Annotated in this window: 57 protein-coding genes, 1 other RNA gene and 3 pseudogenes (1 of these 61 running past the window's edge); 24 read left to right on the forward strand and 37 right to left on the reverse strand. The window is 39.1% G+C overall.

Features of this window, described 5'->3' with window-relative positions; translation table 11 throughout:
- Nucleotides 1-304, forward strand: a pseudogene (locus tag JMN12_RS14170) (hypothetical protein); the annotation flags it as partial.
- A gap of 83 nt (nt 305-387) precedes the next feature.
- Nucleotides 388-741: a DUF4280 domain-containing protein gene (locus JMN12_RS14175; protein WP_203139909.1), complete on the forward strand. Its 354-nt coding sequence runs from the start codon at nt 388-390 to the stop codon at nt 739-741.
- 575 nt (nt 742-1,316) lie between these two features.
- Here JMN12_RS14175 and JMN12_RS14180 read toward each other — a convergent pair.
- Nucleotides 1,317-2,126: a lipocalin family protein gene (locus JMN12_RS14180; RefSeq protein ID WP_203139911.1), complete on the reverse strand. Its 810-nt coding sequence runs from the start codon at nt 2,124-2,126 to the stop codon at nt 1,317-1,319.
- A 163-nt stretch (nt 2,127-2,289) separates the two neighbouring features.
- Between JMN12_RS14180 and JMN12_RS14185 the strand changes: the two genes are divergently transcribed.
- On the forward strand, nt 2,290-3,240 hold the full coding sequence (locus JMN12_RS14185) for a hypothetical protein (RefSeq protein ID WP_203080980.1): 951 nt from the start codon (nt 2,290-2,292) through the stop codon (nt 3,238-3,240).
- Between the two features lie 51 nt (nt 3,241-3,291).
- Here the strand turns inward: JMN12_RS14185 and JMN12_RS14190 are convergent, their stop codons facing one another.
- The 9 genes from JMN12_RS14190 to JMN12_RS14230 all read right to left on the reverse strand — a co-directional run bounded on the left by JMN12_RS14190 (nt 3,292) and on the right by JMN12_RS14230 (nt 9,072).
- Nucleotides 3,292-4,041, reverse strand: coding sequence for a uroporphyrinogen-III synthase (locus tag JMN12_RS14190; protein WP_009750715.1), 750 nt, complete (start codon nt 4,039-4,041; stop codon nt 3,292-3,294).
- Nucleotides 4,042-4,063: 22 nt separating this feature from the next.
- Nucleotides 4,064-4,735 carry a DUF4271 domain-containing protein gene (locus JMN12_RS14195; RefSeq protein WP_203080979.1) on the reverse strand — a complete coding sequence of 224 codons (672 nt, stop codon included), beginning with the start codon at nt 4,733-4,735 and terminating at the stop codon, nt 4,064-4,066.
- Between the two features lie 14 nt (nt 4,736-4,749).
- Nucleotides 4,750-5,148 (reverse strand): DUF4296 domain-containing protein, encoded by a 399-nt coding sequence (locus JMN12_RS14200; RefSeq protein WP_198466865.1) that lies wholly within the window; start codon nt 5,146-5,148, stop codon nt 4,750-4,752.
- Nucleotides 5,149-5,159: 11 nt separating this feature from the next.
- Nucleotides 5,160-6,497 carry a dihydroorotase gene (locus tag JMN12_RS14205; protein ID WP_203080978.1) on the reverse strand — a complete coding sequence of 446 codons (1,338 nt, stop codon included), beginning with the start codon at nt 6,495-6,497 and terminating at the stop codon, nt 5,160-5,162.
- A 44-nt stretch (nt 6,498-6,541) separates the two neighbouring features.
- A complete protein-coding gene (locus tag JMN12_RS14210; protein ID WP_203080977.1) occupies nt 6,542-7,084 on the reverse strand; it encodes a GNAT family N-acetyltransferase in 543 nt (180 codons plus the stop codon).
- The gene (locus JMN12_RS14215) at nt 7,084-7,374 is read right to left on the reverse strand and encodes a DUF721 domain-containing protein (RefSeq protein WP_203080976.1); all 291 of its coding nucleotides are present in this window, start codon (nt 7,372-7,374) and stop codon (nt 7,084-7,086) included. The genes JMN12_RS14210 and JMN12_RS14215 overlap by 1 nt, the downstream gene beginning before the upstream one ends.
- A 16-nt stretch (nt 7,375-7,390) precedes the next feature.
- The gene (locus JMN12_RS14220) at nt 7,391-7,687 is read right to left on the reverse strand and encodes a Txe/YoeB family addiction module toxin (RefSeq protein ID WP_095898466.1); all 297 of its coding nucleotides are present in this window, start codon (nt 7,685-7,687) and stop codon (nt 7,391-7,393) included.
- A complete protein-coding gene (locus JMN12_RS14225; protein ID WP_203080975.1) occupies nt 7,687-7,911 on the reverse strand; it encodes a hypothetical protein in 225 nt (74 codons plus the stop codon). The genes JMN12_RS14220 and JMN12_RS14225 overlap by 1 nt, the downstream gene beginning before the upstream one ends.
- Before the next feature lie 156 nt (nt 7,912-8,067).
- The gene (locus tag JMN12_RS14230; RefSeq protein WP_203080974.1) at nt 8,068-9,072 is read right to left on the reverse strand and encodes a choice-of-anchor D domain-containing protein; all 1,005 of its coding nucleotides are present in this window, start codon (nt 9,070-9,072) and stop codon (nt 8,068-8,070) included.
- A 240-nt stretch (nt 9,073-9,312) separates the two neighbouring features.
- Here JMN12_RS14230 and JMN12_RS14235 point away from each other — a divergent pair, with 240 nt between their 5' ends.
- From JMN12_RS14235 to JMN12_RS14245, 3 genes are all read left to right on the forward strand, one after another.
- A complete protein-coding gene (locus tag JMN12_RS14235; RefSeq protein WP_198466860.1) occupies nt 9,313-10,125 on the forward strand; it encodes a type IV secretion protein Rhs in 813 nt (270 codons plus the stop codon).
- A 284-nt stretch (nt 10,126-10,409) separates the two neighbouring features.
- Nucleotides 10,410-10,652: a DUF5053 domain-containing protein gene (locus JMN12_RS14240; RefSeq protein WP_203139913.1), complete on the forward strand. Its 243-nt coding sequence runs from the start codon at nt 10,410-10,412 to the stop codon at nt 10,650-10,652.
- The gene (locus JMN12_RS14245) at nt 10,653-11,873 is read left to right on the forward strand and encodes a 3-deoxy-D-manno-octulosonic acid transferase (protein WP_203139915.1); all 1,221 of its coding nucleotides are present in this window, start codon (nt 10,653-10,655) and stop codon (nt 11,871-11,873) included.
- A 104-nt stretch (nt 11,874-11,977) separates the two neighbouring features.
- On the opposite strand, the gene JMN12_RS14250 is transcribed toward JMN12_RS14245, so the two are convergent.
- The 10 genes and pseudogenes from JMN12_RS14250 to JMN12_RS14295 all read right to left on the reverse strand — a co-directional run bounded on the left by JMN12_RS14250 (nt 11,978) and on the right by JMN12_RS14295 (nt 20,340).
- Complete coding sequence (locus JMN12_RS14250; protein WP_203139917.1) at nt 11,978-14,242, reverse strand: NADP-dependent malic enzyme; 2,265 nt, start codon at nt 14,240-14,242, stop codon at nt 11,978-11,980.
- A gap of 87 nt (nt 14,243-14,329) precedes the next feature.
- A complete protein-coding gene (gene pgmB / locus JMN12_RS14255; RefSeq protein WP_203139919.1) occupies nt 14,330-14,962 on the reverse strand; it encodes a beta-phosphoglucomutase in 633 nt (210 codons plus the stop codon).
- Nucleotides 14,963-15,040: 78 nt separating this feature from the next.
- Nucleotides 15,041-16,447, reverse strand: a complete 1,407-nt coding sequence (locus JMN12_RS14260; RefSeq protein ID WP_203139921.1) for a leucine-rich repeat domain-containing protein — start codon at nt 16,445-16,447, stop codon at nt 15,041-15,043.
- A 259-nt stretch (nt 16,448-16,706) separates the two neighbouring features.
- Nucleotides 16,707-16,901 (reverse strand): 30S ribosomal protein S21, encoded by a 195-nt coding sequence (gene rpsU / locus JMN12_RS14265; RefSeq protein WP_009413086.1) that lies wholly within the window; start codon nt 16,899-16,901, stop codon nt 16,707-16,709.
- A 72-nt stretch (nt 16,902-16,973) separates the two neighbouring features.
- Nucleotides 16,974-17,540: a TatD family hydrolase gene (locus JMN12_RS14270; RefSeq protein ID WP_203139923.1), complete on the reverse strand. Its 567-nt coding sequence runs from the start codon at nt 17,538-17,540 to the stop codon at nt 16,974-16,976.
- 36 nt (nt 17,541-17,576) lie between these two features.
- Nucleotides 17,577-18,057 (reverse strand): annotated as a pseudogene (locus tag JMN12_RS14275) (CAP domain-containing protein).
- 29 nt (nt 18,058-18,086) lie between these two features.
- Nucleotides 18,087-19,058: a type II toxin-antitoxin system HipA family toxin gene (locus JMN12_RS14280; RefSeq protein WP_203139925.1), complete on the reverse strand. Its 972-nt coding sequence runs from the start codon at nt 19,056-19,058 to the stop codon at nt 18,087-18,089.
- Between the two features lie 2 nt (nt 19,059-19,060).
- On the reverse strand, nt 19,061-19,381 hold the full coding sequence (locus JMN12_RS14285) for a HipA N-terminal domain-containing protein (protein ID WP_009413082.1): 321 nt from the start codon (nt 19,379-19,381) through the stop codon (nt 19,061-19,063).
- Complete coding sequence (locus tag JMN12_RS14290) at nt 19,378-19,590, reverse strand: helix-turn-helix domain-containing protein (protein WP_009413081.1); 213 nt, start codon at nt 19,588-19,590, stop codon at nt 19,378-19,380. Before JMN12_RS14290 ends, JMN12_RS14285 begins: the two co-directional genes overlap by 4 nt.
- A 330-nt stretch (nt 19,591-19,920) precedes the next feature.
- Nucleotides 19,921-20,340: a nucleoside-diphosphate kinase gene (locus JMN12_RS14295; RefSeq protein WP_088593308.1), complete on the reverse strand. Its 420-nt coding sequence runs from the start codon at nt 20,338-20,340 to the stop codon at nt 19,921-19,923.
- 89 nt (nt 20,341-20,429) lie between these two features.
- On the opposite strand from JMN12_RS14295, the gene ffs reads away from it, so the two are divergent.
- An RNA gene (ffs, locus tag JMN12_RS14300) (signal recognition particle sRNA small type) lies at nt 20,430-20,528 on the forward strand.
- 46 nt (nt 20,529-20,574) lie between these two features.
- Here ffs and JMN12_RS14305 read toward each other — a convergent pair.
- Complete coding sequence (locus JMN12_RS14305) at nt 20,575-21,306, reverse strand: molecular chaperone DjiA (RefSeq protein ID WP_203139927.1); 732 nt, start codon at nt 21,304-21,306, stop codon at nt 20,575-20,577.
- Between the two features lie 241 nt (nt 21,307-21,547).
- Entirely contained in the window at nt 21,548-21,808 is a 261-nt protein-coding gene (locus JMN12_RS14310) for a glutaredoxin-2 domain protein (protein WP_203139929.1), read from the reverse strand.
- A gap of 197 nt (nt 21,809-22,005) precedes the next feature.
- Between JMN12_RS14310 and JMN12_RS14315 the strand changes: the two genes are divergently transcribed.
- The 10 genes and pseudogenes from JMN12_RS14315 to JMN12_RS15620 all read left to right on the forward strand — a co-directional run.
- Nucleotides 22,006-22,362 carry a hypothetical protein gene (locus tag JMN12_RS14315; RefSeq protein ID WP_203139931.1) on the forward strand — a complete coding sequence of 119 codons (357 nt, stop codon included), beginning with the start codon at nt 22,006-22,008 and terminating at the stop codon, nt 22,360-22,362.
- A gap of 126 nt (nt 22,363-22,488) precedes the next feature.
- Nucleotides 22,489-22,740 carry a PAAR-like protein gene (locus JMN12_RS15430; protein WP_409997421.1) on the forward strand — a complete coding sequence of 84 codons (252 nt, stop codon included), beginning with the start codon at nt 22,489-22,491 and terminating at the stop codon, nt 22,738-22,740.
- A 59-nt stretch (nt 22,741-22,799) separates the two neighbouring features.
- A complete protein-coding gene (locus JMN12_RS14325) occupies nt 22,800-23,126 on the forward strand; it encodes a hypothetical protein (protein ID WP_203139932.1) in 327 nt (108 codons plus the stop codon).
- Between the two features lie 15 nt (nt 23,127-23,141).
- Entirely contained in the window at nt 23,142-23,681 is a 540-nt protein-coding gene (locus JMN12_RS15435) for a hypothetical protein (RefSeq protein WP_238423938.1), read from the forward strand.
- Nucleotides 23,682-23,772: 91 nt separating this feature from the next.
- Nucleotides 23,773-24,546 (forward strand): hypothetical protein, encoded by a 774-nt coding sequence (locus tag JMN12_RS14335; RefSeq protein WP_203139934.1) that lies wholly within the window; start codon nt 23,773-23,775, stop codon nt 24,544-24,546.
- A gap of 11 nt (nt 24,547-24,557) precedes the next feature.
- On the forward strand, nt 24,558-25,103 hold the full coding sequence (locus JMN12_RS14340; protein WP_203139936.1) for a hypothetical protein: 546 nt from the start codon (nt 24,558-24,560) through the stop codon (nt 25,101-25,103).
- Between the two features lie 2 nt (nt 25,104-25,105).
- A complete protein-coding gene (locus JMN12_RS14345; RefSeq protein WP_203139938.1) occupies nt 25,106-25,696 on the forward strand; it encodes a hypothetical protein in 591 nt (196 codons plus the stop codon).
- A 6-nt stretch (nt 25,697-25,702) separates the two neighbouring features.
- Nucleotides 25,703-26,233, forward strand: a complete 531-nt coding sequence (locus tag JMN12_RS14350; RefSeq protein ID WP_203139940.1) for a hypothetical protein — start codon at nt 25,703-25,705, stop codon at nt 26,231-26,233.
- A 117-nt stretch (nt 26,234-26,350) separates the two neighbouring features.
- Nucleotides 26,351-26,983: a conjugative transposon protein TraN gene (traN, locus tag JMN12_RS14355; RefSeq protein WP_203139965.1), complete on the forward strand. Its 633-nt coding sequence runs from the start codon at nt 26,351-26,353 to the stop codon at nt 26,981-26,983.
- Nucleotides 26,984-27,322: 339 nt separating this feature from the next.
- A pseudogene (locus JMN12_RS15620) lies at nt 27,323-27,673 on the forward strand (transposase); the annotation flags it as partial.
- Nucleotides 27,674-27,791: 118 nt separating this feature from the next.
- Here the strand turns inward: JMN12_RS15620 and JMN12_RS14365 are convergent.
- The 7 genes from JMN12_RS14365 to JMN12_RS14395 form a co-directional block, all read right to left on the reverse strand.
- Nucleotides 27,792-29,018, reverse strand: coding sequence for a hypothetical protein (locus JMN12_RS14365; protein ID WP_203139942.1), 1,227 nt, complete (start codon nt 29,016-29,018; stop codon nt 27,792-27,794).
- A gap of 11 nt (nt 29,019-29,029) precedes the next feature.
- The gene (locus JMN12_RS14370; RefSeq protein ID WP_203139944.1) at nt 29,030-29,701 is read right to left on the reverse strand and encodes a DUF6796 family protein; all 672 of its coding nucleotides are present in this window, start codon (nt 29,699-29,701) and stop codon (nt 29,030-29,032) included.
- 81 nt (nt 29,702-29,782) lie between these two features.
- Entirely contained in the window at nt 29,783-31,006 is a 1,224-nt protein-coding gene (locus JMN12_RS14375; protein ID WP_203139946.1) for a hypothetical protein, read from the reverse strand.
- Nucleotides 31,007-31,037: 31 nt separating this feature from the next.
- A complete protein-coding gene (locus tag JMN12_RS14380) occupies nt 31,038-32,759 on the reverse strand; it encodes an ABC transporter ATP-binding protein (RefSeq protein WP_203139948.1) in 1,722 nt (573 codons plus the stop codon).
- A gap of 22 nt (nt 32,760-32,781) precedes the next feature.
- Nucleotides 32,782-34,515 (reverse strand): ABC transporter ATP-binding protein, encoded by a 1,734-nt coding sequence (locus JMN12_RS14385; RefSeq protein WP_203139950.1) that lies wholly within the window; start codon nt 34,513-34,515, stop codon nt 32,782-32,784.
- A 72-nt stretch (nt 34,516-34,587) separates the two neighbouring features.
- Nucleotides 34,588-35,394, reverse strand: coding sequence for a class I SAM-dependent methyltransferase (locus JMN12_RS14390; RefSeq protein ID WP_203139952.1), 807 nt, complete (start codon nt 35,392-35,394; stop codon nt 34,588-34,590).
- 3 nt (nt 35,395-35,397) lie between these two features.
- Complete coding sequence (locus tag JMN12_RS14395; protein WP_203139953.1) at nt 35,398-37,722, reverse strand: TonB-dependent receptor; 2,325 nt, start codon at nt 37,720-37,722, stop codon at nt 35,398-35,400.
- 214 nt (nt 37,723-37,936) lie between these two features.
- Between JMN12_RS14395 and JMN12_RS14400 the strand changes: the two genes are divergently transcribed.
- Both JMN12_RS14400 and JMN12_RS14405 read left to right on the forward strand, forming a co-directional pair.
- Nucleotides 37,937-38,899, forward strand: coding sequence for a helix-turn-helix domain-containing protein (locus JMN12_RS14400; protein ID WP_238423939.1), 963 nt, complete (start codon nt 37,937-37,939; stop codon nt 38,897-38,899).
- Nucleotides 38,900-38,944: 45 nt separating this feature from the next.
- Nucleotides 38,945-40,246 (forward strand): Fic family protein, encoded by a 1,302-nt coding sequence (locus tag JMN12_RS14405; protein ID WP_203139955.1) that lies wholly within the window; start codon nt 38,945-38,947, stop codon nt 40,244-40,246.
- Nucleotide 40,247: 1 nt separating this feature from the next.
- Here JMN12_RS14405 and JMN12_RS14410 read toward each other — a convergent pair whose 3' ends face one another.
- The 8 genes from JMN12_RS14410 to JMN12_RS14445 all read right to left on the reverse strand — a co-directional run bounded on the left by JMN12_RS14410 (nt 40,248) and on the right by JMN12_RS14445 (nt 47,885).
- Entirely contained in the window at nt 40,248-41,768 is a 1,521-nt protein-coding gene (locus JMN12_RS14410; protein ID WP_203080953.1) for a GH3 auxin-responsive promoter family protein, read from the reverse strand.
- 83 nt (nt 41,769-41,851) lie between these two features.
- Entirely contained in the window at nt 41,852-42,820 is a 969-nt protein-coding gene (locus JMN12_RS14415) for a glycoside hydrolase family 130 protein (RefSeq protein ID WP_009417204.1), read from the reverse strand.
- A 33-nt stretch (nt 42,821-42,853) separates the two neighbouring features.
- Nucleotides 42,854-44,899: a UvrD-helicase domain-containing protein gene (locus JMN12_RS14420; RefSeq protein WP_203093642.1), complete on the reverse strand. Its 2,046-nt coding sequence runs from the start codon at nt 44,897-44,899 to the stop codon at nt 42,854-42,856.
- 26 nt (nt 44,900-44,925) lie between these two features.
- The gene (locus tag JMN12_RS14425) at nt 44,926-45,210 is read right to left on the reverse strand and encodes a hypothetical protein (RefSeq protein ID WP_203139957.1); all 285 of its coding nucleotides are present in this window, start codon (nt 45,208-45,210) and stop codon (nt 44,926-44,928) included.
- An 11-nt stretch (nt 45,211-45,221) separates the two neighbouring features.
- Nucleotides 45,222-45,800, reverse strand: coding sequence for a Uma2 family endonuclease (locus tag JMN12_RS14430; RefSeq protein WP_009750730.1), 579 nt, complete (start codon nt 45,798-45,800; stop codon nt 45,222-45,224).
- A 120-nt stretch (nt 45,801-45,920) separates the two neighbouring features.
- Complete coding sequence (locus JMN12_RS14435) at nt 45,921-47,045, reverse strand: DegT/DnrJ/EryC1/StrS family aminotransferase (RefSeq protein WP_203080947.1); 1,125 nt, start codon at nt 47,043-47,045, stop codon at nt 45,921-45,923.
- Nucleotides 47,046-47,154: 109 nt separating this feature from the next.
- Complete coding sequence (locus JMN12_RS14440; RefSeq protein WP_203139959.1) at nt 47,155-47,700, reverse strand: GNAT family N-acetyltransferase; 546 nt, start codon at nt 47,698-47,700, stop codon at nt 47,155-47,157.
- An 8-nt stretch (nt 47,701-47,708) separates the two neighbouring features.
- On the reverse strand, nt 47,709-47,885 hold the full coding sequence (locus tag JMN12_RS14445) for a hypothetical protein (protein WP_009750733.1): 177 nt from the start codon (nt 47,883-47,885) through the stop codon (nt 47,709-47,711).
- A 275-nt stretch (nt 47,886-48,160) separates the two neighbouring features.
- Between JMN12_RS14445 and JMN12_RS14450 the strand changes: the two genes are divergently transcribed.
- The 5 genes from JMN12_RS14450 to JMN12_RS14465 form a co-directional block, all read left to right on the forward strand.
- The gene (locus JMN12_RS14450; protein WP_009750734.1) at nt 48,161-49,138 is read left to right on the forward strand and encodes a pyruvate dehydrogenase complex E1 component subunit beta; all 978 of its coding nucleotides are present in this window, start codon (nt 48,161-48,163) and stop codon (nt 49,136-49,138) included.
- A gap of 339 nt (nt 49,139-49,477) precedes the next feature.
- A complete protein-coding gene (locus JMN12_RS14455) occupies nt 49,478-50,095 on the forward strand; it encodes a 4'-phosphopantetheinyl transferase family protein (protein WP_009750735.1) in 618 nt (205 codons plus the stop codon).
- Nucleotides 50,096-50,370: 275 nt separating this feature from the next.
- Nucleotides 50,371-52,662 carry a TonB-dependent receptor gene (locus tag JMN12_RS14460; protein WP_203139961.1) on the forward strand — a complete coding sequence of 764 codons (2,292 nt, stop codon included), beginning with the start codon at nt 50,371-50,373 and terminating at the stop codon, nt 52,660-52,662.
- Between the two features lie 342 nt (nt 52,663-53,004).
- A complete protein-coding gene (locus tag JMN12_RS15545) occupies nt 53,005-53,325 on the forward strand; it encodes a DUF6660 family protein (protein WP_317193635.1) in 321 nt (106 codons plus the stop codon).
- Between the two features lie 85 nt (nt 53,326-53,410).
- A protein-coding gene (locus tag JMN12_RS14465) for a CusA/CzcA family heavy metal efflux RND transporter (RefSeq protein ID WP_203139963.1) crosses the window boundary here: on the forward strand, nt 53,411-57,671 show its 5' portion. Its footprint extends 71 nt past the window's final position; the window shows 4,261 of its 4,332 coding nt (coding positions 1-4,261); the start codon lies at nt 53,411-53,413; the stop codon falls past the right edge of the window.

Here is a 57,671-nt window from a genome sequence, read left to right on the forward strand (position 1 = left end):
TAAAATAAAACATATATGGATAGTAACTGTTGTTAAGAAAGTTTTACATGATATTATTGATGTTTATTATGAATATATTTTTGATTGCACAAGTGGAAAATATGTTCGGAAAGAGTATGAAAGATATAATAATGCTGCTGGAGGATTTGAATTGCCTCCATTAAAAAACAGCAAAGAACAGCAAGAAAATTCAACCTCCCTCTTCATAGAAGAAACCACTCAGCCTAAAGAGTTAGGTGTACCCTATAAACAAGGCGGCTATTACCCTCCTAGCACTTACCAACTCTACAACGGCAGAGCGTAAAACAAAGAGGAATGGGTAGCGTATGTAAAAACACGCCCTTGGAGGGAAAGGTTATTTCTAAGTTAATTTAAAACTTAATCACTATGCCACAAATCATCACCAATACCGCAGAACTCAGTTGCAATCAAGGTATAGCAACGAGTAAACTCAATGTTACAAGTCAAGATTTTGTAACTATTGAGGGTAAAGCTATGGCTACTGAGGAGGACAAGCAAGCGAATACCAATATACAGCCTTTTAAGCAATGCAAACTAAAACCTTCTTCTGGTGGTTATTTACCTTGTGTGCCTGCACCCATCAAATGGGAAGATACGGCTGAGAAAGACACTATCAACGGGCAAAAAATACTTACAGAAAACTCCTATTGTATGTGCTCAGTAGGTGGTAAAATCACCATAAAAGACAAAGGGCACAACGAAAATCACAATACAGAATGACCTAATCGCTACGACTTCGGAGTGCCACATTCTGCGCCCCCTTGCGCACAAGTAGTTTTGAGTAGCCTAAAAGGTTTTTCAGCTGCTCAAAACACAACTTGCTACCATCTGGTGATGGTAAAACATAGCCCAAAGGGCTATATTTAGGTTAGTCTACAAACTGCGCCACAGCGCACTCATCTACACTCTTTAAAGGGTATTTTTGAGCTAAAAACAAGGGTTTTGCTTTATGCTACAAAATATTGTATTCCAAGTGTCTTTTACTTTATTAACTTATTGATTTTCAGTAATTATACTGTTCTAACGTTACAACGTTTGTACTTACCTATGCCCTCTCCACATATTTTTTTGGCAAAAAAAAGCCGCTTATGGAACTTTGCTCTCGTAACGCAATTCTATAAGCGGTTATTTCTTAAAAATAAGACTGTTATAACTCTATAAGTCTCATATTAATATCATAGAAAATAAAAAAGGGGCTGTCCTTAAAAGTTTAAACTAAACTTTTCGGACAGCCTCTTCTTTTATAAACAAGCACTTTTATGCCCCTATTTCAAGGATTGTCAGCAATTGCTTTATTATTTAATATTCGCTTGAAAGGCTGCTTCTGTAATTCTCCTATAAACTTCTACAGTTTTTCTATTCTGCCAATTATCCAACAAAGTATTGGTAGTAATAGTAAGTTGGTCGTTAGTTATTTCAAAAGTAGGCAGAGCTCTCTCTTTTCCGTCGTTTATCATAAAACTATTCCCTAACAATGTATAAGATTTGGCTTCTACATTTCCATAACTACATTGCTGATTGTTATAAGTAAAGTTATACTCACGAAGCTTGTCGCGACCAAAAACCAACATCGAGCGTTGTGTACATTCGTCTAAGGTAGTCGCTACTCCATTCACTGTTTTAGATACTATTTGCCAATATCCTACCAAAGGATTGTTTTGAGAAGGTTTATATTCCATTTTATTAATTTCCTCCAATTCACTTTGAGTAAGTTTTCTAAATACAGCTACCCCTTCATTATTGTTTTTATCTCTATATTTTAAGGTAAGTTTATTCCCGCTAATAGAAAAAGTATAGATATCTTCTCCTTTTTTTAGCGTGTTACCCGATACAGTATAGTTAGTAGGAGTATTTTTTTCAAATGTACAGTTACCAGTATTATCGGTATCAAAATCATACGTTTGTTGCTGTGTGCCATTGTATATTCGCACCTCTTTGGCATCACAGGCAGGTAATGGTATTTCTTTCCCATTAACTGATATCGATTCTAATTGCCACGCTCCAATAAGTGCTTGGGGGTCGTTAGTGCTATCATCGTCCTTGCTACCACAAGACGAAACCATTGTTGCAAGTGCTATAAAAGCACCTAATAAAATTTTTCTCATTGTGTTTATTTTTTTTTGTTTAAAGCGCAAAGATAGTAAAAAAAACAACAATACCAATCAAGAGTGGAAAAATAATTTATAACTTACAAATGAACGAATCATCCATTTGCCTAATTGACAAATTATTCTTACTTTTGTGCCCTAACTTAATTATCACTTAATAATGAAGAAATTTTTTATAAGCCTAATAGCAGGTATTGCTTTAGTAAGTTGTAGCAAAAACGACGACAATAAAAAAGAAAATCCCCAAGAAAGTAATATCCTCCGCAAAATGACCACAAGAGATGCTGAGGGAAACAGCTCAGTAGCTTTATATACAGTAGAAAATGGAAGACTCACTACCATAACCCATCAAAAATATAGCAAAAACGGCACCCCAAATGGTACTCCCGAGGTAAGTACTTTCTACTATGATAGCCATAATCGTATCATCAAAGCTGTAACTACAGGCTCTGAGGGGGGAGCTGACGACAAAACCGATAAATACAGCTATGACGATCAGGGAAACCTCGTTACATACGAAAAAATATTTACTGATAGTCACAGGTCTAAAGAGTTTTACGAATACAGCTATACAGGCAAACAGCTCACGAAAATATTTCAAAAAACCTACATAAAAGGAAGTATAAATGGGGTACCCCACACCAGAATAGATTGTTATGAAGAGACTTTCACTTATAGTAATGGAGGTAATACCATAGTACAACACAATAAAGGTTTTGAAATAGATGCTCAAGGGGCTGTGATAAGTGGAACTATCTACGAAGCTAACACTATTACCTATACACTTTCCAACGGCAATGTTGTAAAAACAGATAATAAAGATTCCGATGGTCGTTTGCATTACGTAGTAGAAAGCACTTACGACACTAAAAACAATCCTTTACAACATTTTGTTAGTATGTTAGCCCTATATCCCGAAGTTTTTAGTGAAAAAGCAAAGAATAATATCACTAAAATGACCACTACCATAAATGATAATGGTAAGACTCAAGTAACTACTGTTCGCTCTGAGTACAACTACAATGCATCGGGCTATCCTATCAGTGCCAAAGTGTACACTAAAAATGATAATGAGACAGAAAAAGAATCAACAATAGTATATGAGTACTAAGTGCATTAGTTATGAATAAAACAAAAAAGACTGCTAAAAAGCAGTCTTTTTTTATTTTTTACTATTTTGTTTGCCTAAATAATGATCGAGGGCAACGGTCATCGAGGGGCTTTCGGGTGAAGGCGCTTTGATATCGATAATGAGTCCTGCTTCTTCAGCAGCTTTAAGAGTTGCATCGCCATAAACGGCTATTTTAGTTTTCTTTTGTGAGAAATCGGGGAAACTCTTAAAAAGGGCTTCTATACCTGCAGGTGAAAAGAAAGTGAGTATATCGTACTTATTTTCTTTCAGTGCCGAAATATCACAGTATACTGTGCGGTAAAACACCACGCGTTCCCATTTGATTTTGATTTCGTCTAAGGCTGCAAAAGCCTCTGGTTTGGGTACATCCGAGCCTGGGAAGAGAAATTTCTCATCTTTGTATTTTTTGAGGATAGGCAAAAGATCGGCGAACTCTTTTTTACCTACATATATTTTGCGCTTGCGATAGGTGATGTACTTTTGCAGGTAGTAAGCGATGGCTTCCGATTGGCAAAAGTACTTCATTGTAATAGGCACTTTAAAGCGCATTTCTTCAGCTATGCGAAAATAATGGTCTACTGATTTCCGGCTGGTGAGAATAACGGCTGTAAAATTAGTAAGGTCAATCTTCTGCATTCTAATGTCCTTAGCGGTCATCCCTTCTACTTTGATAAAAGGCACAAAATCTACTTTCACATTGTGGTTTTGTATGATTTGTGCATACGGAGAGTTCTCAGCCTTTGGTTCTGGTTGCGAAACTAATATCGATTTTACCTTCATAAATGTTATTTCTTCACACTTCCTAAAAATACCTTGTTCCGTAAACGAGAAAGATATAGGGTGCTATTTCAAGGGTGCAAAGATACAAAATAAAATAGAATAAGTACGGTTTTATTTCTTTTTGATTGGATTTTATGATTTTAAGCCAACTTAATATATTGATAATCAGTAGTATCATCAACAATACTAAAAGAAGCAAAAACAAGTGTTTTTCGCTTGTAAAAGGTAGATAAACACCAAAAAAAAGGACGATTACCATCACAATTGCAGCATACGACGAGTAGGCTACCCTGCTAAAAATGTAGTCTCTACTAAAATCGGAAAGGTCGAAAAGACTGCTTATCCACTGCTGAAGGAGGAGTTTTATAATAAGGAATACAAATATGAAAAGCACTATTTCTAAGAACATAAACTTCTCGGCATAAAGTGTTGTTATTCCATAGTGTTTCAGGCATACGTATACAAAAAGCGCTAAACACAAACATTGTGTGAGGTAGAGTACTACTGTAAAGAGGTGAAGTTTGCGTTCCTTTTTGCCATAGATAATAATGTACTTATTGTTGAACAACAATCGTTGATAGTCGGTAAAATGTTTAGGATAGAACACGCGTAGGAAGGCTACCAACCCAAAAATGAGCAGGAAGGCAGGGAATATCCAAGTGAGATAGGTGCGATGTATGAGCAGTGCGTCCAAAATTACTAAATGGGTTATTTAATGAGTTCTTCTTTAGGTTGTGTTTCTGTTTTGAGCTCGTTGTTAGAGGGGTTCATCGCTTTGCTGAGGCTGTCGCGTTGCAACTGGATTCTCTTTTCTACTTTCTTTACAATGGTATCGTATTCTTTAGGAAAAGAAGCGTAGTACACCATATTTTGTGCCAGCGAAAGACTGTCGATTGCGTATTTTTTGTAGATGAACTGTTGTGGGTTGAACTGCAACGAGTCTAATTTTTGGGCTTGTGAAACTTTCATCGATTCTAATACTGCCAAATCGTAAAGCAAGTTTTCCATTTGTTTTTCGTCTAAAAACTTATCGGGTTTTGGCACGATGTTCTTTTTGCAGGCTGTTACTGTGAGCAGTAAAGCGAATATATAAATAATTTTCTTCATAGTTTGTTTTATTATCTGTTGAAAGTGATGCGTTGCCCCTGAGAGGTAGCTATTACCTTACCATTGTGATACACCTGTTTGCCGTTTACGAAAGTGCTCACTACAGCCGAGTGAAATTGTTGTCCTTCCAGCGGACTCCAGCCACATTTATACAGCAGGTTGTTTTTCTGTACTGTCCATTGGGTATCCATATCCACTAACACAAGGTCGGCGAAATAACCTTCACGCAAGAACCCGCGGTCTTTTACTTGAAAAAGAATAGCGGGATTATGACACATTTTTTCTACTATTTTTTTGATAGAAATGCTACCTTTATGAGCTTTCTCGAGCATTGCCACGAGCGAGTGCTGTACCAAAGGCGCCCCTGAGGGGATATTAGTATAGCCTTTGCGTTGTTTTTCTTCCAACGTGTGCGGTGCGTGATCAGTAGCAATCACATCCAGACGGTCGTCTAAAAGGGCTTGCCACAGCGCAGTGCGGTCATCAGCCGTTTTTACCGCCGGATTCCATTTGATGAAAGCCCCGCGAGTAGTATAATCATCTTCCGAAAACCACAAATGATGCACGCATACCTCAGCGGTGATTTTCTTATCTTTTAGCGGAATATCATTGCGGAAGAGGTCGGTTTCGGCAGCCGTAGAGAGGTGGAACACGTGCAGGCGTGCGGCGGTTTTTTCAGCCAAATCAATGGCGCGTGAAGAGGATAGATAGCAGGCTTCAGCACTTCGGATATGAGGGTGCAGGTCTATAGGGATATCCTCGCCATACAAGGCTTGATAGTGGGCTAAATTCTTGCGAATAGTCGCTTCATCTTCGCAATGGGCGGCAATTACTAAATCTACATTATTAAAAATAGCTTCTATGGTTTTCTCGTTGTCTACGAGCATATTTCCCGTAGATGAGCCTAAGAAGAGCTTCACCCCTGCACAAGCGTTTTTATCTAAGCGTTTCAGTTCTTCGAGGTTGTCGTTTGTACCCCCCAAGAAAAAAGAATAGTTAGCATAAGAGGATTGTTTGGCAATCGCAAATTTCTCTTCCAAAAGCGGAATCGTTACGGTTTGAGGTACGGTGTTAGGTTGCTCAAAAAAGGTAGTTACACCGCCGGCTACCGCAGCTCGACTTTCGGTAGCGATAGTAGCTTTATGAGTAAGCCCAGGTTCGCGGAAGTGCACTTGGTCGTCAATCACCCCAGGAAGGAGGTATTTACCTTCGGCTTCTATCACCTCATAATTCCCTTTAGGAGTAATGTGGGTACCTATTTGGGCAATGCGCTCTCCCTCAATCAAGAGGTCGCCTTGAAAGAGGGTGTTTTCGTTTACAATAATGGCATTTTTGATTAATGTCTTCATCTCATTAATAATTTATTTGATACCTATCCCCTATTTCCTATCTTCTATCCCCTGAACACAAGGTGTTTATATACTCCACCTGCGAGCTCTTGATGATTTACATATTCAAACCCTAAACGGGAGTAAAGGCGTTCGGCTTGTGGATTTTGCACATCCACGAGTAAGCCTATGGGCTGAGTAGCCACCTTTTTGAGGTGCGTGATAAGTTTGGAGCCTATACCTTTGCCTTGAGCTGTGGGCAATACGCTGAGGGTATCTATATAAAGTTCACCTTCATTGGTCTCATCTTCGAGCACAATATCTATACCATAGCTACTGCGAATGAGTGCCAACACAGGGGCGCGCAAGCGGTGCAAATGCGCTCCATCATAAGCAATTATCGACCCTATTACGGTGTTATTTTCCTCGTATAGCCAAGCATTTTTATAGGAATATTGATTATCTTCTTGTTCAAAGAGCTTTTGTAGTAGGGCAATAGCCTCTTCTTTATGGTCTTTGCCTATCATTTTATACACGATTTCCTCCATTGCTTGAAACATTAAGGGGGCGACAGCAGAGGCATCGGTAGGGGTAGCAGGTCGTATCATCAGTTTAAAAATATCAGTTTTTGAATTAAGTTTTCTCCCAAGCGCTCGTTGAGGTTCTCAATAATTTTGGTTTTGCCATAACTCAGTTCGTTGCTAAGTGCAGGGGAGCTCAAGTGCACATATAGGGTGTTGCCTTTGAGCTCTACCGAGGTAGTATAGCGCGCTATTGCAGAGCCCATCAGTTCATTCCAAAGGGTTGGCAACGAGGCTTTTTGCAAACCGTAATTGAGGTGGTTTTGCTTTACAATGAGCTTGATAACCTCCGAGAGGGTGTGAGTATTTCCGTCCATAATTTTAATACTTTAATTACTTATCATTGTAATGTCCGAAAGCAGAAAGTACTTCTACTTTTTTTTCTTCCTCAAAAACTTCATATATAAAGCGATGTTTTCCATTGATTCGTTTGGAATATACATTTCTTTCTCCATATCCTTTAAGAGGTTCCGTCTGTCCAGTTCCTTTTGTAGGGGTCTCTTCTAACTCATCTAAAAAAGCATCTATCTTTTTTAGTATTTGTTTGTTACCTGATTGTTTATGGATTTTTAAATCACTGAAAAATTCTTTTGAATAAATAATCTCAAAGGTTGGTTGTTTTTCTTCCATTAGTCAAACATCAATTTTTTCATTTCTTCCCTACTCATTTGTATTTTTTCACCAGCTCTTGCACGATCTATTTTAGCAAAAAAAGCCTCCTTAGTCATCAAAGTTTCGTCCTTTTCTTCTTTAATAACTTTGGTTGTAGCTTTCAAACTGTTTAAAATTTTTTCGATAAATGGAAAGTCTGCAGCTTGTATTTCTGATTGGAATGTAATTGTGGTTGCTTCCATAGTTTCAATATTTTTTGCAAATGTACAAATTAATTCACAATTCACAATTATTTACCTGACCTATTACTTGTTAGCTATCACTAAAAAAGAGGTTGTCTAAAGTTTAGACAACCTCTTTACAATTATAAAGCCAGCAGTACTCAAAGCTGGATTTTGTTAGTTACATTCTGTTTTAAACTCTGCTCTGGTTCCTTGTTTTCTCCATCCTGCAGGAAGATTAGCTAATTGTTCAGCGCTTACTTTTATACATAGTAAGGAGTTAGCTCCGTTCAATTGCATATACGTAAGTTTTGTGTTTTTTGAAAGGTCTAAACTCGTTAGAGAATTGTTCTCATTTAGGTATAAACCTTTGAGTTCGGTAAGTTTAGAAATATCTAAAGAAGTGAGTGTTGTTTTGTTGCAGATAAGTTGAGTTATTGCAGTATTAAGAGTAACACCTTTTAGAGCTGCCCCTCCACAAGTAAATGTTTTGATATGCTCATTTTGAGAAATATCAATGCTGGTAACTCCTTCTCTCTCTCCATCAAATTCTATTTTTGTAAGTTTGCCATAAATAGTGAGAGTTTTAGAGTTTCCTATCTTTACAAATAGAGAACCTCTTTTCATCATATCTTGGTAAATACTTCCTATAGCTTCATCAGCATCTTTTATGCCGTTGTTGTTAAGGTCTATCCACACCTCAGGAATATCATTCTCTGCAATTGCAACGCTTAACATAAAGGAATCACCTTCAGCCTTGTTAGTAACAAAAGTTACTTTAGGTGTTATGGTAGCAGTTCCTTTTAGCGGAATGGTAATAGTTCCTGCATTGCTTTTAATCACTAAGTTAGCTGTTTTATTTCCATTAGTTTTAGGAGAAAGGGTAACGGTAAATTCGTATTTTTTACCTACTCCTATAGTAATGGGCGAAGCGGAGGTTGTAAACTCATCGGCATTAGCACCTGTGAATTCCACTGATGTAATAGTAACATCGGTTGTACCTGTGTTAGTGATAGTGAAGGTTTTAGAAGTAGTACCATTCACAAAATCGCCTTTAGGGGCAGTTACTTCCACCTTAGGGGTTGGTGGTTGTTGCGGATTGTCGTCATTCTTTTTACAAGAAACGAAAGTAGCGAATGCTAATGAAAATAGCATTACTGAAAAACTGAATCTTTTTTTCATAAAACTGAATTTTAAATTTTATTGGCAAATATACAAAATAATTGCCAATTAACAATGAACAACTTGTTTTTGTTAGTTACAATCTATTTATTTGTCGCTTTAGTTATATTTGTAACAACCTCTCCCCTTTTTGCGCTTTTTGGCATACTTTTAGTACGTTAGCCCGCACAAGCATTGGTACATTAGAAAATCTTTTGTACTTTTGCGCCCTTATAAAATATAAATTAATAGCACATTATTATGAAAAAAATTGTAGCAATAGCGGCTTTATTAGCCACTACCATCGCCTTTGGTCAGGCTCAGAAAAAGAATGGTTGGGAGCGTGCCAAACTCAATGGAAAAGTAAAAACATATACCCAAACAGGTATCCAAGTTACTGAAGAAGGACAAGAAATTCCTATGAATTCCGAACTTTTTACTCAGTTTGACAAAAAAGGAACTCCCGTGAAAATGTACTCTAAACAAAATGGTATGACCATCAATTTTGTGGATGTGTACGACAAAGAAGGACTTTTGTTAGAATCGGCTTCTCACGATGATTCTAATACTCTCCTTTCTAAAAACGTATATGAATACGACGAGCGCGGTAACCTTACCAAACACGATGTTGAAACTCCTGATGGTAATATCTTTATGAGTCGTATCAATGCTTATAACGGTCAAGACCAGTTGATAGAACGCACCGAATGTATGGCTGGATTGTGCGATGAGAAAATCACCTATACCTACCTTCCTAACGGAAAAGTAGCTGAAGAATCTAAATACAGCAAAAAAGAATTATCAAGTAAAACTGTATATACTTACGATGCTAAAGGTAATACCATTGAAAAACAAGTGTTTGACAAAGATAATAACCTAAAACAGCGCATTACTTCAGTTTTTGACGACAACAACAACGAAACAGAAGTAAAATACTTTGATAAAGATGGTAATGTTACCAAAACAGAATCGTACACACTTGTGTATGACAAGAAGAAAAACTGGATAAAGAAAACAATGTCGGTTGATGGTAAACCCACGATGATTTTACTTCAGAAGCTAAAATATTATTAATAGATAGCAAAAAAGCTGCTCTAAAACGGAGCAGCTTTTTTTTATTACCAAAAGTAAACCTATAAATATAACTTGGACAGCATTGTAGGATAATAATTCTAAAAAAATGGCGTATAATCAAAAATAATTGATTATTTTTGCAATCAATATAAAAACAAGCACATTAAAAAAACAATCTTCGATGAAGATATACAAACATACTCAGATGAAACAGGAAATAAAATTATTAAAGTCTTTGAAGAACACAAAGCTGGTGAAACAATAAAAATAACTCCTGAAAGATTATGGACGGTATAGAAAAACAAACTGTACAACAACAGTTGTGGGATATTATAGTAGAAGTATCGTGGGGAGAAATATCTGAACAATACTTCAAAAAAAGTAGGTCTTGGTTATCTAAAAAGATGAATGGCAAAGGTTTTAATGGTGGAGAAGGTGGTTTTTCTTCTGATGAAATTGAAACTTTGCGAGGTGCCTTAGTAGATCTATCCGACCGTATCAAACGTGCTGCTTATAACTTACAGTAAATGTATAACATAATTATTTATCTTATAAAAGCAATCCTCCCGCTGATTGCTCTCTTCAATAAAAAAATACGTCTCTTTGTAAGCGGACGTAAAACTGTATGGACAACCCTTAATGAAAAATTAGATAAAAATGCGCGTTATGTGTGGTTACACGCGGCTTCTTTAGGTGAGTTTGAACAAGGATTGCCCGTAGCCAAAGCCCTTAGAGCGCAAGGTTACAAAATACTCATTACTTTCTTCTCACCCTCAGGTTATGAGGTACGCAAAAACACCCCCGATGCCGATATAGTAGTCTATCTTCCTCTCGATACGCGCGCAAATGCTCGTAAGTTTGTACAGCTCGTAAATCCTGTAATGGCTATCTTTGTGAAATACGAGTTTTGGGTGAACTACCTCAATGAACTTAAAAAAGCGCAAATGCCTACTTATTTGCTCTCCGGTATTTTTAGAAAAGATCAAATTTTCTTTAAGCCTTACGGCAGAATGATGCGAAAAGCGCTGCACTGTTTTACGCATTTCTTTGTACAGAACGACCTTTCTAAAACCCTGCTCAACAGTTTAGGTTTTACTAATGTAACGGTGAGTGGTGACACCCGTTTTGACCGTGTAGCCGAAATAGCCGAAAGAGACAACCATCTCGATTTTATAGAACAATTCAAAGGGGATGCTTTGTGTGTGGTATTTGGCAGCTCTTGGCCTGCCGATGAAGAGGTTTATTTGCAGTATCTCAACACTTGCAAAGCTAATATAAAATTTATTATTGCCCCTCACAATATCCACCCTACTGAGATAGCTGTACTGAGAGATAACAAGCAGAAATTAGACCGCAAAGTTGCCCTTTTCAGTGAGAAAGATACTCTTAACCTCTCTGATTACGAGGTACTCATTCTCGATACTATCGGTATGCTCACCAAGGTATACAGTTATGCCGATATAGCTTATGTAGGTGGAGGTATGGGAACTTCGGGATTACACAATGTGTTAGAACCAGCCGTTTTTGGTATTCCAGTGATTATTGGTAAGAACTATGAAAAATTCAATGAAGCAAAAGAATTAGTCGCTTTAGGAGGTGTACTATCTGTTGATAGTAGAGAAGCATTTGCTGAGGTGATGAATAGCCTTGTAAATTCGGATGAAAGACGACAGATAGTAGGAAATATCAATCGTGATTATATAGCAACAAAAAAAGGCGCTACAAGCACCTTTTTAAAGGGAATATAAAATAATTAAATTCTAATAAAAACTTTGCCAAAGTGCTATAACATAAAAGCTATAAATACTTTGGCAAAGTATAATTTACAATCTTATTGCTTGGGTAGCTCGTACTACTCAGATTGTGCTTGAATTACGGCAAGCGTAGCCAAATTCACCATTTCATCAACAGTAGAACCGAGTGTAGTAACGTGAATAGGTTTGGTAAGACCTAATATTACGGGGCCTATGGTATCTAAGTGTTGGGTTTCTTTGAGGAGTTTATAACTGATGTTTGCAGCCTCAAGGTTAGGGAAGATGAGCACATTAGCCCCTTTGCCGTTGTTGAGTTTTGAGAACGGATAGTTCTTAGCAATCTTATCGGGATTGAGGGCAAAATCGGCTTGGATTTCTCCATCTACTACTAAATCAGGGTGATGTTTGTGCAAATAAGCTACCGCCTCACGTACTTTGAGACTGCTTTCGGATACTGCCGAACCAAAGTTAGAATACGACAACATCGCTACTGAAGGTTCTAAACCAAACGATTTTACTGCTTTTGCCGTTAGCAAAGCGATATTAGCTAACTCTTCGGCAGTAGGGTTGATATTGATAGTCGCATCGGATAGGAAAATAGGTCCTTGCTTGCTGAACATAATGCTGGTAGCAGCGATGCGGCGCACTCCTTCTTCTTTTTTAATAATCTCTAAAACAGGGCGAATAGCTTTTGGATAAGCGTGTGAATAACCTGTAATCATCGCATCGGCTTGACCAGTTTCTACGAGCATTGTACCAAAATAGTTGCGTTCACGCATTAGTCGTTCAGCTACTTCATAGGTAATACCACGGCGTGCGCGCAATTTCCAATAGTGTTGTACAAACTTCTCACGGCGTGCGCGCTCGGCATCGCTCTTAGGGTCGATTACATCTACACGACCGTTAAATCCTATTTCGTATTTAAGGGCTTTGATGAGTTCTTTATTGCCTAAAAGCACTGGAATACCAATGCCGTCCTCATAGATGCGTTGTGCTGCTTTGAGCACTTCTAATTGGTCGGCTTCAGCGAAAACGATGCGTTTAGGAGCGCGTTTGGCACGGTCTTGCAAGAGGCGTATTTCTTTGCTTCCTACGCCTATTCTATCCATTAATTCACCTTTGTAGGCTTCCCAATCGGTGATAGGTTTCTGTGCCACTCCCGATGCTATAGCTGCTTTGGCGATAGCAGGGGGTACTTCGTAAATCAAGCGAGGGTCAAACGGTTTAGGAATGATATAGTTGCGACCGAAAGTAAGGTTTTCGCCGCCATATACAAGACTCACTTTTTGAGGTACAGGTTTTTTAGCCAATTCGGCAATAGCGCGTACCGCAGCGAGTTTCATTTCTTCATTGATTTTGGTAGCTCGAACATCTAACGCTCCGCGGAAGATATAAGGGAAACCGAGTACGTTGTTCACTTGGTTAGGGAAGTCGGAACGACCCGTTGCCATAATGATATCTTTACGTGTTTTGATAGCCAAATCATAATCGATTTCAGGGGTAGGGTTTGCCATTGCAAATACAATTGCATCCTTGTTCATAGAGAGCAACATCTCTGGGGTGAGCACATCGCCTTTAGAAAGACCGATGAACACATCAGAGCCTTTTACGGCTTCTTCGAGGGTGTGGAGATTGCGGTCGGTAGCGAACTCAGCTTTTTGTTCGGTGAGATTAGGGGAATCTTTGCGAATTACTCCTTTGCTATCGCACATTACGATATTTTTAGGGTCGGCACCTAAAGCCACATAGAGGCGTGTACAAGAGATAGCAGCAGCACCTGCACCATTTACTACTATTTGTGCTTTGGCGATGTCCTTACCTACGATTTCCAAGGCATTGATGAGGGCAGCCGCCGAAATGATAGCTGTACCGTGCTGGTCGTCGTGCATTACAGGGATATCCAATTCTTCTTTTAGGCGTCGTTCAATTTCAAAAGCTTCAGGAGCTTTGATATCCTCGAGGTTAATACCCCCAAAAGTAGGTGCAATTGCTTTTACGGTTTCTATGAATTTATCTACATCGGTGGCATCTATTTCGATGTCGAACACATCAATACCCGCAAAGATTTTGAAGAGCAAACCTTTACCTTCCATTACGGGTTTAGAGGCATCGGCGCCTATATCGCCTAAGCCAAGAACCGCAGTTCCATTAGAAATTACGGCTACCAGATTGCTTTTGGCAGTATATTTATAGGCGTTACTTTTATCGTCGGCGATAGCCAAACAAGGTTCGGCTACCCCTGGTGAATAAGCCAACGCGAGATCGTGTTGTGTAGCGTGTTTTTTAGTAGGTACGATAGCGATTTTCCCAGGTTGAGGGAACTCGTGATAGTGTAATGCTTCTTCTTTTTTTCTTTGATCCATTTGTTTTAGGTAAGAGGTAAGAAGTAAGAGGTATTACCTAATTACTTGTTACCTATTATTGTTTATAAGTGCAAAATTATAAAATAATTACGAATTATGAAGTACGAATGACGAAAAATTAGGAATTACCTCATCGGCGGCGCAAAGTACTTGCTCCTCTCCTACCCCTATGACTCTCATTCCAGCGGCTTTAGCAGCTTGTACGCCTGCAGGAGCATCTTCAAACACACAGCATTGGGCAGAAGGTAGTTGCAAAAGTTCAGCAGCTTTGAGAAAGACTTCGGGGTTGGGTTTGGCTTGAGTTACCATAGTGCCATCAACAATAGCATCGAACAGTGGCAAAATGCCTGTGCGCTCTAATACCAAACGCGCATTCTTGCTGGCAGAGCCCAAGGCAATTTTCTTTCCTTTGTTTTTCAGCGAATGCAAAAAATCGGCTACACCTACGAGCAGTTCACTGCTATCGATATGGGCGATATACTGCAAATAGAGTTCGTTTTTGCGGAGAGCTAAGGCTTGGAACTCATTTTCAGGCAGTGTTTTACCTGCCCACTGAAGTATTTTGTGCAGTGAGACCTCCCTACCTATGCCTTTGAGTTGCTCGTTATGTGTGGGAGTGAGCTCAAAGCCAAATTCTTGAGCGATAGTTTTCCACGCGCGGTAATGGTACTTGGCGGTATCTACGAGTACGCCGTCTAAATCAAAAATATATCCTTCCATTGAAAAGTGAATAGTACAAAGAAAAACCGCTATAAGGGGGACTTATAACGGTTTTCCGAAGTATGTTAGTTTTAAATTTTATGGGATAGGGTAAGGTTTGTAATTATTACTTATTAAACCTCTGAAGTAAGATGCTATTTCTGTACCCCAACTACTTGCATAGGTATCAATACTACCTGCAGGAACGTAAAGTACACGTCGACTGCTATTAGTTGCACGGAAAGAAGTACCTACTGCAGGAGGAGTAGTGGCTCTACAAGTTACTTTTACTAAATTTGTTATATCAAAAGCACCTTTTTCTATTTTTTCTACAGAAGCAGGTAAGTCGATTTCTGTTAATTTAGTATTTCTAAAAGCACTTTTACCTATTACTTTTACTCTTGTCATTGTAACAGCTGTTAAGTTAACACAACCATGAAAAGCATCTTCATCTATTTCTTCTACATTTTTCAAATCAACGCTTGTAATATCTTTATCTTTAAAAGCTTCTCTTCCTATTTTTTTAGCATCAGCAGGTATATCAACGTGAGGAGGTAATACAGCTCCTGGTTTTACAGTAAGGACACCATCGGCATCTACAATGAAATAGCTAGTAGGTACTGAAGCTTTTACAGTAAAGTTAAGTTTCAATATTTGTCCGTCGCCGTTGATAAGATTCACACTGCCTGTACCTACGCTTTTAGCGGTTACTTTGATACCAGACACTGCTTTACCAATAGGTTGATATACTCGATTATAAACAGTTTCAAGTGAAAATACAGCTGTTACACTGCCATCAGTAGTCATTTGTACTCTATCAAAACGGCCATTAGTAGTACCATCATCAGTAGTAGTAGTGGTATAAACTCCTTGTAAGTTGATATTGTAAGTACTATTTAAGCTCAACTCGGTAGGGGCGCTTATTGCTTTGAAAGGTATAATTACATAAGCAGGTACTTTAACTTCTTGATTTTTATCTACATCTTTAAAAGTGATTTCTTGGCGCAAACCTTCACCTTTTCCTCTTACTTGGAAGTTGCCTAACTCATCGGCGAAAGCTGTATTTCCTACTGACATAGTATAGTTGCCAGATCCTTCTTTGATACGACTTCTAAGATTGGTTACTTCATTCTTTTTGAGGAAGATAGTACTTGCATCTACTTTAAAGCCATTTTTATTTTCTACGTTTTCTTTAAACACGTGTACATTGAGTACAGCTTTTTGAGAGCGATTACCATTCTTAACTTCTACTGTAGTATCTCCTTCTTTTACTCCTTTTACACTTATGAAGAGGTAGTTACCTGTTCTTCCTGCGATAGCTACTTGAGTATTATTAGATTTAATATCGGTCACTCCAGAACCAGAAGGAACAAAGAGTTTCACTTGAGCTGTTTTATCCACAGCTACTGTTAGATTTGGGTCTGTAAATCTTATGACATTGTCGTCGTCACCTCCACTGTCTTTTTTGCAACCAGTGAGTGCTGTTGCAGCTAACGTTGCTGCCATTAATGTTAAAAATGTAGTTTTCATTGCTAAATTTTTTGTATTATTATACTTTCATTTCAATTTCGGGACAAAGGTAGTACTTTTTATAGAAAAATGCAAATCATTGAGAAATAAAGAAGTAAGTTTTTTTGTGATGAATGTAACAAATTATTTTAAATTATTGATAATCAATATTTAATGTATAAAATAAACAAGAGGTAATAGATAAGAGTTGTGATAACTCTATCTATTACCTCATTATTTTGTTATTTAACAAAAGCTATACTTCTTCTTGGTCTTTCAAGTGTTGAATGTATTGAGCTTTTTGGATTTCGGTTCTTCTGCGTACAGATGGTTTGGTGAAATGTTGTCTTTCACGTAGTTCACGTACTACACCAGTGCGGTCGAATTTGCGTTTGTAACGTTTTAAAGCTTTATCGATGCTTTCTCCGTCTTTTAAAGGGATTATTAACATAGTGATTACACCTCCTTTCAATTTTCAGGGCGCAAAAGTACAAAGTAATTTTCTAATTTGCAAATTTGTCAATTAGAAAATTAGAAAATTAGTAAATTTCGAAATAGACATCTCTTCATCATCAGATTCAAAAAAGCGATATTCCGGTGGGATATTTTTGAAAACTTCCTGTAGCTGAGGTGAATAGGTGAGGGCTTTCCCAAAAGAAAGGGCAATGTTATGAGCGATGCATTCTTCGGCGACTTTTAGATTTTTGCGAAAACCGTGGAGTATCCAGAGCTGTTTGGTTTTAGTGATTTTTCGCAAGTGAAGGACTTCGGAATAGGCTTTTACACAATGGATGATGAGCGGAAGCTCTAAGGTTTCGGCTAAGTAAATGTGTTTTAAAAAGATTTCTTGCTGCAGGGGTAGAGGAGTGGTGATGTTTTTGTCGAGCCCACATTCGCCAATAGCCCAGCAGTTGGGATGTTTTGCCAAAGGTACCAAGGCTTCCCATTGCAGTTTCCAATTCTCTACATACCAAGGATGTATGCCTACCGAGAAGGGTTCGGTAGTATTGGCTGTAAGAGGGTATTGGTTACGAATCACCAAAGTATTGGCGGTAGAGTGCTGAGTATGAGAATGAATGTCTAAGTACATTTTCAGGTGTCAGGGTGCGAGCCGCACGGGCAAGGATTAGGGGTTAGAGGGGGCGGCGAAAAGTTGTGTCCAATAGTCGGCCACTATGAGCTGCACCTACTTCGGTTACATTGGGGTTCATTATATTAGCGCAATGTCCTGGGCTGCTGAGCCAACTTTTCATCACTTCTTCTTCATTTTGTTGCCCCATAGCTACATTCTCAGCCCAAGTACTCCACTTGTAGCCTGCTTTACTGAGGCGATTAGCAGGGGTTTCACCGTTTTTGCCATAGTGAGTCATTGTATTACGGCGACGCATATCGTCGCTATGGGCTTTGGCTACTTTTTCGAGAGTGGAGTTCCACTTGAGGGGTGGTACTGCCTTGTAGTAGGTATTGCCACAGTTACAACCTTTTTGGCGTTGCTGGTTGATGAGGGCGAGCATCTTGTTAGTGCTCAAGCCCGTGTTGTTATCACTATCCTGTGATTTACTACATTGTAGCGATAGGATTGCTAAGAGTAAAAGGAGTTTTTTCATAAATATAAGTAATAAGTGTTCTGACAGTTTTAATCATTAATAGCTAACTTTTTTATTTTTCTCTGGTAGGTTTGTAGGTAATTGCGTTGGAGTTTCTCAGGGAGGAACGAATGCTGGATTAGAGTTATTACCTTATCAATTTGAGAGGTGAGCAGGGTTATGGTTTTGGTGATGAGTTTTTCGGGAAGTCCCACCTCTTTACCCAAGTGCAAAAACTGTTCCCTTATTTTTTGTTGGTTGAAAGGGGAGGGGAGAAGTCCGCTTTTTAGGGCAAAAGGGTGATCGTCTATATGGATAGCTGTATTGAGTAAATCATAAGCGGGAGACAATCTAAAATCGCCTTGTGGAGACTGTATCAGCGAGAAGTTCTTCAGGTGAGCATCGCCATTAGAAAACAAATAGTTAAAAACAATGAGAGTAAACAGTTTAAGACTTTCTACTTGCCACGCAGCTACATTTTTTTTCAATATATTGAACAAATCCAGGTAAGTACCCGTATATTTATAGTCGGTACCGTGGGTTTGAACAGTTTTGCCTAATAGAGAAGCAAAGTCTTCTACTGCATATTTTTCGCCATTAGGGGCAATATCAAAACGTTTGGTGATGTATGCGGGTGTGCCATCGGCAAAGAAGATAAGGGCATTTTCAGCGGTTTCTATACCAAATACCTGCTGAGCGATTTGCATAGTGAGGTGTTCATTAGCAGGAGCAAAGGCTTCATTTTTAGGCATCTCACTGATAGGTTTCAAAATATAAGTACTCTGCTCACCTTTTTGGGTTATTCTAAGAGAAGTGTTGTCCAGTGTCATTAAAATCTTTCTTTGATAACCTGAAATTGAAAGAGAGTACAGAGGTTTATAACTGTTTTTTTCTTCTGTTTTTAGTGAAAAAGACAATAGATGAGATACTTGCTTCCCGTTGAACAAACGGCGCAAAGCTAAAGGTGAATATGTGTGATAACCTTCAGAAAGTAATGAAGGACATACATTTAATGTTTTCATTGTTAAATTGGTTTTACAGTAATTGCTCCAATGCTATCGTACTGAGCAGCTACCATTAATAATCCAAAGTCATCATCGCTATCAATTTTTGAATCTATACAAATGCGTTCTCTATTTTTTCCTTCAGGGAGCATATTAAAGAAAAAAGCAAAAAGATAGGGAGAATGATATTCTTGTTGTGTTTTTAAAAAACTAAAACTGATAGGAGGTTTTTGACTATCAGCAAACCAATGGTCGTGATATCTAAAAGTAAAACAGCCATCGTTGTGCTGAGTGAGAATACCAGCTGGTTCTCTTTTATAAAAAATTTCTGCTTGTCTCATTGAGTCATATCTTTAATGGTTAGATTCAATTCTAAACCGAGTACCTCTAGTATTTTTTGTAAGTTTTTTAGGGTAATATTTCCTTTACCACTCTCAAAATGTTTCAGAGTACGCAAACCTATCCCCGAGAGTAAAGCAACCTCTTCTTGATTGACATTCAGTACTTTTCGTCGTTTTTTAACAGTTTGTATTAATTCTTGAAAGTTCATTATATGGCACTTTTTATGCAAAAGTAGTAAAAATAATAGTAATATACAATCAAAAGTGCTATTTATGGTACTTTTAATTAGATTTTTTCTTCTATGTGCTCTCTTATCTTGCTCAGTGAATGGGAGATTTTAAGGAATATTACTTACTGAAAGTTAGTAATATTTGCAAAGATATGTTGTAACTCAGGATTGAAGATATTATTGGGCAAGGTAAGATATTGCCATTAGTTGAGGTGAACCCTTTCAAGTGCTCGTTTGTAAGCGTAGGTTGAAAGCTGACTGTAGGTTACAAACGAGCACAACAAGAAAAAGAGAGTTGCCAATTTTTCATTAGAAAATTTCTCTTTCTGAGAAATGGAAATGGCTTTCGATAGCGGCGTTTTCATCGCTATCAGAACCGTGAACGGCATTTTCGGTCACTGAAGTGGCGTACTTCTTGCGCAAAGTACCCTCGGCAGCGTTTTCGGGGTTGGTACTCCCTAAGAGTTCACGGAAATTAGCTACAGCATTATCTTTCTCAAGGATAGCTGCTACTATAGGTCCACGGGTCATAAAGTTGAGCAGACTCTCAAAAAAAGGTTTGCCTTTGTGCACGGCATAGAATTGTTCGGCATCACGGCGGGTGAGCTGGGTGAATTTCATCGCTTTGATGGTAAAACCAGCAGCGATAATGTCGGTAAGGATAGCCCCTATATAGCCTTTTTCAACGGCATCGGGCTTAATCATTGTAAGGGTTCTGTTTGTAGTCATTGTATGTTGTTTTATTAGTTTTAGCCACAAAGGTACAAAAATTTTTTCAAAAAAACTTGCTATGTAATAAAAAAGTAGTACATTTGCAGCGGCAAGTCCTACACGACCAGCTCCTGAAAAATCCTCCAGGGTGGGAACACAGCAAAGGTATTCGGTTGTAGCGGTGCGATGTAGGTAGCTTGCCACTTTTTTTTGTAATTTGTCGATTTGACAATTTGCTAGTTTTGAAATTTGCTAGTTTTGAAATTTGCTAATTAGCTCGTACGCTTCTTGTACTTGTTTAAATTTTTCTTCAGCGCCTTTTTTGATGGCAGCATCTTCAGTAATCACTCTATCGGGGTGATATTTTTTTGCCTTATTTCTATAAGCTTGTTTTACTTCTTCAGCAGTAGCATTGGGTTGTAATCCTAAAATAGCGTAAGCTTTTGCTAAGGCATTGGGCGTGGTGTTATGAGGGTTGTTATTATCGTTTTGGCTACTGCCAAACATTGCCTTGATACTCTCAAAATCACTGTTTTCTATAGCAAAATGATAAGCAATTTCTCGTATTTGTCGAACTTCTTCCTCACTTATCACCCCATCCGATTCGGCAATACCAAATAAGAAATGCAAGATTTGCAATCGGGTTTCGTAGGTAGTACGCACTCGCACATAGATGGCTACACGTGTGGCATCTATCGCTCTGCTCTTTATGAGCTCGTTAAAACTTCGAAAGACCTCATTAGCGCGTTCCTTTCCATATAAACGTACGAATTGCAAGCGCACAAAATCGAGTTCAGTTTGCGTAACGCGACCGTTGGCTTTGATAACGAGAGAGCAGAGGGAGAGGAGGTTGAGTTCGAAAGTTGCGGGAGAGATGTGTGAACGGAAAGGATTGTTGAAGCCTTTAGTTGTGTTAGGCTGCTGGGCGAAGCGTTTGAAAAATAAAAAGAATAGGATTCCTATAAGGATAGCAAAGAATTTCATAAAGGAAAATTAGTGAATTAGTAAATGGGAAAGGGGATAGTTCTATAGTTTTTTATAACGTTTTAGGATAAGTTCTTCAGTAGTTACACAAATATCTAATCCTTTTTCTTTTAATCCATTTATAAGTACCTTGTCACCTGTCCAAATTTTATGTTTATACTGCAAGTGAAAGGTAATAAAGCGTTGATTCCTTCAGGTCTAATCAAAGCACTGAAAAATATATTACTATCTGTAATTACAATCATTTTTCTGTTTTCATTTTAGCACGTTTGGCGTAAAAGCGTTTGGCTGCGTTTTTTTTAACTTGATTTGATAACTTCATTAAGAAATCACGATGAGCAATAGGAATTCCATACTCATCTTCTTCAATTGTTGTGTTGGGAATAGTATCTTTTTGAGTATCTAAAAAACCTTCTACAATAGTAAAATCTAATTTTTTAGCATATTCTATAAAAGCTAAGGCTTGAGCATTATTACTATTAATAGTTATTGTAATAGGCATAACGATTTTTTTTGCAAAGATACAAAACAATTGATAATAAGCAATTTCTTCTTATAGAAAACATTGTTAATACTTCCTGCTAAATTATTTATAACGTGAGTTCGACGTAAGAAAAGTTATTTTTTATTTGCAAAAAAGGGATAGTTTTAGTAACTTTGTAGTTTGAAAATCAAAAGTTTAACTAAAAATCTATCCCTATGTTATCAAGCCACAAAGTTACGGAAATTTTCTTTATAATAGACGAATTTGACAAGAATTTTGAAAAAATAGTCTCTGACCATAGCCTTGTGCAAAATACTGACTTAAAACAGAGAAATCGTAAATCAACTTTATCTGATAGTGAGGTTATGACTATTCTAATTCTCTTTCATTCAGGTCATTTTAGCATTAAAGGATCGGATAGTTCAGTGATTGAAATGGGTGAAGCTAAGCTAAAAGATGGCGATTGGCTATACACTGCAACAGTGAGCAATTCCACTCTTTCAGATACAAAAATAGAGGTGTTAGCATACGATGTGCCCGAACACGAAACCCAAAAACACATTATACTCTAATAAAAATCCCCACAAGTGCACACTTGTGGGGATAAATTTTTATAAAATTATTTACTATCCATTGTCAATTCAAAAATAATACTTACATTTGTAGCATCAATAAAAAACAATGTATTCTGGCACAGAATACACTTAGTTTGCCAAGGGGCAACTTGCAATTGCAAGTTTGGTACTACCCCCGATAAGCTCAAGGTGCTTACTCAAAACAAGCACTATATTAATGAAGAAGAGCCTAAAGAGAAACTTGTAGCTACCACTGCTGATATAGGTAGCACTTTTGAGAAAAATACTTTTGGGCTATGTAAATTACAACCCACAAATTTGTATGTGATGCTTCTATTGAAGCCGAATGGGGTCTTTGTTTTTATGATAAAGTAATTAATGGTACAAAGAAAGGTATTTATGTACTAGGAACTGTTAATTATTCTGAAGCAGCAGTGACATTTCCTCCACCTGAAAATTATACTGACCTTGATTTAAAAATTCATTTTCATAGCCATCCAGGTACTGCTAAAGGGAAAGATGATGTAGCATCTGGAAAAGAAAGTAGATTAGGAGATATTCGTATGGCTATACACTATGTGAATTTATTCTATAAAAAAGGAATAAAAAGAATGCCTGCATTTGTAATATATCGTCCTCATTCAGAGAAAATTCCTTATAAATTTCAATATGATGCCTGGAGTGATTTTATTTATGGTAGTAAAATGAAAGTCAATACATATCAAGATTTGTATAGTAATGTAAAGCCGATACAATATTAAAACTCGAAAGAAATTATGAAACATTTTTTATTATATTTATTACTCTTTATCTTTTTCATATCTTGTAATCGAGAAATAATAGATAGTAGATGTATTATTTTCAATCTATATACTTCAAAAAAAGTACCTTCCCATAGTATTACCTTAGATTTTAAAGATAAATCAATTTTTATTCATAATATTGCAGATGAAGGAATATTTGAGTTCGACCCTCCACCTCCACCACCAAGTTATAATATCAAGTGGACTTCCGCTTATAGTATTTATCCTAAAGGAAAGGTAATAGATAACAAAATATCTCAAAAAACAGATGACTTATTTATAAAAATAAATAACATTTTGAATGAGGGACAGCCCTTTTCTTGTTCCAATCACCCGCCTATGCCAGATGAATATGTCTATATATCTTTTACATATTTTAAAGATAATCAGTTAATTTATTCTTGCTTTAGACCTACACAAAAAGAATTAGATATTTTCAATTTAGTTAGAGATTTTATTCTTACTAACGACACTGTAAACGCTGATAAATGGAAGTTATTTTATGATAAATAAAAAATGATACATTAAAAGATTACGTCTTTATAAACGATACCAAAGAACAAATACCCCTAACAGTTATTATAAACACTAAAAAATAACACCTATGGCAACAATAACAATCACACTTAGAGAAACAGGACAATCCATAACAGCTACTCTTAAAGCAGCTGCACCACCTCCAAAAATAAAAGATTTTGTAGTAGATGAAGAAGGATATATTACAAAAGTTTCTGAAACTAATGGTGATAATATGTATAGACTACATAGAAAAACCAATTGGGATAAGGGAATTAAAGATAAATATATCACATTAAATAACGGAAAAGTAATAGAAGAGTTGGCGGAGAGGAGAAATGTTTATAAAAGTAGCTCAGGTTTCTGGGGAGAGAAGGAAGGTGTTTTTGTAAAAATGGCAAGCAAAGATGATGCTTATAAGTTGTTTAAATTTGTATGTGACGCTTCTCTACAAGCTGAATGGGCTTTGGATGTTTATGATAAAGTTAATGGTACAAAGAAAGGTATTTATGTACTAGGAACTGTTAATTATTCTGATGCAGCAGGGACATTTCCTCCCCCTGCAGAATATTCTATCTTAGACTTAAAAATAAATTATCATAGCCATCCTGGTACATCACCTGTAGATGATAAGGCATCTGGAGATCTTGGAGGCTTTGGAGATACAGTTACGGCAAATTGGTATTATGATTATTTTAAAAAGGCAGGTAAAAAAATTGTTCCTTCGTTTATGATTTATAGACCTCATCAATCTCCATCTTATAGCTTTCAGTATACTAATAAAATTACTAAAGAAAATATAAGAATTATAAAAAATATTTCAGATTTATATGAAAGAATAAAAGAATACAGATTAAAATAGCGGTATCACCAATGAAAAGAATTTATATTTTTATATTATTATTAATCTCTTGTAAAACTAAGGAAAATTCAGTAGATGATAGATATATCATTTTTAATGTTTATTCTTATAAATATGTATATCCACATTCTATAATATTAAACTTTAAAGATAAAACTATATGGATACATAACATAACTAATGAAGTGTCAACTATTGAAGATATAGAAATAACTCCAAATGAAGATAAAAATAGAAAGGAAGAAAAAAAACTTTATGAAAAACCTTCATTAGTAATAGTGAAAGATAATATGATAGTTGATAGCTTAGGTATTTTATTTAATAAAGTTGACTCTATTTTACAAAATAAAGAACCTTTTTCTTATAAAAGTGAGATACCTATGCCTGACCAATATGTATATTTATCATTTAACTACTTCAAAAATAAAAAACATATACATTATAGTTATAACCCTCAGTCTAAGGAATGGAATATTTTCTACTTAGTAAGAGACTATATTATAAACAATGATACAATAAACGGTAATGAATTGAAAACTTTTATAAAAAATAATTAATTATGCAAAAATATATTTTTATAATACTTTTATCTTTTATTGCTTGTCAGGAGAAAAAGAAGAGTGAACCTATTGATGATAGATATATAGTTTTTAATTTGTATATAGGGAAGAATTTAGCTTCACATTCTATAACATTAGATTTTAAGGACAAATCTGTATTTGTTCATAATATAATAAATGAAGCTAACTTTGACCGACTTGTGGAAGATGAAGTAGAAGTAGTAGAAGGGACTTTACCTAAAGAAGCTATTAAACAGAAGAATGATAGAATTGATTATAATACTATTTATGAGTTAGGATTCATAGCTGATAATAAGATGACCACTGATACAAATGTCTTATTTGAAAAAATAGATTCTATCCTTCAAAATGGGGCTCCTTTTTCTTGTAAAAGGTCTCAACCTGCTCCTGATGAATATGTTTATATGTCATTTAATTATTTTGAAGGTAATAAGCGGGTGTATTACTGTTTTAATCCTACGGGAAAAGAATGGGATATTTTTTATTTAGTGAGAGATTTCAATATGAAAAATGACACTATAAATAGAGATAAATGGCTATCATTCTTTAATATAGGAGGACCTAAATAATTAAGTATGCAAAAATATATTCTTATAATTCTTCTCTTTCTTATTTCTTGTAAAGGAGAAGTACCTCAAAAACACATTGATAATAGAATTATTGTATTTAACATGTTTGTAGCTAATGGAAAGATTACGCCTTTCTCTATTATTTTAAATTTTAAGGATCAATCCATATTTTTACATAATATAAAAGATGATAGAAAATCCTTATATAATAACAATAATCAATATATTCTTAATAGAGAAGATGCTCTAAAAGATTGTATATTGACTAAAAATACAGCGCATCTATTTTCAGAAATAGATTCTATTCTGAAGACAATAGATATTAATAATATAAAAAACAATTACTCTGAAAATGAAATTATATATGCTGACTATATTTCTATGTCATTTTATCTTCTTAAAGATAATAAACAAATTTATCATTCTTTTCTCCCCGAGAGCGGCAAGGAATGGCATATTCTTAATTTAACACAGGATTATATTATAAAAAACGACACTGTAAACGCAGATAAATGGAAGTTATTCTATGATAAGTAAAAATTAATAAACTAAATTCATTCACTGTTATAGCCTAAAATTGAAATTCTTAATAAAGAATACAGAATTTAGCTTTTCATCCCCATCTTATCTTTCCAGCGGCTATTCGTTATGTAGATCTCGGCAGCGACTACCTCATCGCCGACAAAGCCACAGGGGGCAGAGAACGTCCTACGGGTCAAAGCCACCACCGTGAGCTTTACCACCGCTACCAACCTCTCGCTCATCACCAAAGACGGACGTTTTTACAACTTTGACATCACCTACAATCCTGCTCCTGTACATCTGAGCTTTGACATCAGCAGACTCTTGCTTGCGCAATCCCCCACCGATTTTCATCGCACTGCCCAAACCGACATCCTCTTTGCCGATACCCGCGGCGATTCGCCTGCGGTTATCAATCTGATGATGCAGTCCATTTATAAGCAGCAACGCCGTCTTTTACGCCATATAGGCGCACGAAACGGCACCCTCCAAAGCGAGCTGCGCGGTATCTATACCCACGGCAGCAAACTCTTCTTTGATGTATGGCTCAAAAACAAAAGCCGCGTGCCCTTTGAGACCGACATTGTCAGCTTTAAAATCATCGACCGCGCTACCACAGGAAAGAGCCTCTCGCAAGAACTCCCTGTTGAGGTTTTAAGGGTGTATCAGCCAATGGACATCGTTAAAGGCAAGAGCAAAACACATAGCATATTTATGTTAGAGCAGCTCTCCCTCTCAGGGGATAAACTGCTTAAAATAACGTGAGTTCGACGTAAGAAAAGTTATTTTTTATTTGCAAAAAAGGGATAGTTTTAGTAACTTTGTAGTTTGAAAATCAAAAGTTTAACTAAAAATCTATCCCTATGTTATCAAGCCACAAAGTTACGGAAATTTTCTTTATAATAGACGAATTTGACAAGAATTTTGAAAAAATAGTCTCTGACCATAGCCTTGTGCAAAATACTGACTTAAAACAGAGAAATCGTAAATCAACTTTATCTGATAGTGAGGTTATGACTATTCTAATTCTCTTTCATTCAGGTCATTATAGAGATTTAAAACATTACTATATCAATCACATAAAGAAGCATATGAAAGGTGAATTCCCACAAAATCTTTGGAAAACTCTTTGGAGATAAGGGGTATATCAGCAAAGATTTATTTGAACAATTATTTATTGATGGGGTACATTTAATCACTAAGATTAAAAAGAATATGAAAAATAGCTTGATGCTCTTACAAGACAAAATAGCTCTTAGAAAACGTGCTTTGATAGAAACAGTAAATGACGAATTAAAAAACATTTGTCAAGTAGAGCATACAAGACATCGTTGTTTTGATAATTTTATAACTAACTTATTATCAGAACTTATAGCTTATTCTTTCTTTGATAAAAAGCCTTCTATTAATTTGCAAGAAGACATTGTTGATCTAAAAAGACTCGTTGCTGCTTAAATCGAACTCACGTTAAACAATAAAGCAATTGCTGACAATCCTTGAAATAGGGGCATAAAAGTGCTTGTTTATAAAAGAAGAGCCCGTTAGTAACTTTGCTAACGGGCTCTTCTTTCATTTAAAATGCGTGAAAAAAGGCAGGGTTGCCAGTGGTGGTGAGTACTTGTTCTACCGCTCCAGTGGTAGGGTTATAGGCAAAAAGTCCTATCTTATCAGTGCCGAAAGCCCCGAAAAGTATTTTGCCATTGTGTTTGGTGATGAAAATACTATGCCCATCGGTTAGAGGTATACCATTTATTTGGCTGATAGATTTGGCATTGAAATCTATGAGTACAGCCATTGCATTTTTAGCGGTGTAGGGGTTTGACCCACCGAGTTCTACTATACCTACATAAGCTACTGCTTTACCATTGCCTATATACTGACAGTTATACACGCTGGCAGGCTTGTAACTAGTGCCTGCGATGGTGGTAGTGGAGATGTCCCACGATTTGCTGCTATCAAACTCAGTACTGCCTTTGGGAATGCAGAGAAAACCGCATTTGGTATTGTCCTTAGAATACCCAAAATAGCCTGCGGTAGCCATATAAATATCACCTGCTTCATTGGTGAAGAGCATTCCTTTGCATTGCGCCATTGGGCGGGTAGGGAAGGTGAGTTTGGTAGTAGTTTCGGATACTACTTTTTCTACTACATCAGTTTGAGGGTTGATGATAGCCACATCACATTGCTGATAATTGGCATAAGGTTGCCAACCTGCTCCAGGGTCGATTTGGTTGAGGCATAGATAGTATTTGCCATCGCGGAGGATACCCATAGCAGGCTCAGGACTACTGTCGCCGTGAGCGTATTGGGCGAGATTGATTTCTCCTGTTTTTTGCATTGTTTGTGGGTTGATAATCCACACAACGCCTTGGGTATACATAGGCACGTAGGCTTTGGTAGCGCTTACTTTCTCAAGGTGACCTACCATTGAGTTAGAAATTCCTGGAAGGGTAGCTCCTTTGGTAAGTTTTTGGGTAGTAGGGTCGTACGTCCAGCGAACTATACCACCTACCCCTTTCATAGTATCGAAGAGGTATACATCATTGCCTTCTACTTGTACTGAAGAGCCAAAATCTACTTGCTCAGCTTGGCTATTGTTGAGACTTCCTGAGAGGGTATTAAAGAGCTGTATATACGAACTACCGCTCATACCATCGGGGTTCTTCACTGAAGTTTCTAAAAGGTATTTTCCTGAACTTTTAGAAATGATAGCCGATTCTGAATTGTTGTTGTCGTCTTTTTTGCAAGAGACCAATAGCAATGCTAATGAGCACGCTGTTAAAAATACTTTTGAATACATAAAATTAGTTTTTAGTTATTATTATTAGTTGTTAGACTTGTCTGACCTTTAAAAAGTAGCAACCCTATAAACATCAAGGCATTACCCAAGCTGATAGCCGATACATTCAATCCGTTTTTAATAGCCGAATCTGGTAACAAATAGGCTATAAGATGAATGATGCCAATACCTATAAACATATTGAAAAGGGCTGCTATGCGAGGATAAACGGTCTTTTTCCTTACAAAAGCTATGAACTGTGAGATGTTCATCAGTAGGAAAAAGACAATAAAAATGTAATAGCAAGGCACTAATACATTGTTAGAAAAGGTAGTAGCTACATTATGGGCTAAGATTGCATCGGTGGAGTAAAGTTGTTTGTAGATAAGCATCACCACAGCACAATTGAGGTGCACCCCACAAGCTGCCATTACTAACCACCCCCAGATACCTACATTGTAAAGTTTTGAGAGCGTTTTACTACCTTCTTTCATCAACTTGTAAATTTGCCAATACCCTATGCTCTGCAGAGGGATACCTATCACACCTAAGAATCCTCCCCATAGAATGCGCGATAGGGGTAAGGTAAGTGAGAAGTTCATCAGTGATTTTTCGGGGTTTTCTACCTGAATGTACCCCAATAACATATCACCGGAAAAGGTAATAAGTGAGGCTATTAAGCCTAAAATAAATCCTTTTTTCATATATAATTTATGATTAACTCTGGCAAAGTCCTTGGACTTTGCCAAAGTTTGCAACGTTATAAATTGTCTATGAGGCTCGCACTAAAATGCGTGGAAGAAGTCGGCGCCTCCCTCTGTATTCAGCACTTGCTTGCTGATACCGGTAGCAGGGTTGTAGCTAAACAAACCTCTTTTGTCTGTACCCGATACACCAAAAATCACTTCGTTGTTGTTTCTACCGATAAACACACTATGGCTATCGGTATAAGGGATACCATCAATCTTCTTGATAGTTTTAGCGTTGAGGTCTATCAATACGGCAATACCATTTTTATCGGTGAAAGGGTCTTTTACATTCAGTTCAGCAGCACCTACAAAACCTACTGCTTTGCCATTACCTAAGTATTCCACACTATAGATAGTTGCAGGTTTATAGGTAGTACCCTCAATAGTAGTGTTGGATATATCCCAACTCTTACTGCTATCAAACTCGGTAGCCGATACAGTAGTACTTTGAGGTATGCACACAAACCCTGAATGGGTATTTGCGGGATTGAACCCGAAATAACCAGCACACATTATATATATATCTTTGTTTTCGGTGGTGAAAATACAAGTTTTATATGAGGGTTGAGAAGGCATAGCCAAGTGAGTAGTGGTTTCTGATATTACCTTTTCTACCTTATCAGTTTGTACATTGATGATGAGTACATCACTTTGGAGATGGTCGGCATAAGGAGCATAATCAGGTCCTAATTGCAATAGGGGTAGGTAGAAATACCCATCGCGTATTATTCCGTAGCCTGCATCCGGACTGCTGTCGCTGTGGGCGTACCTTTGAATGTCTATTTCACCTATTTTCTGCATTGTTTGTGGGTTGATAATCAATACCTTTGGTACGTTGTATAAAGGCAAATAGGCTTTGGTATCGCTCACCTTTATCAAGTTGCAGGGCATAGAGTGTGCAGGGGTATCGAATTTTTTACTTTCGGTAAGTTTTTGGGTAGTAGGGTTGTAAATGAATTTTCTCACACCATAACTACCATCAATAGCATCTAATGAATATACCTCATTGCCATATATCATTACACTCGACATATAGGGTACTTGTATAGCTTGTTTGTTGTTTAAAGCAGTAGTGGTATTGAGGTCATTAGTAAGTTGTAAGTAAGAACTACCACTTTTACCGTCGGGGTTTTTAAAGGTAGTTTTCACCAAATACTTTCCACTGCCTTCATTAGAAGGAGCAGGTTTGTTGTTGTCGTCTTTTTTGCAAGACACAATGAGCAGAGCGAGGCTGCTGAGGGTTAAGATTACTTTTTTCATTGTAATGTATATTTATAGGTTAATTTATTAGTTAGATATTCCATTCTTTAGCTCTGTTGTGGGCGTTCCACATTCGTTGGTAGAGTTCACTACTTTGCAAGAGCTCGTTATGAGTACCTATGGCGTTGATTTCACCTTTTTCAAAAACGATAATCTGGTCGGCAGTGATGATGGTGGAAAGGCGGTGTGCGATAACAAGCACGGTTTTTCCCTTGATAAGCTCACTAAATGCCTGTTGTATTTTGTATTCGTTCTCGGGGTCGGCAAAGGCGGTGGCTTCGTCTAAAACGAGAATAGGAGCATTTTTCAAGATAGCACGTGCCAACTGAAAACGCTGTTGCTCACCTCCGCTGAGGTGTACACCTTGTTGCCCGAAAAGAGTGTCGTAGCCCTTGGGCAAGCTCATAATAAAGTCGTGTATTTGAGCGGCTTGGGCAGCAGCAATCACTTCTTCTTTGGTTTTGTTCATCCCCATACGGATATTCTCGTACATTGTTTGAGCAAACATAAAGCTGTCTTGAAATACAAAAGAGACCATCTGCATCAGCTTTTCAGTAGATAACTGACGAATATCTACTCCACCAATGCTGATGTTTCCTTCTTGTACATCCCAAAAACGCGACAACAATTGCCCCACCGTGCTCTTGCCAGCACCTGAAGGACCTACCAAAGCAGTAATAGAGCCTTCTTTGGCAATAAAGTTGATGTCGTTGAGTACGTAATGTTCGCCGTCGTAGGCAAACGATACTTTATCGAAACGAATATCGTAATGAGAGGGCTCTTGTGGAGTGTGAGTTTCGGGTAGGACGGGAGCTTCGAGTATTTTGTCTATTTGCTGTACGCCTTGCTCGATGAGTTGCAGTTGCATCGCCATATTGCTCATCGCAAACACGGGGCGCATATAGCCTGTGCCCAGAATTAAGAAGAAGAGCAGGGTGGCGAGGGTTAGCCCATTGTGAAAATAGAGGTATAAACCCAATGCTAAAACGGGCAACATCGCATTGCTGGCAAAGCTCATAAAGATAGCAAATGGGGGTGAACTATGGCGTATCCAGTCGCTTACAAAACGATGAAAGGTGAGCACTTTTTTGCCGTACTTATCAAAAGTTTCAGCTGATTGCTGGAAGATTTTCATCACCGGCATAGCACGCACGTATTCCACAATACCGGCACTCATTTCTTCGAGTGAATGGTGGTATTTTTGGGTGAGGTTCTGGTTTTTACTGCCAAACATCAGGGGCATTATCACCACCAATACGAGTAGTGGCAAACAGCTGATGAGTGCCAAGCGCCAGTCTTCGCTAAACAGATAGCCCAAGGTGAGCAGAGGCAAGGCAACGGCTTTTACAAAATCGGGGATTTGGTGAGCTACAAAGGTTTCGATACGTTCTACATCGTCTGAAATTATTTTCTTGAAAGCTCCCGAATTGCGGTGTGAAAGATAACCCATAGGCAAGATGCCTACTTTCTCAGTAATGGTTTTGCGCAAGCCATAGAGAATATTGAAAGCGGCGATATGCGAGAGAATACCCGAAAGCAAAAAGGCTACCATACTCACTATTACCATCACTATAGCATATACCACATACTGTTGAACGGTGGTGAAATTAGGTTGTGATTGGGTGAGTTCTTTAATAATGTAAAACACTAAGGCATAAGGTACAAGGCTCAGCACGCTGTGTATGACGGCTAAGGTGCAAGAGGCTAAGAGCAAACTCTTGCGTTGTCCTGCTATTTGGAGTAATCGTTTCATAATAAGCTAATTTTCATATTTGCTAATTTGGCAATTTCCATCCTCCAGATTGCTGTTGGAGTGTCCAAAGGCGCTGGTAAATACCTTTTTGTGCTAAGAGTTCGCTATGCGTACCAGCTTCGGCGATTTTGCCATTTTCTAACACGAGTATCTTATCAGCATTTTTGATAGTGGATAGCTTGTGGGCAATCACCACCATGGTTTTATCTTTTACAAGCTCTTGAATAGCCTGCTGAATAAAAATTTCGTTTTCGGGGTCGAGGCTGGCGGTGGCTTCGTCTAATAAGATGATGGGCGCGTTTTTCAGCAAGGCACGAGCAATACTGATGCGTTGTTTCTCACCTCCTGAGAGTCGGTTGCCCCCTTCACCGACGGGGGTGTGCATTCCTTGAGGCAGTTCCCACGCAAACGACAGTACTTGGGCACGCTCGGCAGCGGCTATAACCTCAGCTTCGGTAGCGTGTGGATTGCCTATTTTGATGTTGTTGTAAATAGTATCATCAAAGAGGTATACCTCTTGAAAAACCTCGCTGATAAGTCCGTAGAAACGTTCTTGCGGAATATGGCGTATATCTACTCCGCCGATGGTGATACTGCCTTTGGTTACATCCCAAAAGCGGGCGATGAGTGAGGCAATAGTGGTTTTACCCGAACCTGAATGCCCTACCAAAGCTACCATATTGTGCTCAGGCACTGTAAAATTTAGATGACTGAGAGTCGTTTTATCCGGTAGATAAGCGAAACTCACATCGTGGAAAGTAATATCGAAATGGGTAGGGAACTCGTTTTTATCAGTTTCCATAGTAGGTTCTTGCAATACTTCAATCACCCTACTGAGGCTCTCGTTCATATAGCGAATCATCAAGTAGTCCACCAATACTACTTTGATAGGACTATAGAGATTATACCCCAAAATGAGGAATACCATTAGTATAGGTACAGTAATCTCTCCGTGTGTGAGGTAGTACAAGCCCAAGGCGAGCATCAGTATAAAAGCAATTTCGAGCACTATAAACGAAAGTGTAACCGTAGGACCTGGGATGGCCTCTAAACGGATACTCTTTTGGCGGAGGTCGGCGTAGGCTTTTTCGAGAGTGCTATAATTGTCGCCCGTAAGTCCATAGGATTTTAAATGTCGAATGCCTTGTACATATTCTAAGAACTTAGCCGACACCTCGTTGCGGGCTTTCACTTGTGCTTTGCTCAACCCCCATTTATCGACGATGAAAGTGCCGAGCTTTAAAAAAGGAATGATAAGCGGTAAGGCAGCTAATAAACAGAGGGTGAGTCGCCAATCGCAATAAAACAAGAAGCTCGATAGCATTACGGTACCAAAAAGGGCAGCCGCCAAGTTGCCAAAACTGTGACTAAAAATATGTTCGAACGAGGCAACATCTTGCATAATTACTGAGCCAATCTCTCCAGGGTCACGCTTTTTGAAGAAACCCAAAGAGAGCTTTTGCAAGTGATTGCCCAACTTTATACGCAATTCTTTAGCGATGTCGTATACGTAGAGATTAGAAGAGACCAAAGTGCGCGAGGCGACAAAGAACTGCAAACAGAGCAAGAGGCACATTAGCCCTACCATCAACCAGATGAGAGAAGTGTTAGGTTGTTCTTTGAAAAGTTCCCATACAATAATGAGCAAAATACCCGACGGTGCTGTGATAAAACCGCTGTGTACAATTTCCCACAACACACTTTTGAGAATCTGCTTAGGATGAAAAGTTGTAATATATTTGAGATTTTCTATCATAGTTTTGTTAGTCTTAAGTTTGCGACAAATTGCCCGTGCGGCTCGCACCAAATTGCCTGTACGGCTCGTACCTCATTGGCAAATTGACAAATTAACAACCCTCTGGTTGAATCGTTTATAAAAATAAGGAATTTTATAAAGCATTCTGAATATAAAAGGATAACGACCTTGGTCATACTCACTCATATAGTACTCTTTAGCCAAATGGATTTTAGGATGCCAACTTTCCATTACAGCACTTTCTTTTTCACTCCACTTAAATTCAGGACGTTGGTCTTTGTCCATCGCGCCGAGTGTATCGTGTTTTTTGGCGTGCCCCACTAAGGCGTAGGCGAGCATATCAAACAAAAAGGTAGCTTCGTCTATTTCATCACAGAGGTTAATCATAAAATCTTTTACTTCTCTCTGGCTGAAATACATCAGCACTCCCTCCACGATAATGAGCAGAGGTTTGTGATGTGCTTTTACAATAGGTATCCATTCTCTATCAAAAAGCGACATTTCCAAAAAACTCCTCTGTTCCGTCTCTTCAAAAAAGTGACGGCGTAATTGCATCACTTCGGGTAGGTCGAGGTCGTACCAATGGGTTACTTTTGGGCAACCCAAACGCTCGTAACGGGCATCGAGTCCTGCACCGAGTTGTATGACTACCGCATCGGGGTGAGCAGCGATAAATTTGCGAGTCTCTTCATCAATCAGGCTTGCGCGCACGCATACCCCTGCTTGAGAGAATTTAGCTTTCTTAAACTTGCTGAAATCATAGTCTATTTTGCTGATAATCTCAGCAGCTTTTTCATCGCGCAACAAAGGATTGCGCTGTTTTAGTTCGGTTGCTTTTGCCCATAAAGTGATGAGCATTGTTTCAGGGATTTTATTCATAATCTAAAATATCATTCTAATCTTCACTCCTCCGTTGATACCAGGGAGTGGACGGTTAAATTCCGACAAGGTCTTTTCGTTCGTTATATTACGCAATTTGCCCGATATAAAGAGTTTGTTATTCAAAAAGCTGTGTTCAAAGCCTATATCAATAGTGGTGCTTCGTGGGATGCGGCGTTTTTGTAATTGGGTCAATTCAAAATCATAGAAATATTCTTCTACAAAAGCCACATCGGCAAAAAGGCGTGTGTTCTGACCGCTACCTCCAAAGAGATTTTCGCGGTGAAATTCCATTCCGGCGTTTGCCATTAGGTAAGGGATGTTAGGCATACGCTTGTTTTTAGTGGGGTTGGGCACGGTACTGGCGGGCTCGTAGTCGCGGGTGTCGCGCAAGTCTTGGTAAGTAGTATTCACGTAGGCATAGAGCGAGGGGAGTACATCGGCTTTAGCTTCAAACTCTACCCCAAGGGTGCGCATCTCGCCAAAATTCTGATATTGAGCGCCTATAAGTCCGGCGGTGTAGCGTATCATATCCTGCAAATACATATAGAAGAAGTTCATTTCTATTTGTGCATTGCTAGGGTGTTTGCCCGTGAGGTCGAACAATAAACCGAGGTTTGCACTAGCATTGCGTTCGGGTAGGAGGTCGGCACTGGGCACTACACCGATACCGTCGCCCAAAAGCTCACTTTCTGAGGGGATACGCACTTCATAACCTGCTGAGAGTTTCCCCATTAGCGAAGGCAAAAAGCGGTAGCGCATAGCGTTGTTCACCCCCCAATTGTTCTTTTCTAAATCAACATCGTACTTACCAGGCACAAATAATGGTGCCATTTGAGTGTGCATAGTGTATTGGTAGTAGCGTACAGTAAGCGAGTTGAGAAATACATCGTTAAGTGACCGCAAGTCGTAAGTAAGTCCGCTCACCCAGCTGTGCATACGCGAATCGAAATTCACTTGCTTGCCTAAGCTGAGAGTTTTGAGTTCATCCTTTGGCGTTCCTTTGGCTATAGAAAATACACTGTTGAAGTTGAACGAATGACGCTCATTGATGATATACTCCAAGTTGGTTTTATTGATAAACGATAGTTTTTGGTCATCGGAATCTGAAGGGAAGTTATACCCCGCCTCACCACCGTAGCGCGAAGGGGTAGGGTAGGAGGTGCCGTCCCATTCATAGCGGCGGGTAGCTTTATCGATAAAGTTCATTTTGGTGAATACCAATCCGTTGAACATATCGAGGTTGAGTCCTTCGGTAAGGAAATTGTCTTTAGTGAATTTATTAGCCAACCCCGCCATAAGGCTCTCACTATATGCCTCGCGGATGTCGTACTCTATACCTTGTACTTCTTTGTAGGTCTTCACCACTACAGGTTCAAACTCCACCTCGTCAAACCACCATTTTTTAGCTTTAAAGCTCCCCCCAACGATGTATTTGCGGTATTTATCGTGGTTGCGGGTGATGCGCAAACCCTCGCGATAGGGCGAATCGAAAGTATAGTTATTATCGGAAGTGGTATAGCCCCCACCGATACCAAAAACAAGTCCGCGTGCTTTTAGGTTGCGTTTGAAGACCCCTTGCGCCTTGTGAGTATTGAAGCTCTCGTAACCATAGCTGAGGTCGGCATATTTATCGGGGTATTCGCGAATGACAATATTGATAGCCCCACCCAAAGACGACCCTCCAAAGCGGGCAGGAACAACGCCTTTGTAAATCTCGATGCGGTCTATCATATCAATAGGAATATCGTTGATATCTAAATAATCGGTTTGTTCGCTCATTGGCAATTCATCGATAAAAAAGCCAATGCGCTTGCCTTCCAAACCACGCACCGAAATGCGTGAACTGCTCCCCACACCTCCAGAGGTGCGCAAGGTTACCCCCACGGTTTTAGCGAGAATGTCCTGCACATTGCTCACTGTGCCCCGCATATTGCTCATATCAATCACCGTTACAGGCATACTCTCTTCTTTCTTTTGGTGAGCGATGCTCTTGCCCGAAACGGTTACCCCGCTTATTTCCTCGGCTTGCTCTTTAAGGCTGATATCCAAGCGCTCTTGCCCTTTTAGATAGATTTTCTTACTAAAAGTTTGATAGCCGAGATAGCTACCTATAATAGTGTAATTGCCTTCGGGGATACCCTTTAGATGATAGTTACCTTGTGCATCGGCATTAGTGCCTTTCTTCAATTCTTTGAGGTAGATATCGGCGCCTATGAGTGGTTTTTGGGTGGCTTTATCGGTAATTTTACCAGAAAGTTCAGCAGTATTTTGAGCCCATAAAGAAGAAGTAGTGAGCAGTAATAAAAGAAAAGTTTTGTATAACATAAATATTGGTTTTTATCCATTAAATCACTAACTATCAACTTCTAATCCTTATTTTTCTATCCCCTATCCCCTAAATCCTAACCCCTAAAATTTGGTAGTTTGCGATATATTATTTACTTTTGTTCTAAACAAATGAATTTCAGGAGGCAAAAGTACAGTAAAAAAGAAGTACAATTGTTTAATATCCTTAGCAAAGTTTTATATCTGAATAGCTATGATAAATGAAGTAATATTACCATTGGTAACTAATGAAGAAGAGGTACAAACGTACTACGAAGGGGTGAGTGAGCAAATAGCCGAATTCCAGTTAGAGCAACAGATCTTAGGCGATCACACCTATTACCGTTGGCAAGCACAAGTGAAAGAAGATGTAGCTTTTGAGGGGCGTATGGATATCCCCTCACTGCGCCTTTATTTTGTTACCCAAACCCATAAAGGTATACAAATAGAGATTGACAAGCGTATTGCTACCGCCAAAGCAGGAACGCATAATATCTTTTTCGGTCGCGAAGAGTGTTTAGGGAAAGACTTTTTGCACAGAGATGATACTATAGAGGTGATTACTGTAGCGATTAGTGCCGAAAATTTTGCGCAAATGGCTGTCCAATACCCCGAAATCTTTATGGCGTGGTACGAGCGTTATGAGCGTGGAGGTAATTTTATCCTATCCCCCGACCACTCCCTGCCTACCACCTTTGCGATACAAACAGCACTTTGTCAGTTGCAACACGCAACCCTCTTGGGCAAGGCTGCCGGCCCCTATACCGACCTGAAAGTGCAGGAACTTCTCCTTTTACAACTCCAACAATACGAGCAACAACAGTCGCAACCTCACCAATATTGTAAAACCCCAACCGATATACAGAAGATGTACGAAGTGCGCGATCTGCTTACGGCTCAGTTAAACACTACACCCACTATAACTGAGTTAGCGCGTGCTGTAGGTACTAATGAAAAGAAATTGTGTTACGGTTTTAAAGAAGTATTTGGCACTACTGTTTTCGGCTATTTATACGATTATAAAATGGAGTTAGCACAGCAACTACTTCTCCACAGTGATAAGAACATCAGTGAGATAGCATTTGCTTGTGGCTATGAGTATGTATCACATTTCTCTACTGCCTTTAAGAAGAAATTCGGTAGAAGCCCGAAGCAAAAATTGCGTGATTTATCATAAATCACGCAATTTTTACTATCTTTGCCCTCTAAACGCATAAAACCAATGATAGAAAGCCCTCCTCCTTTTGTCCCTCAATCGGCTCTTTTTTCCCTTATAAAACCTCTGTTAGAAGAGGGTATCTTGCAGAAAATACAAGATGAATATCTGTATTGGTCAGAACTTAAATACAAAAAAACTAAAAGTGCGACCCCTGAACAATTGTGGCAGGCTGTAAAACTTTACCGCTTGCTAAACCAGCGTACATTGCAATTTGGCAATTACCATTTTAGCTATGTACTCACCGATTATATCCAGCAAGCTCTCCATAACTTTGATATGCACATTGGGGGTACCCTCACCAGCAATATGGGGATTGCCGAGGTAGATACACATAAATTTATGGTGAGTTCTATTATGGAAGAGTCAATAGCCAGTAGCCAAATAGAGGGCGCTAATACCACGCGTAAAAAGGCTAAAGAGATGATTCAAAAAGGGATAAAGCCTAAAAGCAAATCGGAGCAGATGATTGTGAATAACTACCATACGATGCAGTACATTGTGCAACATAAGGACGAACCGTTTTCAGCTGAAAACTTGTTGCATATCCACCAACTCATCGCTCATAAGACCCTCGATTTACCTGAAGAAGAAGGCGCTTTTCGCACTCATAATAATATTTATGTAGTTGATTTTACTAATAGCGAAGTAGTGCACACCCCTCCTGATGCTCGTGAAATACCACAGCTTATCAAGGAACTTTGCTCTTTTTTCAATAATAATAGTGCTCCTTTTATTCACCCTCTGGTCAAAGCCTGCGTGCTGCACTTTATGATAGGTTTTATTCACCCTTTCACCGATGGCAATGGGCGTACTGCTCGCGCTGTATTTTATTGGTATATGCTCAAATCGGGCTATTGGCTTACTGAATATCTCTCCATCTCACGCATTATAAAAGAAACAAAAAAGCAATACGAAAAAGCCTACCTACATACTGAAGCTGATGACAACGACCTCAGCTATTTCATCACTTACCAATTGAGGGCTATGGAAAAAGCTTTTGAAGCCTTGAAAACTTATATTAATAGAAAGCAAAAAGAGATATTTCAAGCTTCACAATTTATGAAAATTCCTGGAGTAAACGATCGTATGGCGCAAATTATCAAAATCATTTACGATGATCCTGATCGTGTGCTTTCTATCAAAGAAATTGAAAATCGCTTTCTCATCTCGAACCACACAGCTCGCACTGATCTCAAACAATTGGTAGATATGGGATTTTTAGAAGTTATTCCCGTTAATAAGAAGAAACAGAGTTACATCAAATCACCTTTGTTTTTCAGTCTTTTAGAAACTAAAATTGCGTGATTTACGATAAATCACGCAATTTTAGCAATTCTTCTACGTATTCTCTACTGTTAGAAAGTCGGGGGACTTTGTTTTGCCCACCGAGTTTGTCTTTATGCTTGAGCCAATCGTGGAAAAGTCCTGCGCGTGCGCTGTGTACTTTGGGCTTGTTGAGGGTCATATTGTTGTAACGCTTGGCTTCGTAATCGGAGTTGAGTTTCTGGAGTTCGAGGTCTAATATCTCGGTGAATTGCTCTAAACTCTCTGGAGCCGACTCAAATTCTATCACCCACTCGTGTCCGCCTTTTAGCTTGTCCTGCATAAAGATAGGTGCTACAGTATAATCTATCAAATGACTATTTGTTTGTTCGCAGGCTTTTTCTAAAGCGCGTTCGGCATTCTCAACGATAAGTTCTTCGCCAAATACATTGATAAAGTGCTTGGTGCGCCCCGTAATCTTGATGCGATAAGGTGCTACTGAGGTAAATCGCACGGTATCACCTATAATATACCGCCACAAGCCTGCATTGGTGCTAATCACCATTGCGTAGTTCTTGCCTATCTCCACTTCACTCAGCGGAATGGCTTTTTGTTGGGCAGTGCCAAAGGTCTCCATCGGGATAAATTCATAGAAAATACCATAGTCCAGCATTAGCAGCATCTCGTCGGAATTGTTGCGGTCTTGAATAGCAAAAAAGCCTTCGGAAGCGTTGTATATTTCGTAATAGCGGAAAGTATCCGAGGGGATGATATTTTTATATTGTTCGCGATAAGGAATGAAACTCACTCCACCGTGGAAATACACTTCTAAGTTTTCCCACAATTCTAATAGGTGTTGTTTTTGGGTATCTTCTAAAATACGGTTCAGCAATACGAGCATCCACGAGGGGACACCTGCAATGCTGGTAACATTTTCGGTTTTTACTTCTTTTACAATTGCCTGTAGTTTGCTCTCCCATTCACTCATCAGTGATACTTTGTTGCTGGGAGTACAACTCCATTCTGCCCAAAAAGGCAAGTTTTCAATTAAAATTGCCGATAAATCGCCAAAATAGGTGCCGTTTTGTTCGTATAATTGCTTGCTACCCCCAAGTCGCAAACTCTTTCCTTTGAAAAGGTTCGAGTCCTCGTTGTTGTTCAGGTATAAGCAAAGCATATCTTTCCCTGATTTATAATGACACAATTGCAGAGCCTCCTCACTCACGGGTATAAATTTGCTTTTGGCATTGGTAGTCCCGCTGCTCTTAGCAAACCACTTGATGGGTGTATGCCAAAACACATTGTGTTCACCGCGCCGAGCTCTTTCAACATAAGGTTCAAAGTTCTCGTAGGTAGTGAGAGGCGTTTCACGCACAAATTGCTGGTAGTTTTTCACTTCGGCGAAGTTGTATTGCTTGCCGAGTTCAGTATCTTTGGCATTGCTGATTAGTTCTAAAAGCACGCGTTCTTGTACCCTATGAGGGTCGAGTACAAACTCTTGTATTTGGTCGATGCGGCGTTTTAAAAACCACGAAGTGATAGAATTAAATAAAGCTAAAGGCATTTTGTTTCAGGTTTCAGGGAATAGGTGTTAGGTTTCAGGGTAGGATTTTGATACCTGACCCCTGACCCCTAACACCTGATAACTTATAAAGAATTTTCTTTAGTGAATTTTACGATTTCGGAAATACGTCCGAAAGCAACGCCCACTACTGTATCGGCAGCACCGTAGTACACTGCTACTTTGTCTTCTTCGATAGAATGCAAGGCAGCACAAGGGAATACCACATTAGGCACATCGCCGGTAGTTTCGTAGAGAGTGGCAGGCGCCAAGAGGTAAGGCTGTGTACGAGCGATTACTTTGCTTGGATTGTTGAGGTCTAACAATGCAGCCCCCATAGAGTAGCGGAAACCGTTGCAAGTGTTGATCACCCCGTGATAGAACAATAACCAACCATCTTTAGTTTTGATAGGCACAGCTCCTGCTCCTATTTTGGTACATTGCCAAGCGCTATCTATAAAAGGTGTTACTTTCATCACGCAGCGGTGTTCACCCCAGTATTTCATATCGGGGCTATAGCTGATGAAAATATCACCGAAAGGGGTATGTCCGTTATCACTTGGGCGGCTAAGCATTGCGTATTTACCGTTGATTTTCTCAGGGAAGAGTACCCCGTTGCGGTTGAAAGGCAAAAAGGCATTCTCGCATTGGAAAAACTCTTTGAAATCAAAAGTATAAGCAATCCCGATGGTAGGGCCACAATAGCCATTACACCAAGTTACCCAATAGCGGTCTTCGATAAAAGTAACGCGAGGGTCGTACTTATACTCAGAATGAAGGAAATCAGTATTACCACCTTTCATCACGATAGGTTCGTGGTTGATTTCCCAGTGAATAGCATCTTTACTGAAGCCAGCAAAAATGTTCATTTGTACTGCTTTGTTGTCGCAGCGGAAAACCCCTGCATAGCCGTCGCCAAAAGGCACAACAGCCGAGTTAAAAATACTGTTAGAGGTAGGGATATCATACCTACCGATAATAGGGTTTTCAGAATAACGCCACATTACATCGGTACAACCCGCAGGGCGTTCTTGCCAAGGAATTTTTTGACTCATTATTTTTGTTTTAGTTATTAGTTATTCAGTTTATTAAATTATAGTTTTCACAACAAAGTTATCAGGAATTTCTTCTAAAAACATCGATTCGTTATTCTTTTCGGTTATTAGGTATAGTTGGTCTTTAGCTCTTGTAATAGCTACATAGAAAAGACGTCTTTCTTCTTCCATTAGCAAATCGTGTTGAGTGGGTTTTACAACTTGGAAAATTCTGTCCTCTAACCAAATATCAGGGAATCCTCCTTTACCCTGAGTGAGTCCTATGATAAAAACAGCTTTGGCTTCTAATCCTTTTGCTGAGTGCATCGTTTTAGCCTGTACAAAAACGCGTTGGGTTTTAAATCGGCTCAAGTAATTGCTAAACATTTTGCTACGCCTATATAGAAATAGTATATCTTCCTTTCTGTAACCCTTATTGAGAAGCTTTTTAACTTCACTCACTACAAAATCAATATTTTCATCTTCATTGCTACCTGCAAAAATATTTACTTTTGTTTCCGATTTTTTATTTGCAAAAATCTCTTTTTCTACTTTGAATTTATTGTGTTTTATCACTTCATTGCTGGCTCCAACAATATGTTCAGTGCTTCTGTAATTCTGATTGAGTTTAATCACTTCGGCATTAGGGAAATACTTTTCAAAGTTGATGATATAATCTACATTAGACCCTCTGAACGCATAGATACTTTGCCAATCATCACCTACGCAAAAAAGTTGATTATCGGTAGTTAAGAGTTTTTTCAGTAATTCTACTTGTAGGTTGTTTACATCTTGAAATTCATCTACCAAAATATATTTATACATCTGTTGATGTTGTTCAGCTATTTCGGGTCGGTGGTTGAACAAATCAATGGTTTTAATAATCATATCTTCAAAATCGAGGTATGATTTGTTCACACAATAAGCCTGATATTTTTCCATTAGCGGAATCACCAAATTATAAAAATCTCTGATACGCTGATGTGGGTCGGTGAGAGCTTTAACTAACACTTCTTCGGGTGATAGATTTTCAGCTTTAATCATCTTAATTACCCGTAAGGACTGAGTGATAAAATCGTTTAATTCTTTGTGATAAGCATTGAATTCCTCTTCAAAACTCAAAGCGACATCACTGTGATAATTGGCAGGTAATCTATTTTTAACAATCTTATCTAAAGCCGAATTGAATAGTGTAGTATCTTTAGCTTCAACCTCTTCGTATGTTTTAAAAAGAGTTTTGTTAGCCTTTTTGTACTGTTCATCTTTTTCTTTAACAGCAGCACTCATATTGCTGATGTGCTCTAAGTAAATATCGGCTTGCGGGATATAGAAATCAGGGTGAAAATAGAAATCTTTACAGTTGAGATACGGTTCGTATGCAAAATCTATATTGTGTCTATAGAGCCAATCGGCTATATAACGTTCAGATTTAGACCGCACTTTTGTTCCGTTGAGTGAAGTATAATACTTTTGTTCTTCGTGAAACCCCTCTTCTTTTTTATGGGAATGAAAATAGCCGTTATCTACAAAATAATCAAGGATATAGCGTTTTAAGTCTAATAAGTATTCTCTATTGTTAGAATTTTCTTTGAGAATTTTGCTTGCGATTTCAAAGTCGGTTTCAGGAGTATTTTCATAAACAAAATCATCTTCACCTTTACTTTTTTTACTATCGTTTAAAACTTTAAATTGGTTATCGAACTCACTTACACCATATTTGCGAAGTACCTTATAACAGAAACTGTGAAAAGTGCTTATAGAAAGGTTGGACAGTCTTTTATTTGCTTTCACAAAATTATCTCGATAGGTATTTTTTTCGGCATCACTAATCTTAGTATTATTCATAAAAGATTGATACAAGCCTCCTTCTTCACTTGAAAAAATGAGTCTGTCAATCATTTCATTAGTAGCATTTTTGGTAAAAGTAATCACTAAGATGTTAGCAGGTTTTACTCTTTTAATATTCATTAGATAGGATAATTTTTCTAAAAGAGTTTTGGTTTTTCCAGAGCCAGCTCCAGCGAGTACTAATAAGCGTTTACTTTCACTTACTACAGCTTCTAATTGTTTATCATTGAGTTGATTCAATTTTGCTTCCATAAAAATGTTCTTAGACTTTGCAAAACTTATTTATTTTCTATCACTTCATCAAAAATAGCACTATAAACAGCATCAATATCTGTAAGCAATCCCCATTCTAACCCCTTTTTAGCTGTGAGTAATTCATCATCGCTGAGTGTTCTGCCTAATCGCTCTAAAGCAACAGATTGTATATCTTCTACAGCAATCGTAAAAAGAGGTTTAGTCTTTTCTTCTATAACAGAACTCTCTACCTCAAACTTTTCAAAAAGAGATTCAAAAATAGGTAAGTCTTCCTCATCAATAGCTATTTGTAGTACCGTCTTTGTCATAAGGTTGTTGTTTAAAAAATATCGTTAGTATGTAGTTTAAGAGTAGGAAATTTCTCTGAAGGGATATAATCATCTACTACATTGATAGGATTTTGGTACTTATCACCTTTCAGTATATAAACCAAAATATTTTGGTGATCGGGGTCAATAATCCAATATTCAGGTACTTTAGCTTCCTCATAAAGGGCATATTTAAACTTCATTTCCTTTTTAGAGTTGCCAGGTGAAAGGATTTCAATCACCAAATCGGGAGCACCTTCACAACCGCGTTTGTCTATCTTTTCAGGGTCACATACTACACAAATATCGGGTTGCACAACCGTATAAATATCTTTATCTTCTTGTGCTTCTTTCAGCAAACGCACATCAAAAGGAGCGTGAAACACTTTGCAGTCTTTGCCTTTAAGAAACTGATAGAGCTCTCCCGCTAATTTCATTGATATTTCTTGATGTACTGCTGAAGGTGCAGACATTTTGAAGAGCTTTCCTTTAAAAAGTTCTACACGCTCTTTAAATTTCCACAATAGATAATCGGCATACGAGTACACTCCATATAGAGGGTCTAACTGGTTGATATTAGTGATTTCCATAAAAAGATTACTTTTCTGTTATATTCTTCAACTTTGCCAAAGACTGTAGCACGGGTAGGTGTTAAGAACTTTGGCAAAGTGTGTGACGCAAATAACTGCTTGTCGTACCACGACCTACAATTACACTGTTTTCTTTATCAATTCTGTGATAAATGCTATTTGCTCGTCGTCAAGCTCGGTGTGCATAGGCAGAGAGATGACTTCTTGTACTAATTTATTGGTAACGCCAAAATCAGCTTCGTTATAAGAGCTGCGAGTATAGGCTTTTTGGGCGTGCAATGGTATAGGGTAGTAAATACCAAAAGGCACTCCGTTCTCACCAAAAACCTTAGCGAGTTCATTGCGTTTGCCATTGGTAATGCGAAGGGTATATTGGTGGAATACGTGGTCGTTACCTTTGGCGATTACAGGAGTGATGATATGAGGATTGCCTTTCAGCGCTTCGGTATATTTGCGAGCTGCTTCACGGCGGCGAGCGTTATAATCGTTCAGGTGAGGGAGTTTAGCGCGCAATACAGCCGCTTGTAAAGAGTCGAGACGAGAGTTTACCCCTACTACATCGTGGTGATAACGCACGTACATACCGTGATTTACGATACCGCGAAGGGTGTAAGCAAGGTCGTCGTCGTTAGTGAAGATAGCCCCTCCATCGCCGTAGCAACCGAGGTTCTTAGAAGGGAAGAAAGATGTTGCCCCTACGTGACCGATAGTTCCTACTTTCTGTTTGTGTCCGTCGGCAAAAGTGTAATCAGCACCGATGGCTTGAGCATTGTCTTCAATCACGAAGAGGTTGTGTTTTTTAGCCAAAGCCATTACGGCTTCCATATTGGCTGGCTGACCGAACAAATGCACGGGTACAATCGCTTTCGTGCGGGGAGTAATCGCTTTTTCAATTGCCTCGATGTTGATGTCGAAAGTATCGTCGTACACGTCTACCAATACAGGGGTGAGTTTCAGCAAGGCAATCACTTCTACGGTTGCTGCGAAGGTAAAATCGGCAGTGATGACCTCATCGCCTTCTTTGAGACCGAGCCCCATCATTGCTATTTGGAGGGCATCAGTACCGTTGGCGCAAGGGATTACGTGTTTTACCCCCATATAGTTTTCCAATTCCTTTTGAAAGGCTTGTACTTGGGGACCGTTGATAAAAGCGGTGGTGTTGAGTACTTCTTCAAAAGAAGCTTGTACTTCATTTTTAATTCTTTCATACTGACCTTGAAGGTCAACCATTTGTATTTTTCTCATATATGTTGTATGTTAGATTTCTGATGTTAGAGGTGTTAAGTATTGCAAAGATAGGGTTTATTTTTAATAATCTTCGATGACTTTTTATTGTTCATTCTTTTAATATTATTTACTCTTCAAGGTCTGCTAAATCAAGAAACATCAATCGGGTACTGTCCTCTTTGTCATTATCTGATAGGAATTCAAAACTCATTCTTTGATAGAAAGGAATAGCTTGTTTGTAGGCATCAACAGTGATAAGCCTACAAGCTTGATTGTCATTCAACATAAGGCAATTACTTATAATAGTATGAATCATTATTTTTCCTAATCCTTTTCCTTTACAAGATTTATCAACAGCCAAGCGACCTATTTTTACAGAAGGAATATTTTTTAAGTGTCTTTTAGGATAAGGTATTAAATCTCTTAAAAACTTTTTTAACTGACTTTTTGAAGAAAACATTTCCTCTTTAAGTTGTAAGCTATCATTTAGTAAGCTATAATAATCTAAAGTTCGGGTGTCATCTTCAATCACAAAAGTGGTAGCGAGTAATTCTTTTCGATAAGGAATAGCTTCTTCAAAAAGAAACTCATTCAAATCATCATCTTCACAATTAAAGGGTTTAAACACAAATCCTTTAGTAACTCTTAAAAAAGATAAATTATCTAAATTCATTGTTCTATTTATTTTTCTTCTCTACTTTCCTTGAAAATAGCTCTTAATTTAGCAGCATCTTTCTCAATACTCTCACGTGTAATACCTAAACGTTTAAAATTCTCTTTAAACCCTGCTAATTTCTTGTAGAACTCTATTACATCTTGCCCCTCAAGTATGGGCGTTGCTTTGATTTCTCTTGCCATAGTACTTTAGATAGTAAGTGTTCAGACGGCAAAGATACAACGTAATTGCTAAATTAGCAAATTTTAGTTATTGATTGTTAGCCACTTCCAAATAGCCCGATATTCTTTAGTTTTCGTATAAAAAAAATAGAAACTTAAACCGTTAATAAACAACAATTTAAAAATTTTTTCTAAAAATAATCACTTAAAAAAATTGGGAAATTAAATAATTATTTCTACTTTTGTACTTTCAAACTGAAAAATTTTAGTTATATACCTTATTTAATATAATATAAATGAGAACAATACAATTTAGAGAAGCCGTTTGCGAAGCGATGAGCGAAGAAATGCGTCGCGACGAGTCTATTTATTTGATGGGTGAAGAGGTTGCCGAATACAACGGTGCTTACAAAGCCTCTAAAGGAATGCTCGATGAGTTTGGTCCTAAACGTATAATCGATACCCCTATCGCCGAAGGTGGTTTTGCAGGTATCTCAGTAGGGGCAGCTATGAATGGTAACCGCCCAATCGTTGAGTTTATGACCTTTAACTTTTCGTTGGTAGCAATTGACCAAATCATCAACAATGCCGCTAAAATGCGCCAAATGTCAGGTGGTCAATTTAATATTCCTATCGTATTCCGCGGTCCTACCGCTTCTGCTGGTCAGCTTGCTGCTACCCACTCTCAAGCTTTTGAGAATTGGTACGCTAACTGCCCTGGTTTGAAAGTAGTAGTTCCTTCAACTCCTTATGATGCTAAAGGATTGCTCAAATCGGCTATCCGCGATAACGACCCTGTAATCTTTATGGAGTCTGAGCAAATGTACGGTGATAAAGGTGAAGTACCTGAAGAAGAATACACTATTCCTCTTGGAGTTGCCGACATTAAACGCGCTGGTAGCGATGTAACTATTGTATCTTTCGGTAAAATCATCAAAGAAGCTCACAAAGCTGCCGATATTTTAGCCAAAGAAGGCATCGAATGTGAAATCATCGATTTGCGTACCGTGCGTCCACTCGATTTCGATACCATTTTTACATCAGTGAAAAAAACAAACCGCTTAGTAATTTTAGAAGAAGCTTGGCCTTTTAGCAGTGTCTCTTCCGAAATTACTTACCAAGTACAAGAACACATTTTCGATTACCTCGATGCTCCTGTACAACGTATTACTACCACCGATACTCCTGCGCCATTCTCTTCAGAATTGCTCAAAGAGTTCTTACCTAACGCCGAAGACGTAGTAAAAGCTGTAAAAAAAGTACTTTATAAATAAGAATTTGCTATCATTTTTATTTTTTAAAAGTTATATTTTATTTTTTAGTCTTCACGATTTTCTTTTTCGTGAATACTTTTTTTGCGCTCTACACCGTTAAACTTTTGTTAAACTCTCATTTTTACAATGTTAAACTTCTGATAACTTAAAATAAGAGTTTTTAACATATTCCCATAGCCAAAATACTAATAAACCATTAAAAATTAAGTCCAAAACTTTTTTCATTAACATATTTATTATGTTAAATTGCAAAACAGACATTTTGCTCTCTAAATAGAACTTGTCTATATTGAAGTTTTTTTTACTACCTTTGTATAAAATAGATGAGAGAAAACAAAAATGCCATTGATTAAAACATTTGATATTGATGTAAAGACCAAACTTTACTTATGGGATGTGGAGGAGAGGCTCACTGATTTGCAGCAAGCGGTCGTACTCACACCCCAACAACAAGAAAGTTTGAATGCCATTCACAATGAGAAAGGCAAAAAAAACTTCCTTGCTACACGCGTTTTGCTCAAAAATATTGGTTATACACCTACTGCTCTGTTCTACGATCCTAACGGAAAACCTTTCCTTAGCGATGGAAAACAAATTTCTATCAGTCATTCCTTTAATAAAGTAGCAGTGATTATCAGCGATAGAAAAGTAGGGGTAGATATAGAGAAAAAACGCCAAAAAATAGTAGCTATAGCACATAAGTTCACCCAATGGAACTTTAGAGCAGCCTCTTTCTCTTTAGAAAGTATCATACAAAAACTCACAATGACGTGGTGCGCTAAAGAAGTAGGCTTCAAAATTCACGGCAATCCTGAACTCACCCTCAACGATGTAAAAGTACGCGATTTCTTCCCTACCGATAGCTCTACCGAGATACTCGTAGGGCGTGGTAAATACGAAGTCCACTTCATTTTTATAGAGGATTATGTTTTAGGCTATTGCCATAGTATCAAGTAACAAATAATAGTTAACAAACAAAAAAAGCGACTCTTTTTGAGTCGCTTTTTTTGTTTGTACCTCTTCATTTCTACGACTTTTGAAAACCTTATAACTACGGCACTCTAATAAAACACTTTAAATAAAACTAAAAATATTTCTTTAAAAATTTTCACATTATCTAAAAATGAATTACCTTTGCGCCGAAATAATAAGTAGTTGTGCCTGCCTCAATAAGGTAATAAGAAAATTGCCCGTGTGGCTCGCACCAAATTTTCTAAACAAATTAATATTATATGAAAACTTTTTTATCAGCTATTGCTATAGCTTTCAGTACTTTATGTTTCTCCCAAAACGGAACTATCAAAGGTACTATCACAGTGGATAACGATCCTTTAGAAGCTGTAACTGTCCAACTCGAAAGTAAATCTTTAAAAAAATGGACAACCACCGACCGCAACGGTCATTATTCTATTTCCTTACCAGCCGGTGAATACCGATTAAAAATTCGCTCCTTAGGCTACATTCCTTACAACGATAAAGTGGTCATTACTCAGGAAGAAACCCTTACTCAAGATGTCGCTCTTAAAGAAGATGTACTCGGTATAGACGAAGTAGTCGTAACAGCTACCAAAACCAAAGAAAACCGTAAGGACGCACCTGTACTGGTGAGTGTTACTACCAATCGCGAACTGGCAAACGTTAAAGCCCATACCTTGATGGAAGGTCTGGTATTCCAACCGGGTTTGCGCACCGAAGTAAACTGCCAGAACTGTGGTACTTCCCAAGTGCGAATCAACGGGTTAGAGGGTGCTTATTCCCAAATCCTTATCGATAGCCGTCCTATTTTTGGTTCGCTCAATGGTGTGTATGGCTTAGACCAAATCCCTGCCAATATGATTGAGCGCATAGAGGTGATTCGTGGAGGTGGTTCTGCCCTTTTCGGCTCTAATGCCATTGCAGGAACTATCAACGTGATTACTAAAAACCCTACCAAAAACGAGGCGCAAGCAGGTATTGTGGGCAACCTCATAGGCGGTAAATCAGCCGATGTGGTAAGCTCCTTCAATGGCTCTCTCGTGAGTGAAAATTATATGCGCGGTATCTCTTTCCACGCTATGCAACGCACGCGTCAGTCTTACGACGATAATGGCGATGACTTTACCGAAATCACACGTTTGCGCAACCTCAATGCGGGTGCAAAACTCTTCAACGATTTCACCGACCGCCATAAACTCACCGCCGAACTGAACGTGAGCAACGAAAATCGTCGTGGAGGTAATAAACTCGACGAACCTGAACACCTTGCCGACCTTGCCGAGAGCATCCGTACGCAAATGCTTGGAGGGAATGCAAGTTTCGACTACTTTTCGCCTGCTTATAACCATAAGTTTACTGCCTATACCAGTGCCGAATGTACTCGCGCTGATAACTATTACGGCAGTTTCGACGGTACTGATATAGTAGCCTCTTCTGGTAACTATGGGGTTACCAAAGAGAATATATGGTTACTTGGCGGACAGCATACGGCTTATGTGCCTACGGGCAACGGCAATTTGCAATGGACGTCAGGCGCCGAATATCAATACGACAAGATAGCCGAAAAGCGTCAGAATCCTAATGTGCTTGCCGTAAACCAAAAAGCGAATACATTTGGTCTCTTCACTCAAGCCGATTGGCGTATCTCTCCCAAAATCAAAGTGCTCGGGGGTATCCGATTCGACAATGTCAATTCCGATATAATGAAGAAAAGTGTTACAGCACTCAACCCTCGTGCGAGTGTGCTTTATAATATCGATGAGAATTTCATTGCTCGGGGTTCGTATTCAAGAGGATTTAGAGCGCCTTTCTTCTATTCAGAAGATGTACACAGCGAATTACAAGGGGGTGAAGCACGACGTGTAAAACTCGCCGATGATCTTAAAAAAGAGACCTCCGATAGCTTTACCGCTTCTTTTGAGTATAACCACGCTCACGATAACCACCAATTTGTAGCGATGATAGAAGGATTTTATACAGCTTTGCACGACCGCTTTACTTACGAAGATGCAGGTTTAGAAAATGGATTGCCTATTCGCGAGAAACGCAATTCCGATGGCGCCGTAGTAAAAGGGGTAAATATAGAAGTAAAATATAGCCCCAATCCCAAATTTATGGTACAACTTGCCACCACTATCCAAAGTTCTAAATACAACAGTGTGCAAAACCCCGAAGAAAACGTCTATACCGATGAAATTCTCCGCACGCCAAGTGTGTATGGCAACCTGATGGCAACCTATAAACCACGCCCTAATTGGGATATCAACTTTGTAACCGTATATACAGGTAGTATGAAAACCACTCACTTAAAAGGTTATATAGCCGATACACGTTTGGAGACCACTCCTGCAATGTGGGACGTAGGCGTGAACACCGCTTATGAGTTTAAATTCCAAACTTTCTTCCCCTTAGAAGTAAGTTGTGGTATCAAAAACCTTTTCAACCAATATCAAAAAGACTTCGACAAAGGTGCTGAACGCGACGCCGATTACATTTATGGTCCTTCGCTACCTCGCACTATGTTTGTAGGTTTAAAAGTGAAGATTTAATATTCATATTAACTTTGCAAAGTTTGCCCCAAAATTGAAACTACTTTTATAATCTATTTTAAATAAAGAAGATACAGGAATTACAAGAAGATTAGGTAATGATTTAGTAATAGCTCTTATTTCATTTGATTATACCTATTTTCTCAGTAACTTCTAGGTGCAAAGGTACAACATCTTGACAATATAACCAAAAAAATTTACCTTTGCACCCGCAGACGTGCGTTGCTGCACGTCTGCGTGGAGCTGGTAATGTGTCAGATGTGTTATTTTAATTATGTAGTAGAATGCGACAAAATCAAAAAATTTTGTCAGATTGAAAAAAAATGTATCTTTGCTCCCAATATGAGATTTTTCACCTTCATACTTAGCTTATATCTGTTGGCACTCACTGGGCTGCCTTGTACGGATATGCTTGAAGGTGAGGAGTCTTCAGCTTCTTATGAATTTGTAACAGCCCCAACTGGGGAACTCTCTCATTTTCATTTGGATAGCTGTTCACCTTTCTGCATTTGCACTTGCTGCCAAATGGTAATCAGCACGCCCACTACTTATGAGGCCTTAACCATTGCTCAAGCCACCGCAACCATTCCCTCCTATAGCTATCCCCTGACCGTATGGTCTTCGAACTACTATGGGAATATCTGGACTCCTCCCAAGATATAGTCTTTTCTTTCTTCATCTCAAGTGATTGTTCATTAGTCATCTCACCCATCATTAGTCATTAACTAATCATTAATTCTTATTAGAAATGTTAGACAAAATCATACTATTTAGCATCAAAAATAAGCTATTTGTAGGATTCATGACCCTTATGCTTATTTTTTGGGGCGTATGGAGTGCTACAAGGCTCCCCATTGATGCCGTTCCAGATATTACTAACAACCAAGTACAAATCATCACCTCTACCCCTACTTTGGCCTCACAAGAGGTAGAGCAACTGGTTACTTTTCCTATTGAGCAAGCCATCGCCAATATTCCTGGGCTGGAGGAAACACGCAGTATTTCCCGCTTTGGCCTCTCGGTCATCACAGCCGTCTTTAGCGAGGATATGGACATCTACTTTGCCCGCCAGCTAGTCAATGAAAAGCTCAAGGAGGCACAGGAGCAAATCCCTCAAGGCATAGGCTCGCCCGAACTCTCACCCGTGAGTACCGGACTGGGGGAGGTATATCAGTATATCATTCGCCCTACGGAACAGAGCAAAAACAAATATTCCGCCAAAGACCTCCGCACCATGCAGGACTGGATCGTGGCTCGCCAACTCTATGGTACCAAAGGAATAGCCGAAATCAACAGCTTTGGAGGCGAACTCAAGCAGTATGAGGTGGTTATAGACCCCGATCGCCTCCGTGCCATGGGGGTGAGTGTCAGTGATATTTTCACTGCTTTGGAGCAGAACAACCAAAATACAGGAGGTGCCTATATCGACAAGCGCCCCAATGCCTACTTTATCCGAGGAATAGGCATGGCTCGCTCCCTTGAAGACATAGGCAATATAGCCGTAGGCAAGCACACCCCTCCCCTCTTTATCAAGCATGTAGCCGAGGTACGCTTGGGCAGTGCCATCCGCTATGGTGCCCTTAGCTATAATGGCGAGGTGGATGCCGTAGGTGGGGTAGTGATGATGCTCAAGGGCGAAAACAGCCACGAGGTAGTCAGTCGTATCAAAGAAAAACTGCCCACCATACAGCAATCCCTACCTGAAGATGTAGTGATAGAGCCATTCTTAGACCGCACGGACTTGGTACAACGCGCCATCCATACAGTAGAGAAAAACCTCTTAGAGGGGGCGCTGATTGTCATCTTCATCTTAGTACTTTTCTTAGGGAACCTGCGTGCCGGACTGATTGTTGCCACGGCCATTCCGCTCTCCTTGCTCTTTGCCTTAGGAATGATGAACCTCTTTGGAGTAAGTGCCAACCTGATGAGCTTGGGAGCGATAGATTTCGGAATTATCGTAGATGGATCGGTTATCGTGGTAGAAGCAGTGATGCACCACTTGGCGATCCGAAAGAACCACCAACGACTTACCCAAGCACAAATGGATGAGGAGGTATTCCATTCCGCTTCCAAAATACGCAGTAGTGCCGCCTTCGGAGAGATTATCATCCTGATGGTGTATATTCCCATTCTTACCTTGGTAGGAGTAGAGGGCAAGATGTTCCGCCCTATGGCACAAACCGTCGTCTTTGCTATTTTGGGTGCCCTGATCCTTTCCCTGACTTATATCCCTGCCATGAGCGCTTTGCTCCTACCTAAAACAGTAAGTGACAAGCGCAGTTTTGCCGAGCGAATGATAAGCTGGCTCTACCGTCACTACCAACCGCTCTTTGTCCGTTCTATCCGCCTTAGGGGATGGATAATAGGCAGTACCGTGGTACTGTTCGTTCTTGCGGTAGGCATTTTCAGCCGTATGGGAGGTGAGTTTATTCCACAACTACAAGAAGGCGATTTTGTTTTTGAATGTATTCTGCCACCGGGCACTTCCCTGAAGCAGAGCTTGGAGACTTCCATGCAGGCCTCTCGCCTGATTCGTGAGTTCGACGAGGTGAAAATGGTGATAGGCAAAACAGGTTCTGCCGAAATACCTACCGACCCTATGCCGCTGGAAGCCTCCGATATTGTGATCGTACTCAAGAGCCAAGACCAATGGAAAAGTGGTCGCTCCTATGAGGAATTAGGAGATGCTATCATTGAGCGGCTCAAGGATATTCCTGGGGTCTTCTTTGAGAAAAGCCAGCCTATACAAATGCATTTCAACGAATTGATGACAGGTGTCAGACAGGATGTAACGATAAAAATCTTTGGAGAAAACATGGATACCCTCGCCCACTACGCCCAAAGAGTAAGCCAACTTATCCAGAAAACAGAAGGTGCTACCGCCCCACAGGTCGAAAAAGTAAGCGGACTTCCGCAAATCAATGTTACTTACGATCGGGTACGCTTGGCCAACTACGGACTTTCGGTGCAAGAGGTCAATGAGGTACTCAGTACCGCCTTTGCTGGTAAGAAGGCTGGGGTTGTCTTCGAGAACGAACGAAGGTTCGACCTTGTGGTACGCCTCGATAGCCTCCATCGTACCGGAATTGACGATGTACAGCATATGATGGTAGCTACCGAAAATGGGCAGGTGCCGATGAGCCAATTGGCCACTATCAAATATGAATTAGGCCCCGCACAAGTAAGCCGTGAAGCAGGCAAGCGCCGTATCGTCATTGGCTTCAACGTGCAAGGGCGCGATGTGCAGAGTGTGGTGAGTGATATAGAACAAAAATTAAAGGGCGTAAAGCTCCCTACGGGCTATTACTTTACCTATGGCGGTCAGTTTGAGAACCTACAACAAGCCACCGACCGACTGCTCATAGCCGTGCCTGTAGCCCTACTTTTAATATTTTTCTTGTTATACCTTGCTTTCCACTCTATAAAACAATCATTGCTCATCTTTAGCGCTATCCCGATGAGTGCCATTGGGGGCGTATTTGCCTTGCTTCTTCGGGGAATGCCTTTTAGTATTAGTGCGGGTATTGGTTTTATCGCGCTCTTTGGGGTAGCAGTGCTCAACGGTATAGTGCTTATTGGCACTTTCAACCAGCTGAAAAAAGAAGGAATGACCAACCTTTTGCATCGCGTGATTACGGGTACCGAAATGCGTTTACGCCCTGTGCTAATGACGGCTATGGTGGCGAGCTTAGGTTTCCTACCTATGGCACTCAGTCAAGGAGCAGGAGCAGAAGTACAACGCCCCTTAGCTACAGTGGTTATTGGGGGGTTAGTATCGGCTACCTTCCTCACCCTCTTCGTGCTTCCGTTGCTTTACATCGCTTTCAATAGTACCTTTTCTTGGCGCCGTCCTTCAGCTAAAGTACTCACGATAGCCCTATTGCTTATCAGTCCTATAGCGCTACACGCTCAGCAGTCTTACTCGCTACAAGAAATAGAGCAAATAGCCCTTAAGAACAATGGAGTGATTAAGGCAGCACAACTCAAGCTACAAGGAGCAAGTGCTAAAGAGCGAACCTCTTTTGAATTGGCTAAAACAGACTTTACAGGGCAATACGGGCAGTACAGCAGTGCTGAAAAAGACCTTTCAGTAGGTGTATCACAATCTATTCCTTTGCCTACAGTATTTGCTGCTCGCAAAAAGCTCTATCAAGCAGAGACACAATTACAACAAGGGCAATTAGCCCTTCAGCAGAATGAACTGAAGCGGCAAGTGCGCAACGCATATCAGCAATTGCAATATTTGACTTTTAAAGAGGAACAGCTCTTGCAGCTTGATAGTCTCTACAATAATTTTATTCGCATTGCTGAAGTACGCTATAAAGCAGGGGATACCAAGAAGATAGATATTAACACTGCCCAAGTGAAGAAAGGAGAAATAAGTTTGTTACTTCAACAGAACAAAACTATACAACAAGCTACCTATCGCAACTTGCGTACATTAATGCAAACAGAAGAAGCATTTACCATTACCAAGTCGCCCGTGTATGAGCCTTTGTTACTCAGTGAGCCTTCGGATGTACAACTCTCTCAGCACCCTTTGGTACAACTCAGCTATCAAGAAGCAAACATAGCTGAGCACAACAAACGTCTAGAGCGTGCCCAAGCCCTGCCCGACCTTACATTGGGCTATACCAATCAGTCTCTTATAGGAATGCAAACCATTGGAGGGGTAGAGACCTATACTGATAGAAGTAAACGTTTTCACTTTGCCACCATAGGGCTTTCAGTTCCTATTTTTACCGCTACCCGTGCCAAGGTGAAAGCTTATAAATATCAGAAAGAAGCAGCTATAGAAGCAGCTCAACAAACAGAAAAACAGCTTAAAACTCAATGGATAAATCTGCAAGAGGAATACCAACTGAATTTGCAAAAATATCAGTTTTACAAACAAGAAGCGCTACCTGAAGCCGAGCGCATTATCCGAGCCAATCAGTTAGGGTATAGCGCAGGTGAAATAAGCTATGTGGAGTACCTTTACACCCTACAGACAGCCGTAGATACCCGCT

Source organism: Capnocytophaga genosp. AHN8471 (genome assembly GCF_016806945.1).
In the GTDB taxonomy this organism is placed as follows: domain Bacteria; phylum Bacteroidota; class Bacteroidia; order Flavobacteriales; family Flavobacteriaceae; genus Capnocytophaga; species Capnocytophaga periodontitidis.

Excerpts from the sequence above, each read along its gene's own strand:
- JMN12_RS14175 (WP_203139909.1), top strand. The coding sequence starts at position 388 with ATGCCACAAATCATCACCAATACCGCAGAACTCAGTTGCAATCAAGGT.
- JMN12_RS14180 (WP_203139911.1), bottom strand. The coding sequence starts at position 2,126 with ATGAGAAAAATTTTATTAGGTGCTTTTATAGCACTTGCAACAATGGTT.
- JMN12_RS14185 (WP_203080980.1), top strand. The coding sequence starts at position 2,290 with ATGAAGAAATTTTTTATAAGCCTAATAGCAGGTATTGCTTTAGTAAGT.
- JMN12_RS14190 (WP_009750715.1), bottom strand. The coding sequence starts at position 4,041 with ATGAAGGTAAAATCGATATTAGTTTCGCAACCAGAACCAAAGGCTGAG.
- JMN12_RS14200 (WP_198466865.1), bottom strand. The coding sequence starts at position 5,148 with ATGAAGAAAATTATTTATATATTCGCTTTACTGCTCACAGTAACAGCC.
- JMN12_RS14205 (WP_203080978.1), bottom strand. The coding sequence starts at position 6,497 with ATGAAGACATTAATCAAAAATGCCATTATTGTAAACGAAAACACCCTC.
- JMN12_RS14210 (WP_203080977.1), bottom strand. The coding sequence starts at position 7,084 with ATGATACGACCTGCTACCCCTACCGATGCCTCTGCTGTCGCCCCCTTA.
- JMN12_RS14215 (WP_203080976.1), bottom strand. The coding sequence starts at position 7,374 with ATGGACGGAAATACTCACACCCTCTCGGAGGTTATCAAGCTCATTGTA.
- JMN12_RS14220 (WP_095898466.1), bottom strand. The coding sequence starts at position 7,687 with ATGGAAGAAAAACAACCAACCTTTGAGATTATTTATTCAAAAGAATTT.
- JMN12_RS14225 (WP_203080975.1), bottom strand. The coding sequence starts at position 7,911 with ATGGAAGCAACCACAATTACATTCCAATCAGAAATACAAGCTGCAGAC.
- JMN12_RS14230 (WP_203080974.1), bottom strand. The coding sequence starts at position 9,072 with ATGAAAAAAAGATTCAGTTTTTCAGTAATGCTATTTTCATTAGCATTC.
- JMN12_RS14235 (WP_198466860.1), top strand. The coding sequence starts at position 9,313 with ATGAAAAAAATTGTAGCAATAGCGGCTTTATTAGCCACTACCATCGCC.
- JMN12_RS14240 (WP_203139913.1), top strand. The coding sequence starts at position 10,410 with ATGGACGGTATAGAAAAACAAACTGTACAACAACAGTTGTGGGATATT.
- JMN12_RS14245 (WP_203139915.1), top strand. The coding sequence starts at position 10,653 with ATGTATAACATAATTATTTATCTTATAAAAGCAATCCTCCCGCTGATT.
- JMN12_RS14250 (WP_203139917.1), bottom strand. The coding sequence starts at position 14,242 with ATGGATCAAAGAAAAAAAGAAGAAGCATTACACTATCACGAGTTCCCT.
- pgmB (WP_203139919.1), bottom strand. The coding sequence starts at position 14,962 with ATGGAAGGATATATTTTTGATTTAGACGGCGTACTCGTAGATACCGCC.
- JMN12_RS14260 (WP_203139921.1), bottom strand. The coding sequence starts at position 16,447 with ATGGCAGCAACGTTAGCTGCAACAGCACTCACTGGTTGCAAAAAAGAC.
- rpsU (WP_009413086.1), bottom strand. The coding sequence starts at position 16,901 with ATGTTAATAATCCCTTTAAAAGACGGAGAAAGCATCGATAAAGCTTTA.
- JMN12_RS14270 (WP_203139923.1), bottom strand. The coding sequence starts at position 17,540 with ATGTACTTAGACATTCATTCTCATACTCAGCACTCTACCGCCAATACT.
- JMN12_RS14280 (WP_203139925.1), bottom strand. The coding sequence starts at position 19,058 with ATGAAAACATTAAATGTATGTCCTTCATTACTTTCTGAAGGTTATCAC.
- JMN12_RS14285 (WP_009413082.1), bottom strand. The coding sequence starts at position 19,381 with ATGAGACAAGCAGAAATTTTTTATAAAAGAGAACCAGCTGGTATTCTC.
- JMN12_RS14290 (WP_009413081.1), bottom strand. The coding sequence starts at position 19,590 with ATGAACTTTCAAGAATTAATACAAACTGTTAAAAAACGACGAAAAGTA.
- JMN12_RS14295 (WP_088593308.1), bottom strand. The coding sequence starts at position 20,340 with ATGACTACAAACAGAACCCTTACAATGATTAAGCCCGATGCCGTTGAA.
- JMN12_RS14305 (WP_203139927.1), bottom strand. The coding sequence starts at position 21,306 with ATGAAATTCTTTGCTATCCTTATAGGAATCCTATTCTTTTTATTTTTC.
- JMN12_RS14310 (WP_203139929.1), bottom strand. The coding sequence starts at position 21,808 with ATGCCTATTACAATAACTATTAATAGTAATAATGCTCAAGCCTTAGCT.
- JMN12_RS14315 (WP_203139931.1), top strand. The coding sequence starts at position 22,006 with ATGTTATCAAGCCACAAAGTTACGGAAATTTTCTTTATAATAGACGAA.
- JMN12_RS15435 (WP_238423938.1), top strand. The coding sequence starts at position 23,142 with ATGAAACATTTTTTATTATATTTATTACTCTTTATCTTTTTCATATCT.
- JMN12_RS14335 (WP_203139934.1), top strand. The coding sequence starts at position 23,773 with ATGGCAACAATAACAATCACACTTAGAGAAACAGGACAATCCATAACA.
- JMN12_RS14340 (WP_203139936.1), top strand. The coding sequence starts at position 24,558 with ATGAAAAGAATTTATATTTTTATATTATTATTAATCTCTTGTAAAACT.
- JMN12_RS14345 (WP_203139938.1), top strand. The coding sequence starts at position 25,106 with ATGCAAAAATATATTTTTATAATACTTTTATCTTTTATTGCTTGTCAG.
- JMN12_RS14350 (WP_203139940.1), top strand. The coding sequence starts at position 25,703 with ATGCAAAAATATATTCTTATAATTCTTCTCTTTCTTATTTCTTGTAAA.
- JMN12_RS14365 (WP_203139942.1), bottom strand. The coding sequence starts at position 29,018 with ATGTATTCAAAAGTATTTTTAACAGCGTGCTCATTAGCATTGCTATTG.
- JMN12_RS14370 (WP_203139944.1), bottom strand. The coding sequence starts at position 29,701 with ATGAAAAAAGGATTTATTTTAGGCTTAATAGCCTCACTTATTACCTTT.
- JMN12_RS14375 (WP_203139946.1), bottom strand. The coding sequence starts at position 31,006 with ATGAAAAAAGTAATCTTAACCCTCAGCAGCCTCGCTCTGCTCATTGTG.
- JMN12_RS14380 (WP_203139948.1), bottom strand. The coding sequence starts at position 32,759 with ATGAAACGATTACTCCAAATAGCAGGACAACGCAAGAGTTTGCTCTTA.
- JMN12_RS14385 (WP_203139950.1), bottom strand. The coding sequence starts at position 34,515 with ATGATAGAAAATCTCAAATATATTACAACTTTTCATCCTAAGCAGATT.
- JMN12_RS14390 (WP_203139952.1), bottom strand. The coding sequence starts at position 35,394 with ATGAATAAAATCCCTGAAACAATGCTCATCACTTTATGGGCAAAAGCA.
- JMN12_RS14395 (WP_203139953.1), bottom strand. The coding sequence starts at position 37,722 with ATGTTATACAAAACTTTTCTTTTATTACTGCTCACTACTTCTTCTTTA.
- JMN12_RS14400 (WP_238423939.1), top strand. The coding sequence starts at position 37,937 with ATGATAAATGAAGTAATATTACCATTGGTAACTAATGAAGAAGAGGTA.
- JMN12_RS14405 (WP_203139955.1), top strand. The coding sequence starts at position 38,945 with ATGATAGAAAGCCCTCCTCCTTTTGTCCCTCAATCGGCTCTTTTTTCC.
- JMN12_RS14410 (WP_203080953.1), bottom strand. The coding sequence starts at position 41,768 with ATGCCTTTAGCTTTATTTAATTCTATCACTTCGTGGTTTTTAAAACGC.
- JMN12_RS14415 (WP_009417204.1), bottom strand. The coding sequence starts at position 42,820 with ATGAGTCAAAAAATTCCTTGGCAAGAACGCCCTGCGGGTTGTACCGAT.
- JMN12_RS14420 (WP_203093642.1), bottom strand. The coding sequence starts at position 44,899 with ATGGAAGCAAAATTGAATCAACTCAATGATAAACAATTAGAAGCTGTA.
- JMN12_RS14425 (WP_203139957.1), bottom strand. The coding sequence starts at position 45,210 with ATGACAAAGACGGTACTACAAATAGCTATTGATGAGGAAGACTTACCT.
- JMN12_RS14430 (WP_009750730.1), bottom strand. The coding sequence starts at position 45,800 with ATGGAAATCACTAATATCAACCAGTTAGACCCTCTATATGGAGTGTAC.
- JMN12_RS14435 (WP_203080947.1), bottom strand. The coding sequence starts at position 47,045 with ATGAGAAAAATACAAATGGTTGACCTTCAAGGTCAGTATGAAAGAATT.
- JMN12_RS14440 (WP_203139959.1), bottom strand. The coding sequence starts at position 47,700 with ATGAATTTAGATAATTTATCTTTTTTAAGAGTTACTAAAGGATTTGTG.
- JMN12_RS14445 (WP_009750733.1), bottom strand. The coding sequence starts at position 47,885 with ATGGCAAGAGAAATCAAAGCAACGCCCATACTTGAGGGGCAAGATGTA.
- JMN12_RS14450 (WP_009750734.1), top strand. The coding sequence starts at position 48,161 with ATGAGAACAATACAATTTAGAGAAGCCGTTTGCGAAGCGATGAGCGAA.
- JMN12_RS14455 (WP_009750735.1), top strand. The coding sequence starts at position 49,478 with ATGCCATTGATTAAAACATTTGATATTGATGTAAAGACCAAACTTTAC.
- JMN12_RS14460 (WP_203139961.1), top strand. The coding sequence starts at position 50,371 with ATGAAAACTTTTTTATCAGCTATTGCTATAGCTTTCAGTACTTTATGT.
- JMN12_RS15545 (WP_317193635.1), top strand. The coding sequence starts at position 53,005 with ATGAGATTTTTCACCTTCATACTTAGCTTATATCTGTTGGCACTCACT.